Source organism: Bradyrhizobium sp. USDA 4473 (assembly GCF_054063335.1).
In genome coordinates this window covers 6,689,755-6,747,425 of the sequence record NZ_JBSSGE010000001.1, presented here as the reverse complement: position 1 = coordinate 6,747,425, position 57,671 = coordinate 6,689,755, and the positions used below count along the sequence as shown (strand labels likewise).

Annotated in this window: 49 protein-coding genes (2 of these 49 only partly in view); 32 read left to right on the top strand and 17 right to left on the bottom strand. The window is 64.0% G+C overall.

The genetic code is table 11. The features are described from left to right. The 7 genes from ACVW17_RS31940 to ACVW17_RS31910 form a co-directional block, all read left to right on the top strand. Positions 1-953: the 3' portion of an ABC transporter substrate-binding protein gene (locus ACVW17_RS31940; RefSeq protein WP_456798283.1), read on the top strand. The gene continues 361 nt to the left of window position 1, outside the view; only the last 953 of its 1,314 coding nucleotides appear in the window; its start codon lies beyond the left edge, outside the window; it ends in the stop codon at positions 951-953. Position 954: 1 nt separating this feature from the next. Continuing rightward, positions 955-1,686, top strand: a complete 732-nt coding sequence (locus ACVW17_RS31935; protein ID WP_456798282.1) for an ABC transporter ATP-binding protein — start codon at positions 955-957, stop codon at positions 1,684-1,686. Then, positions 1,673-2,371 carry an ABC transporter ATP-binding protein gene (locus ACVW17_RS31930; protein WP_456755575.1) on the top strand — a complete coding sequence of 233 codons (699 nt, stop codon included), beginning with the start codon at positions 1,673-1,675 and terminating at the stop codon, positions 2,369-2,371. Before ACVW17_RS31935 ends, ACVW17_RS31930 begins: the two co-directional genes overlap by 14 nt. Before the next feature lie 18 nt (positions 2,372-2,389). Then, entirely contained in the window at positions 2,390-3,256 is an 867-nt protein-coding gene (locus tag ACVW17_RS31925) for a branched-chain amino acid ABC transporter permease (RefSeq protein WP_229182581.1), read from the top strand. A 26-nt stretch (positions 3,257-3,282) separates the two neighbouring features. Further along, positions 3,283-4,281 (top strand): branched-chain amino acid ABC transporter permease, encoded by a 999-nt coding sequence (locus tag ACVW17_RS31920; protein WP_456755574.1) that lies wholly within the window; start codon positions 3,283-3,285, stop codon positions 4,279-4,281. 179 nt (positions 4,282-4,460) lie between these two features. Beyond that, entirely contained in the window at positions 4,461-6,359 is a 1,899-nt protein-coding gene (locus tag ACVW17_RS31915; RefSeq protein ID WP_456798281.1) for a copper amine oxidase, read from the top strand. Continuing rightward, entirely contained in the window at positions 6,356-6,661 is a 306-nt protein-coding gene (locus ACVW17_RS31910) for a hypothetical protein (RefSeq protein WP_456755572.1), read from the top strand. The genes ACVW17_RS31915 and ACVW17_RS31910 overlap by 4 nt, the downstream gene beginning before the upstream one ends. On the opposite strand, the gene ACVW17_RS31905 is transcribed toward ACVW17_RS31910, so the two are convergent. From ACVW17_RS31905 to ACVW17_RS31895, 3 genes are read right to left on the bottom strand one after another with little or no spacing between them, the layout of a single operon-like run. Next, the gene (locus ACVW17_RS31905; RefSeq protein WP_456755571.1) at positions 6,647-7,999 is read right to left on the bottom strand and encodes an aminotransferase class III-fold pyridoxal phosphate-dependent enzyme; all 1,353 of its coding nucleotides are present in this window, start codon (positions 7,997-7,999) and stop codon (positions 6,647-6,649) included. The two genes, ACVW17_RS31910 and ACVW17_RS31905, sit on opposite strands and share 15 nt — an antisense overlap. 11 nt (positions 8,000-8,010) lie before the next feature. Further along, positions 8,011-8,676, bottom strand: coding sequence for an HAD family hydrolase (locus ACVW17_RS31900; RefSeq protein ID WP_456755570.1), 666 nt, complete (start codon positions 8,674-8,676; stop codon positions 8,011-8,013). Then, positions 8,673-9,935 carry a Tm-1-like ATP-binding domain-containing protein gene (locus ACVW17_RS31895; RefSeq protein WP_456755569.1) on the bottom strand — a complete coding sequence of 421 codons (1,263 nt, stop codon included), beginning with the start codon at positions 9,933-9,935 and terminating at the stop codon, positions 8,673-8,675. Before ACVW17_RS31895 ends, ACVW17_RS31900 begins: the two co-directional genes overlap by 4 nt. A 218-nt stretch (positions 9,936-10,153) precedes the next feature. Here ACVW17_RS31895 and ACVW17_RS31890 point away from each other — a divergent pair, with 218 nt between their 5' ends. From ACVW17_RS31890 to ACVW17_RS31870, 5 genes are all read left to right on the top strand, one after another. Beyond that, positions 10,154-11,638, top strand: coding sequence for an aldehyde dehydrogenase (locus ACVW17_RS31890; RefSeq protein WP_456755568.1), 1,485 nt, complete (start codon positions 10,154-10,156; stop codon positions 11,636-11,638). Next, the gene (locus tag ACVW17_RS31885; RefSeq protein WP_456755567.1) at positions 11,635-13,023 is read left to right on the top strand and encodes a transaminase; all 1,389 of its coding nucleotides are present in this window, start codon (positions 11,635-11,637) and stop codon (positions 13,021-13,023) included. The genes ACVW17_RS31890 and ACVW17_RS31885 overlap by 4 nt, the downstream gene beginning before the upstream one ends. After that, positions 13,023-13,820: an SDR family oxidoreductase gene (locus tag ACVW17_RS31880; protein WP_456755566.1), complete on the top strand. Its 798-nt coding sequence runs from the start codon at positions 13,023-13,025 to the stop codon at positions 13,818-13,820. The genes ACVW17_RS31885 and ACVW17_RS31880 overlap by 1 nt, the downstream gene beginning before the upstream one ends. Next, entirely contained in the window at positions 13,820-14,590 is a 771-nt protein-coding gene (locus tag ACVW17_RS31875; RefSeq protein WP_456755565.1) for an SDR family NAD(P)-dependent oxidoreductase, read from the top strand. The genes ACVW17_RS31880 and ACVW17_RS31875 overlap by 1 nt, the downstream gene beginning before the upstream one ends. A gap of 98 nt (positions 14,591-14,688) precedes the next feature. Beyond that, positions 14,689-14,952 (top strand): hypothetical protein, encoded by a 264-nt coding sequence (locus ACVW17_RS31870; protein WP_456755564.1) that lies wholly within the window; start codon positions 14,689-14,691, stop codon positions 14,950-14,952. Positions 14,953-15,018: 66 nt separating this feature from the next. Here the strand turns inward: ACVW17_RS31870 and ACVW17_RS31865 are convergent, their stop codons facing one another. Next, positions 15,019-15,393: a hypothetical protein gene (locus tag ACVW17_RS31865; protein ID WP_456798280.1), complete on the bottom strand. Its 375-nt coding sequence runs from the start codon at positions 15,391-15,393 to the stop codon at positions 15,019-15,021. A gap of 305 nt (positions 15,394-15,698) precedes the next feature. On the opposite strand from ACVW17_RS31865, the gene ACVW17_RS31860 reads away from it, so the two are divergent. Together ACVW17_RS31860 and ACVW17_RS31855 are read left to right on the top strand one after the other, a co-directional pair. After that, positions 15,699-16,250 (top strand): hypothetical protein, encoded by a 552-nt coding sequence (locus ACVW17_RS31860; RefSeq protein WP_456755562.1) that lies wholly within the window; start codon positions 15,699-15,701, stop codon positions 16,248-16,250. Between the two features lie 211 nt (positions 16,251-16,461). Further along, complete coding sequence (locus tag ACVW17_RS31855; protein ID WP_456755561.1) at positions 16,462-17,022, top strand: DUF3617 domain-containing protein; 561 nt, start codon at positions 16,462-16,464, stop codon at positions 17,020-17,022. 10 nt (positions 17,023-17,032) lie between these two features. On the opposite strand, the gene ACVW17_RS31850 is transcribed toward ACVW17_RS31855, so the two are convergent. Continuing rightward, positions 17,033-17,476, bottom strand: coding sequence for a hypothetical protein (locus ACVW17_RS31850; protein ID WP_456755560.1), 444 nt, complete (start codon positions 17,474-17,476; stop codon positions 17,033-17,035). A gap of 238 nt (positions 17,477-17,714) precedes the next feature. Here ACVW17_RS31850 and ACVW17_RS31845 point away from each other — a divergent pair, with 238 nt between their 5' ends. After that, positions 17,715-28,832: a beta strand repeat-containing protein gene (locus ACVW17_RS31845; protein WP_456755559.1), complete on the top strand. Its 11,118-nt coding sequence runs from the start codon at positions 17,715-17,717 to the stop codon at positions 28,830-28,832. Between the two features lie 68 nt (positions 28,833-28,900). Here ACVW17_RS31845 and ACVW17_RS31840 read toward each other — a convergent pair whose 3' ends face one another. The 6 genes from ACVW17_RS31840 to ACVW17_RS31815 all read right to left on the bottom strand — a co-directional run bounded on the left by ACVW17_RS31840 (position 28,901) and on the right by ACVW17_RS31815 (position 36,941). After that, positions 28,901-29,914 carry a transglutaminase-like cysteine peptidase gene (locus tag ACVW17_RS31840; protein ID WP_456755558.1) on the bottom strand — a complete coding sequence of 338 codons (1,014 nt, stop codon included), beginning with the start codon at positions 29,912-29,914 and terminating at the stop codon, positions 28,901-28,903. A 216-nt stretch (positions 29,915-30,130) separates the two neighbouring features. Next, positions 30,131-31,381, bottom strand: a complete 1,251-nt coding sequence (locus tag ACVW17_RS31835; RefSeq protein WP_456755557.1) for an HlyD family type I secretion periplasmic adaptor subunit — start codon at positions 31,379-31,381, stop codon at positions 30,131-30,133. 12 nt (positions 31,382-31,393) lie between these two features. Then, entirely contained in the window at positions 31,394-33,487 is a 2,094-nt protein-coding gene (locus tag ACVW17_RS31830; protein WP_456756574.1) for a type I secretion system permease/ATPase, read from the bottom strand. A 345-nt stretch (positions 33,488-33,832) separates the two neighbouring features. Further along, a complete protein-coding gene (locus ACVW17_RS31825) occupies positions 33,833-35,446 on the bottom strand; it encodes a TolC family outer membrane protein (protein WP_456755556.1) in 1,614 nt (537 codons plus the stop codon). Positions 35,447-35,814: 368 nt separating this feature from the next. Next, positions 35,815-36,264, bottom strand: a complete 450-nt coding sequence (locus ACVW17_RS31820) for a hypothetical protein (RefSeq protein WP_456798279.1) — start codon at positions 36,262-36,264, stop codon at positions 35,815-35,817. A gap of 140 nt (positions 36,265-36,404) precedes the next feature. After that, the gene (locus ACVW17_RS31815; RefSeq protein WP_456755554.1) at positions 36,405-36,941 is read right to left on the bottom strand and encodes a LabA-like NYN domain-containing protein; all 537 of its coding nucleotides are present in this window, start codon (positions 36,939-36,941) and stop codon (positions 36,405-36,407) included. A 465-nt stretch (positions 36,942-37,406) separates the two neighbouring features. Here ACVW17_RS31815 and ACVW17_RS31810 point away from each other — a divergent pair, with 465 nt between their 5' ends. The 15 genes from ACVW17_RS31810 (at position 37,407) to ACVW17_RS31740 (ending at position 50,441) form a co-directional block, all read left to right on the top strand. Then, the gene (locus ACVW17_RS31810) at positions 37,407-37,994 is read left to right on the top strand and encodes a hypothetical protein (RefSeq protein ID WP_456798278.1); all 588 of its coding nucleotides are present in this window, start codon (positions 37,407-37,409) and stop codon (positions 37,992-37,994) included. Between the two features lie 370 nt (positions 37,995-38,364). After that, a complete protein-coding gene (locus ACVW17_RS31805; RefSeq protein ID WP_456798277.1) occupies positions 38,365-38,586 on the top strand; it encodes a hypothetical protein in 222 nt (73 codons plus the stop codon). Between the two features lie 91 nt (positions 38,587-38,677). Further along, positions 38,678-38,899, top strand: a complete 222-nt coding sequence (locus ACVW17_RS31800) for a hypothetical protein (protein ID WP_456798276.1) — start codon at positions 38,678-38,680, stop codon at positions 38,897-38,899. A 67-nt stretch (positions 38,900-38,966) separates the two neighbouring features. After that, entirely contained in the window at positions 38,967-39,473 is a 507-nt protein-coding gene (locus ACVW17_RS31795; protein ID WP_456798275.1) for an A24 family peptidase, read from the top strand. 1 nt (position 39,474) lies between these two features. Beyond that, positions 39,475-40,437: a Flp pilus assembly protein CpaB gene (gene cpaB, locus ACVW17_RS31790; protein ID WP_456798274.1), complete on the top strand. Its 963-nt coding sequence runs from the start codon at positions 39,475-39,477 to the stop codon at positions 40,435-40,437. Between the two features lie 11 nt (positions 40,438-40,448). Continuing rightward, positions 40,449-41,642: an AAA family ATPase gene (locus ACVW17_RS31785; RefSeq protein ID WP_456798273.1), complete on the top strand. Its 1,194-nt coding sequence runs from the start codon at positions 40,449-40,451 to the stop codon at positions 41,640-41,642. Next, positions 41,639-43,084 (top strand): CpaF family protein, encoded by a 1,446-nt coding sequence (locus ACVW17_RS31780; RefSeq protein WP_456798272.1) that lies wholly within the window; start codon positions 41,639-41,641, stop codon positions 43,082-43,084. The genes ACVW17_RS31785 and ACVW17_RS31780 overlap by 4 nt, the downstream gene beginning before the upstream one ends. Next, the gene (locus ACVW17_RS31775; RefSeq protein ID WP_456798271.1) at positions 43,084-44,010 is read left to right on the top strand and encodes a type II secretion system F family protein; all 927 of its coding nucleotides are present in this window, start codon (positions 43,084-43,086) and stop codon (positions 44,008-44,010) included. Before ACVW17_RS31780 ends, ACVW17_RS31775 begins: the two co-directional genes overlap by 1 nt. Next, the gene (locus ACVW17_RS31770; protein WP_456798270.1) at positions 44,007-44,918 is read left to right on the top strand and encodes a type II secretion system F family protein; all 912 of its coding nucleotides are present in this window, start codon (positions 44,007-44,009) and stop codon (positions 44,916-44,918) included. The genes ACVW17_RS31775 and ACVW17_RS31770 overlap by 4 nt, the downstream gene beginning before the upstream one ends. Positions 44,919-44,964: 46 nt before the next feature. Further along, the gene (locus ACVW17_RS31765) at positions 44,965-45,444 is read left to right on the top strand and encodes a hypothetical protein (protein ID WP_456798269.1); all 480 of its coding nucleotides are present in this window, start codon (positions 44,965-44,967) and stop codon (positions 45,442-45,444) included. Positions 45,445-45,452: 8 nt separating this feature from the next. Beyond that, positions 45,453-46,808 (top strand): pilus assembly protein TadG-related protein, encoded by a 1,356-nt coding sequence (locus ACVW17_RS31760; protein WP_456798268.1) that lies wholly within the window; start codon positions 45,453-45,455, stop codon positions 46,806-46,808. Next, positions 46,805-47,227, top strand: a complete 423-nt coding sequence (locus tag ACVW17_RS31755; protein ID WP_456798267.1) for a TadE/TadG family type IV pilus assembly protein — start codon at positions 46,805-46,807, stop codon at positions 47,225-47,227. The genes ACVW17_RS31760 and ACVW17_RS31755 overlap by 4 nt, the downstream gene beginning before the upstream one ends. A 406-nt stretch (positions 47,228-47,633) precedes the next feature. Next, entirely contained in the window at positions 47,634-49,265 is a 1,632-nt protein-coding gene (locus tag ACVW17_RS31750; protein ID WP_456798266.1) for a type II and III secretion system protein family protein, read from the top strand. A 12-nt stretch (positions 49,266-49,277) separates the two neighbouring features. Beyond that, complete coding sequence (locus ACVW17_RS31745) at positions 49,278-49,679, top strand: hypothetical protein (protein ID WP_456798265.1); 402 nt, start codon at positions 49,278-49,280, stop codon at positions 49,677-49,679. A 195-nt stretch (positions 49,680-49,874) separates the two neighbouring features. Further along, on the top strand, positions 49,875-50,441 hold the full coding sequence (locus ACVW17_RS31740) for a tetratricopeptide repeat protein (protein WP_456798264.1): 567 nt from the start codon (positions 49,875-49,877) through the stop codon (positions 50,439-50,441). A gap of 98 nt (positions 50,442-50,539) precedes the next feature. On the opposite strand, the gene ACVW17_RS31735 is transcribed toward ACVW17_RS31740, so the two are convergent. Both ACVW17_RS31735 and ACVW17_RS31730 read right to left on the bottom strand, forming a co-directional pair. After that, positions 50,540-51,682 carry a hypothetical protein gene (locus tag ACVW17_RS31735; RefSeq protein ID WP_456798263.1) on the bottom strand — a complete coding sequence of 381 codons (1,143 nt, stop codon included), beginning with the start codon at positions 51,680-51,682 and terminating at the stop codon, positions 50,540-50,542. Positions 51,683-51,871: 189 nt separating this feature from the next. After that, positions 51,872-52,138: a hypothetical protein gene (locus ACVW17_RS31730; RefSeq protein WP_456755536.1), complete on the bottom strand. Its 267-nt coding sequence runs from the start codon at positions 52,136-52,138 to the stop codon at positions 51,872-51,874. Positions 52,139-52,463: 325 nt separating this feature from the next. Here ACVW17_RS31730 and dinB point away from each other — a divergent pair, with 325 nt between their 5' ends. Both dinB and ACVW17_RS31720 read left to right on the top strand, forming a co-directional pair. Further along, positions 52,464-53,711 carry a DNA polymerase IV gene (gene dinB, locus ACVW17_RS31725; protein WP_456755535.1) on the top strand — a complete coding sequence of 416 codons (1,248 nt, stop codon included), beginning with the start codon at positions 52,464-52,466 and terminating at the stop codon, positions 53,709-53,711. Between the two features lie 114 nt (positions 53,712-53,825). After that, on the top strand, positions 53,826-54,035 hold the full coding sequence (locus ACVW17_RS31720; protein ID WP_456755534.1) for a hypothetical protein: 210 nt from the start codon (positions 53,826-53,828) through the stop codon (positions 54,033-54,035). 72 nt (positions 54,036-54,107) lie between these two features. Here the strand turns inward: ACVW17_RS31720 and ACVW17_RS31715 are convergent, their stop codons facing one another. The 4 genes from ACVW17_RS31715 to ACVW17_RS31700 all read right to left on the bottom strand — a co-directional run. Then, positions 54,108-55,433, bottom strand: a complete 1,326-nt coding sequence (locus tag ACVW17_RS31715) for an NAD(P)H-dependent oxidoreductase (protein ID WP_456755533.1) — start codon at positions 55,431-55,433, stop codon at positions 54,108-54,110. 5 nt (positions 55,434-55,438) lie between these two features. Then, the gene (gene rfbC, locus ACVW17_RS31710; protein ID WP_456755532.1) at positions 55,439-56,002 is read right to left on the bottom strand and encodes a dTDP-4-dehydrorhamnose 3,5-epimerase; all 564 of its coding nucleotides are present in this window, start codon (positions 56,000-56,002) and stop codon (positions 55,439-55,441) included. Between the two features lie 20 nt (positions 56,003-56,022). Then, positions 56,023-56,955, bottom strand: a complete 933-nt coding sequence (locus ACVW17_RS31705; protein WP_456798262.1) for a GHMP family kinase ATP-binding protein — start codon at positions 56,953-56,955, stop codon at positions 56,023-56,025. A gap of 178 nt (positions 56,956-57,133) precedes the next feature. Continuing rightward, positions 57,134-57,671 carry the 3' portion of an NAD-dependent epimerase/dehydratase family protein gene (locus ACVW17_RS31700; protein WP_456755530.1) on the bottom strand. 530 nt of this gene lie beyond the right edge of the window, so the window shows 538 of its 1,068 coding nt (coding positions 531-1,068); the start codon falls outside the window, past its right edge; the stop codon is at positions 57,134-57,136.

The window sequence follows — 57,671 nt, the reverse complement described above, 5'->3', positions numbered from 1 at the left end:
TCGAGGACGGCGACGCCCAGGCACCCGTGCAGGAGCTCGCCGACGCCCGGGGCATTCCCTCGATCTCGACCATGGTACCGTGGCAGGGCTGGATGTTTCCGCGCAAGTCGACGCCCGACAAGGGTTTTCCCTACAGCTATCATTTCTTCTGGGGCGCCGATGACGTCGTGAAGAATTTCCTCGGCATGTGGCAGTCGGTCGATACCAACAAGAAGGTCGGCACGCTCTACATCGACAATCCCGCCGGCCAGGCGTTCTCCGACCCGAAGGTCGGTCTGCCCGGCGGCATCACGGCGGCGGGCTATCAGGAATTCTCCGCCGGCAAATTCCAGATCGCGACCGACGATTTCACCAATCAGGTGTCGTCGTTCAAGAACAGCGGCGTCGACATCGTCTCCGGCTTCACGTACGGCAATCATTGGGTGACACTGTGGAATCAGGCGGCGCAGGCTGGCTTCAAGCCGCAGATCTGCACGGTGGCGGCAGCGTTCCTGTTTCCGAGTGCGGTGAACGCGCTCGGCGATCGCGGCGACGGCATGTCCACCGAAGTGTGGTGGACGCCGGCCTATCCGTTCAAATCCTCGCTGACCGGGCAGAGCGCGGCTGAACTAGCTGCCGAATGGGAGAAGACGACCGGCAAGCAATGGACCCAACCGATCGGTTACGCGCATGCGTTGTGGGAGGTTGCGCTCGCCGCATTGCAGAACAGCGACCCAAAGGACAAGAATTCGCTGCGCGATGCCATCGCGGGTCTCGATATGGAGACGGTGGTCGGGCCGGTGAAGTTCAAGGGAACGCCGATCAAGAACGTCGCGGTGACCTCGCTGTCGGGCGGGCAGTGGCGCAAGACCAAGGGCGGCAAGTCGAAATACGAACTGCTGATCGTGCACAACGGCACCGCGCCGTTCATCCCGAAGCAGGCCGATCTTCAGCTGCTCTCCAAGCTGGCCTGAGATGGCACCGCTTCTGCGCGTCAGCGGGCTTTGCAAGCGCTTCGGCGAGATCGTTGTCGCCGACAATGTTGGCTTCGCTCTGGCGCGCGGCGAATGCCTCGGCGTGATCGGTCCGAACGGCGCCGGCAAGAGCTCGCTGCTCAACCTGATCGTCGGCCTGCTCAAGACCGACGGCGGGTCGATCATGCTCGACGGCGCTGAGATATCAGAGCTGCCGCCGCATCGCCGAGCGCGGATGGGGCTCGGGCGCGCGTTCCAGATTCCGCAGCCGTTCCCGCATCTCTCGGTCTACGAGAACGCGCTGGTCGCGGCGTCCTACGGTGCCGGCCTGTATGGCGAGGCGGCATCGGACTGGACCATGGAGGTGTTGCAGCGGACCGGGCTTGACGCCAAGGCCGACAAGCTCGCCGGCGCCCTGCCGCTGATCGACCGCAAGCGGCTGGAATTCGCCAAGGCGCTGGCGTCGAAGCCGAAGTTGATCCTGCTCGACGAGATCGCCGCCGGGCTGACCGAGCCTGAGGTCGAGCGCCTCGTCGCGATCATCCAGTCGGTGAAGGCAGACCATACGATGATCTGGATCGAGCACATTCCCCACGCGCTGCGCGCGGTGTCGGACCGCATCCTGGTGCTCGATTTCGGCCGCAAGGTGCTGGAGGGGCCGCCCGCTGAGGTCATGGACAGCGCCGTGGTGCGCGAGATCTACATGGGATTGAAGGCCGATGGCGTTGCTTGATGTGAACGGCCTGCAGATCTTCTACGGCGATCTGCAAGCTGTGTTCGACATGAACTTTACCGTCGCCGACGGCGAGGCGGTGGCGCTGGTCGGCGCCAACGGCGCCGGCAAGTCGACGTTCCTGAAGGCGCTGGTCGGGCTCAACGAGGAGCGGCAGGGGGCGGTGCATTTCGATGGCATCGACATCTTGCAGATGCCGGCCGAGGACGTCTCGCGGCTCGGCCTCATCATGGTGCCCGAGGGCCGCCTGCTGTTTGATTCACTGACCATCGAGGAGAACCTGCTGATGGGCAGCGTCAATCGGCGCAAGGGAAGCTGGACCTTGCGGCGGGTGTTCGAGCTGTTTCCGATTCTCGAAGAGCGTCGCCGGATGTTTCCGGGCCAACTCTCGGGCGGTCAGCAGCAGATGGCGGCGATCGGCCGCGCGCTGATGTCGAACCCGCGGCTCTTGCTGTGCGACGAGATCTCGCTCGGGCTTGCGCCGGTCGTGGTCGAGCAGATCTATCGCTCCTTTGCCGATATCCGCCGCGAGGGCACTGCCGTCGTGCTGGTCGAGCAGGACGTCAAGCGCGCGCTCGCGACCTCTGAACGAATTTATTGCCTGTTGAAGGGGCGGGTGTCGCTGACCGGCTCGGCGCAAGGAATGCAGCCGGAGCAGCTGACCCACGCCTATTTCGGTAACTAGCCAGGATTGGCAACGAACATGATCTGGGTTGAGACATTGATCAACGGGGCTCTGCTAGGCGGGCTCTATGGCCTGCTCGGCATCGGGCTCGCGCTGGTGTTCGGCGTGATGCGCGTCGTCAACATCGCCCATGGCGAGTTCATGGTGCTGAGCGCATTCTGCGCCGTGCTGCTCTCCAACCTGTTTCCGCAGGTCTCGCCGCTGTTGATGCTGATCCCGGTGATCGCACTGTCCTTTGCGGTCGGCTGGCTGTACCAGGCGCTCATCGTCAACCGCGTCGTGACCTCACCCGATCCGCTGTCGCCGTTGCTTTTGACCTTCGGCGTCTCGGTGATCCTGCGCAACGTGATGGTCGAGATCTTCGGCGCCGACGTGCGCAGCCTCCAGGTCGGCGAGCTGTCGCGGGCCAGCCTCGAGGTTGCCGGCCTCAACATCGGCATCATGCCGCTGCTCACGCTGGTACTCGCTGCATTGCTGTTCATGGCGCTGCAGCTCGTGCTGCGCCATACCGAGTTCGGTCGGATCGTGCGCGCCACCGCCGACCGCCGCGACATCGTAAGGCTGTCCGGGGTCAAGCCTGACCGGGTCTACAACTATGTGATGGGCCTGTCGCTGGCGCTCGGCGCGATCGGCGGCGTGCTGCTTGCGGTGCGCTCGAGCTTCACGCCGTTCTCGGGTGCCGAGCGGCTCCTGATCGCCTTTGAGGTCGTCGTGCTCGGCGGGCTCGGCTCGTTCTGGGGCGCACTGCTCGGCGGCATCGCGCTCGGCATGGCGCAACTGATCGGGCTGAAGATCGATCCGAATGCCGGGCTGCTCTATGCGCACCTCCTGTTCTTCATCATGCTGCTGATCCGCCCGTCGGGTCTCGTGTCGAGCAGGGTGTGACGCCGATGCCGACACGGACAATTCTTTTGGCCTCTGCCATCGTGCTGGTTGCGATCATCGCCGGCGCGCCCTTCGTGCTCAACGAAGGCGTGCTGCGGCTCGCGACCGAATGCCTGCTGCTACTGACGATGGCGCAGATGTGGAACCTGCTGGCGGGCTATGCCGGGCTGGTCTCGCTCGGCCACCAAGTCTTCATCGCCTTCGGCGCCTATGCGCTGTTCCTGACCTCCGGCTGGCTCGAGGTCACCCCGATCTGGGTGCTGCCGGTGGCGCCGCTGGTGGCCGCAGCCGTCGCGGCCATCATCGCGTTTCCGCTGTTTCGGCTGCGCGACGCCTATTTCTCGATCGCGATGTGGGTGTTCGCCGAGATCATCGGCGCCTTCACGATGAAGTCGCAGGCGGTCGGCGGCACCTCCGGCGTGCCGCTCGCCACTAGCAAGCTGATCGATTTCGACTGGTTTGAGCCGACGATGTTCTGGCTCGCCGGCGGCCTGACTCTCGTCACCATCGCCGCGCTGTACAAGATGATGACCTCGAGTTTCGGGCTCGGCTTGATGAGCGTGCGCGACAATGATCTTGCGGCGATGAGCGTCGGCGTCGATGTCCGCCACAACCGCTTCATCGCCTTCGTGCTGTCGGCGGCGGGATGCGGGCTTGCCGGTGCGCTCAGCTTCATGGGCAATCTGTTCATCGCGCCGCTGGCGGCGTTCGACGTCAACTGGTCGGTCTACATGATGTTCATCGTGATCATCGGCGGCATCGGCACGCTCGAAGGCCCGATCCTCGGCGTCATCATCTTCTTCGGCCTGCGCGAGCTGATGACCGGGCCGCTCGGCCTGTCCGGCGGGTGGTATCTGGTCGGGCTCGGCGTCATCGCCGTCGTCGTGATGATCGTGGCGCCCCGCGGCCTCTGGCCGGCGTTGCGCGATCGCCTCGGCGTGCGGCTGCTCGATGTCCACCGTGCCGCGCCGCGGCCGGCCGCAGCCGCGATCCTGCCGGCCACGTCAGAACGGGTTACCGGATGAGGCAGGCCTTCACGCCGTCACCATTGCTTGTATTCTGACTGTTCTGGCTTTGAGTGGAGGGCGTGATGGCTCTGGTATTTCGGCATGGCGGATGGGCATTGGCGGGTCTGATCGTGGCGACATTGACGGTGCCGACGGCCGCGCAGGCCGAGCGCAGGATGTGGCCGTAGGCGGCCGCGATGCACCCGATGGATGGGCTCACCACCGACGAGATCCGCTCCGTCTCCGATATCCTCCGCGGCGCCGGCAAGCTCGACGATGCGACGCGGGTCGTGTCCATGACGGTCGAGGAGGATCCCAAGGACGAAGTGCGGGCGTGGAAGCCCGGACAACCGTTCACGCGGCGCGCCACTGCGACGCTGCTAAGCGGCGGGCATCTCTACGAGGCGCATATCGACCTCGCTGCGCGCAGTCTCATCGGCTGGGAGGAGATCAGGGATCATGAGGCGGCGCTGACCATCGACGAGCTGATGTCCGCCGGTGATCTGCCGAAGCAGGACCCGCGCTGGATCGCCGCGATGGCCAAGCGCGGCATCACCGATTTCAAGAACGTGCTGTGCCTTCCGCTGACGGTCGGGCCGATGACGGATCCGACGCTGAAAGGCCGCCGCCTGCTCAACGTGCCCTGCGTCGACACGTCAGGCGCCGCCAACAATCTGTGGGGCAAGCCGATCGAGAACCTGTTCGCCCAGGTCGATCTCAAGAGCAGGACGGTGCTGTCGGTGACCGATCTCGGCGTGGTGCCGCCACCGCCGCAGACGCCCTCGCACGCCTATGCCGACTCCGGCAAATACCGCAAGCCGCCGAAGCCGATCGAGATCATGGCGCCCGAGGGCAGCAATGTGAAGGTGGAGGGCGGCCAGGTCCGCTGGGACAATTGGTCGTTCCATGTCCGCCTCGAGCCGCGCGTCGGCGCGGTGCTGTCGCTGATCCGCTACGACGACCACGGCAGCTTCCGCGACATCGCCTATCAGATCTCGGCGAGCGAGATGTTCGTGCCCTATATGGATCCGACGCCGACCTGGTCGTTTCGCGCCTATATGGATATCGGCGAGTACGGCTTCGGCGTGCTGTCCAGCGAATTGCAGCGCGGCGTGGATTGCCCAGAAGGCGCACATTACCTCGATCTGACGATCTCGGACACCAAGGGCAATCCGGTCGTCTCGAAGGGCGCGGTCTGCATCTTCGAGCGCCCGACCGGCGATCCGATTTGGCGCCACAGCGAACTGCTCAACAACACCGCCGAGGTGCGGCCGAACAATGAGCTGGTGGTGCGGATGGCGCCGGTGGTCGGCAATTACGACTATCTGGTCGACTACGTGTTCGACCGCGCCGGCAACATCGACGTCAAGCTCGGCGCCTACGGCATCGACGCCACCAAGGGCGTGGCGAGCAAGACACTGAGCGACCCGACCGCCGCGCAGGATACTGCCTACGGCACACTGGTCGACGAAGGACTGCTGGCGGTCAACCACGATCACTACATGACGTTCCGGATCGACATGGACGTCGACGGCACCGCGAACCGCCTGGTCGAGGACCGCTTCAATGTCCGCCGGCTGGAGCAGGGCCAGCGCAAGAGCCTGTGGCAGGTCGACACCAGGCCGGTTCCGACCGAAGGGCCGATCACGACGCCGCTGAACGCGGCGCAGTTCAGGATCGAGAGCGCGGGCAGGACCAACAAACACGGCTACCGCACCAGCTACCAGATCATGCCCGGCCATTCCGACGTCTCGGTGCTCGCCAAGGACGATCCGATCCAGTTGCGTGCCGGCTTCAGCGCCTACACGCTATGGACCTCGGCCTATGCCCGTGACGAGCGCTATGCCGCGGGCATGTACCCGAATGGAAACCCTGAGGTCGACGGCCTGCCGAAATGGACCGCGGCGAAGCGGCCGATCGAGGATCGCGATCTCGTGCTGTGGTACACGGTCGGCTTCCGCCACGTGCCGCGCGCCGAGGATTGGCCTGTCATGCCCGGCCTGTGGCACGGCTTCCGGCTGCGGCCGTTCAATTTCTTCGATCGCAATCCCGCGCTCGACGTCCCGCCGATGGTGAACGCCCGGGATACGAAATGAAGGCCCGCATGTATCGCATCGGCGCCCTGCTGGCGTTGCTGGCGACAGCCCCAGCCGCGCTCGGCGCAGCGGCCGAAGCCGGCACCAACGATGCGTCCTTGCTCTATTTGAGCAGCGACGACTGGGACCGACAACCCGCGCCGCGCAAGGTCGCGCTCGCGGCCGACTTCATGCGGATCTTCTGCACGGTTCAGACGATGTCGGCCGCGTCGCTGGCCGACTGCCTCGATCGCGACAAGGCCGATGGCGCGGTGTTCGAGCGCGCCATAGCCTGCGTCAGCGCACTGTCAGCCGGCCGCTGAAAGGCCGGCGTCGATTCCTTCGGCGATCCGTTTCACGTCCGCCGTGGTGAGGATCAGCGGCGGGGACAGGATGAGGTTGTTGCCGGAGACCCGCAGCATCACGCCCGCCTCGTAGGCGGCGTCGGCGACCTTGGCCATCGTCTTCTTGTCGGCTGACTTCTTGCTGTCGCGATCGGCGACCAGCTCGAGCGCAGCCATCAGGCCCTTGCCCCTGACATCGCCGACCAGCGCATGCTTCGCCTTGAGCGCGGCCAGCGCCTGCGCAAGGTCCTTGCCGCGCGCAGCGGCGTTCTCGTCGAGCCTGAGGCGGCGGGTCTCGGCGAGCGCCGCCAGGCCGGCGGCGCAGCCGACCGGATGGCCCGAATAGGTGTAGCCATGGCCGATCGAGCCGAATGTCGTGGTGTCGGCCTCGAAGGCCTCGGCGACGGCTTCGCCGATCAGCATCGCGCCGAGCGGGAAGTAGCCCGAGGTGATCGCCTTGGCCATCGTCATCATGTCGGGCTTCACGCCCCACAGCCGCGAGCCCGACCATGCGCCGGTGCGTCCGAAGCCGGTGACCACCTCGTCGGCGATCATCAGGATGCCGTGACGGTCGCAGATCTCACGCGCCAGCTTCATGAAGTTGTCCGGCGGCACGATCACGCCGCCCGCACCTAACACCGGTTCCATGATGAAGGCCGCGATGGTGTCGGCGCCCTGAAACGCGATCTCCTCTTCCATCGCCGCCGCGCAGAGCTGCGCGAGCTTTGCGGGATCGGTCTCGTTGAAGGGATTGCGGTAGCTCGACGGCGCCGGGATATGGAACACGCCGGGCAGCATCGGCTCATAGTTGCGCCGGAAGTTGGCGTTGCCGTTGACGGAGGCGCCGCCGAAATGAGTACCGTGATAGCCCTTCTTCAGTGCCAGGAACTTGGTGCGATCGGCCTGGCCCTTGATCTTCCAGTATTGCCGCGCCAGCCGCAGCGCGGTCTCGACCGAGTCCGATCCGCCCGAGGTGAAGAAGGCGCGCACCATGCCTTCCGGCTTGAACCACTCGGTGAGCTCGTAGGCGAGCTCGATCGAGGGACCGCTGGAGGTGCCGCGGAAGCCTGAATAATACGGCAGCGCGCTGAGCTGGTCTGATATCGCCTGCTTGATCGGATCGCAGCTGTAGCCGAGATTGACGTTCCACAAGCCGCCGACCGCATCGATCACGGTCTTGCCGTCGATGTCGGTGACTTCGACGCCTTCGCCCTTCATCACGATCCGCGGCGGCTGCGCCCGCATCTCGGCAGGATGGGCCATCGGGTGCCAGATCGGCTTGGCGTTGTTCTCAACCAGAAAGTTTCTGTCGCGCATGATCGCCTCTGTTACTCGAACTGCAGCCCGAAATGCCGCAGCGCCTCGCCGTAGGACGCGGCCGGGTTGCGCACATCAAACAGCACCGTGCGCATGTTGCGCGCAACGGCGCCTGCGATGTTGCGGCGCTGGTCGTCGACGAAGACGCAATTGTCTGCCTCGAGCGCCAGTTCGTCCAGCACGCTTTGGTAGGCGCGGGGGTCTGGTTTCAGGATCCCGGTATGAGTCGCGTCGACGATGGTCTCGAAGCGCTCCAGGATGGACAGGCGGTTGCGGAAATCGGCGCCGTAGAACAGGTCGAGCTCGTTCGACAGGATGGCGAGCCGGAGCCCGGCATCGGCGGCGAGCTCGATCGCGCGCACCGCCTCGGGGCGGATCACGGTATCGGGATCGGCACCGCGCGCCCGTTTCACGAAAGTTTCCATGTCGCGCCAGTCTTCGCCGAGCATGCGGCCGACCTCGCGGCTGCGCGTCAGCCAGTAGTCGCGCTCCGAAATCTCGCCGCGCTGCATCGACGCCCATAGCGGGTCGCTGTCGGGCGCGAACGGTCCGAGCCATTTCAGCGTGCACGGGGCAAGCCCGAGCGTGCGCTCGGTCAGGTCATGGGTCTCGAACAGCGTCTTCGAGATCACGCCGCCGAAGTCGAGCACCAGCGCCTGGGCGTGCGGCCTTGTCATGCGGCAGCCGTCGCCCGGCCGGGGCGGACAACGCCGGCCGCGACCCAGCGGTCGAAGATGCCGAGCACTGTTTCGTTGAATGCGGCGCTGTTGATGTGATCCTTGATCTCGTGCAGCTCGACCGGGGGCTGAATCGCCGCGCGCATCGCATCCACAAAAGCGGCGAGGGCATCGGGATCGTGCAGCGCCTCGCCCTCGCGGTCCCATTGCTGGATGCCGCCGGCCGGCAGCACGAAGGCCACCGGTGCGGTGGCGCTGGATAACTTCTCGGCAATCGCGCGGGCGATGCGCTTCCGATCGGCGGCCCCAGAGGTCGCCGACGCGAGCAGCCGGTTATGCGCGTGGAACGGGCGATCCGACAGCTCCTTGGGAACGCCGAGCCAAGCCGGGAAGTCGACCATGTCGATCGCGCCGGGCGCGACGATCTGCGGAATGCCGGCACGGCCCGCATTCTTCAGCCTGTCGGCGCCGGAGTTGACCACCGAGCCGGTGAGCTGGTTGGCGACTTCCTGCAAGGAGAGATCCAGCACCGCCGCGAAGCCACCCTGAGCTGCGATCGATTCCATCGCGCGGCCGCCCATGCCTGTCGTGTGGAAGACGACGACCTCATAGCCGCGCCGTTCGAGCTGCGGCTTCAGCTCGACCATGTAGCGCAGGCAGCTCTTGCCGAGCGAGGTGATCGCGACCACCGGCCGGTCCAGGCTGGGCTTGATCGCGCTCTTCGCGGCGCCGACGATCGCGCCGCAGGCTTGCGACAGTACGGCCGTGCAGGTGCCGTTGAGGCCGTAGAGCCCGCCGGCCCACAGAATCATCATCAGGTCAGCGGCGACGCGCTCGGGCGGAATCAAATGCGAGAACGCGACGGTCGAGACGATCAGCTTGGGCAGGCCGAGCGGCAGCGCCTGCGCGACGTCGAGCGCAAGATCGGTTCCCATCGTGCCGCCGATCGCGATCATGCCGTCGATGGCATCACGCGCGGCGAGCTCGCGCGCTAGATTGGTGGCGCCGATCGCCATCAGCGACATCGCGGAATTCTCGTCGCCGCTGGATGCTATCGCCGCGATCGTGGTCTGCGCGGCGGCGGCCACCGCATGCTTGTCATGTGTGGGCTGATAGGGCGGATCACCGAGCACGCTGATGTCCATCATGATCGTGCGGCCGCCGGCGCGCGCGATGCACTCGCTCATGAACAGCAGTTCGTCGGCCTTGGTGTCTCCCGTTCCGATCAGGAGAATGCGGGGCTCTGTCATCTCAGGCATGACCTTCGGCTCGCCGGCGGCGTGAGGGATGTGGACGAGTTGGTTTGCACCCAGCGTGCGGGAGCGTTCGGCCATCGTGCGATCACGCTATGGGGACGCTCGCTGCGGTGACATCCACCTATCGGTTGATTGCTGCCAAAGCCTTGATTTGGCGAGGATTGCAACATGCCAGCGATCCCGGTCGGGAGTCGCGTTCGCCACCGTCACAATGATCCCGCATGCAGCAAGCCCAGATCGATCAACACCGCTCGGCTGCCATTCCGGCCCAGCAGCTCTTCATTGGCGGACGGCCTGCCCAGGCGGTCGGCGAGGCGCGGCTTGACGTCGTGTCGCCGATCGACGGCCAGCTGCTGACGAGCATCGCCGACGGCGATGCGGCCGATATCGGCGCCGCGGTGAGGCATGCGCGGCAGGCGTTCGAGCAGGGCAGCTGGTCGCGCGCGGTCCCGACGCAGCGCAAGAAGGTGCTGCTGCGGTTCGCCGAGTTGATCGAGCGGCACGCCCTCGAGATCGCGGTGCTCGGCGTGCGCGACAACGGCACCGAGATCGGCATGGCCTACAAGGCCGAACCGCTGTCGGCGGCCGGCACGATCCGCTACTACGCCGAGGCGATCGACAAGGTGTATGGCGAGATCGCACCAACCTCAGGCGACGTGCTCGGGCTGGTGCATCGCGAGCCGCTCGGTGTCGTCGGTGTGATCGTGCCGTGGAATTTTCCGCTGATGATCGGAGCGTGGAAGATCGGTCCGGCGCTCGCCGCCGGAAATTCGGTCGTGGTCAAGCCGCCGGAGCTTGCATCGCTCACGCTGCTGCGGCTTGCCGAGCTCGCGACCGAGGCGGGGTTGCCGGATGGCGTGCTCAACGTCGTCACCGGCCGCGGCGCATCGGCCGGCGAGGCGCTTGCGCTGCATATGGATGTCGACGCGCTCGCCTTCACCGGCTCGGGCGCGATCGGGCGGCGGCTGCTGGAATGTTCGGCGCGGTCGAACCTGAAACGCGTGCATCTCGAGCTTGGCGGCAAGTCGCCCAATATCGTGTTCGCCGATGTGCCCGACATCAAGCATGCGGCCAAGGTCTCCGCGAACGGCATCTTCCGGAATTCGGGCCAGGTCTGCGTCGCCGGCTCGCGGCTGCTCGTGCAGTCGCAGGTCTACGATCGCTTCATGGCTGAGCTGCTTGAGGCCACCGCCAGGCTTCGCGTCGGCGATCCCCTCGAATTGACGTCTGATATCGGTGCCGTCGCCAGCAAGGTGCAGTTGCGCAAGAATCTCGACGCTGTTGTCCGCGCGGAAGCGCAGGGCGCGAAGCGGCTGGTTGGCGGCGAGCAGATCCGCGCCGACAGCGGCGGCAACTTCATGGCGCCGGCGATCCTCACCGAGGTGACGCCGGCGATGGAGGTGTGGCGCGAGGAGGTGTTCGGCCCGGTGCTGTCGGTCACGCGGTTCGACAGCGAAGAGAATGCTGTCGCGCTTGCCAATGCGACGCCCTATGGACTTGCGTCCGCAGTGTGGACCGGAAACCTTTCGACGGCGCATCGCATGGTGCGCGCCATCAGGGCCGGCGTTGTGCACGTCAACGCCTATGGCGGCGCCGACATCACGGTGCCGCTCGGCGGCTTCAAGCAATCCGGCTTCGGACGCGACAAGTCGCTGCACGCGCTCGACGCCTATACCGACCTCAAGACCGCCTGGATCGCGCTATGACATCTGCAACTGCCGAACGCTCAGGCGTTCTGAACCGATTGCTCGATGCCGAGCAGGAGCGTTTTCGCGCGCTGCATCCGCGATCGGACGCGGCGTGGCAAGACGGCAGGCAGCACTATCTTTATGGCGGTCCGTCGCACTGGATGCGACGCTGGGCCGGCGGCTTCCCGGTCTATGTCGAGGAGGCGCAGGGCGCGCATATCAGGGACATCGACGGGCGCGACTACATCGATTTCTGTCTCGGCGACACCGGGGGCATGTGCGGGCACGCGCCCGAGGCGGTGACGGAGGCGGCACTCAATCAGCTCAAGCGCGGCGCGACCATGATGCTGCCGACGGAGGACAGCATCTGGGTCGGCGCCGAATTGTCGCGCCGCTTCGGTCCGAAATACTGGACACTGACGACGTCGGCGACCGACGCCAACCGCGCCGCGATCCGTATCTCGCGCATGATCACCGGCCGGCGCAAGGTGCTGGTGTTCTCCGGCTGCTATCATGGCGGTGTCGAGGAGGCGCATGTCGAGATCCGCGACGGCCGGGTCGGGCTGCGCAACATGATCCATCCCAACGGCATCGATCATGACGCGGTGAGCCGGGTGGTCGAGTTCAACGATGTCGCGGGCCTCGAGGCGGCGCTGGCGCATGGCGACGTCGCCTGCGTGCTGACCGAGCCGTTGATGACGAATTTTGGCATGATCCCGGTCGATCCCGGATTTCACGAAGCGTTGCGCGACCTGACCCGCCGGAGCGGCACCGTGCTGATCATCGACGAGACCCACACACTGTCCTGCGGGCCGGGCGGTTACAGCCAGGCGTATGGCCTCGAGTCCGACATTCTTGTCGCCGGCAAGGCGATCGCGGGCGGCATCCCCGCCGGCGTGTTCGGCCTCAGCCAGGAGATCGCCGAGCGGCTCTGGAAGCTCGTGCCTCACGTCAATCCGCGCGTGCGGCAGTCCGCACATCTCGGCTTCGGCGGTACGCTGGCCGGCAATGCGCTGACGCTCGCGACCATGCGCGCGGTGCTGGAGAAGGTGCTGACGTCTGCAAATTATGAGCGGATGATCGGGACCGCGACCTGGCTCGCACAGGACGCGCGCCGGTTGATCGAAGCGGCCGGTCTGCCCTGGCATGTCACGCAGATCGGCGCGCGCGCCGAGATCATGTTCATGCCGCATCCGCCGCGCAGCGGTGCCGATGTCATTGCCGGCCGGCAACCCGATCTCGAGACCTTGCTGCATGCGTTCTACATGAACGAGGGCATCCTGGTTACGCCATTTCACACCATGTTGCTGATGTGTCCGGCGACCTCGGCGCGCGACGTCGACAAGCATACGGCGGTGTTCGCGCAATTCATTGATTTGCTGCGCGACGCGGGAGCAATCTGATGCAACCGCCTCCGTTTAATCTTGATGGCCGGGTCGCCATCGTCACGGGTGGAGGCCGCGGGATCGGCGCCGCGATTGTCACGCGATTCGCGCAGGCGGGCGCGACCGTTGTGATCGCCAACCGGACGCTCGATGTGGCCGAAGCGCTGGCGCGCGAGCTGGCGGCCGATGGACGTGCGGCGCATTGCGCTCCGTTCGATCGACTCGATCGCAGCAGCTTGCGCGCCATGATTGATGGTGTCGCCGCCAAATTCGGTCGTCTCGACATCGTCGTGCACAATGCCGGCGGCTGTCCGTGGGCCTCGCTGGATGAACTCGACGAAGCAAAACTCGACGAGACGCTGGCGCTGAATCTCAACGCCAGCATCTGGCTCGCCCAGGCCGCCAGTCCGCATATGCGCGCCAACAAGTTCGGGCGGATCCTCGTGACGTCGTCGGTGTCGGCGCGCGTCGCGATGGGCGGCGGCGCGCATTACTCGGCGGCCAAGGCAGGCGTCAACGCGTTCATCCGCGGCGCCGCCTTCGAGCTGGCGCGCGACGGCATCACGGTCAATGGCGTCGAGGCCGGCTTCATCGAGAAACCCGGCCGCGGCAGCATGAGCGCGCCGGAGAACAAGGCCAAGCTCGAACGCTTCATTCCGATGGGACAGATGGGCCGGGCCGACGACATCGCCTGCGCGATGCTCTACCTCGCTTCCGTTGAAGCCAGATACGTCACCGGGCAGACCATCGTGGTCGACGGCGGTTCGACCTTGCCCGAAACCGGATTTGCCGTCGAACGGCAGTGGGGAGTCTGATGCCGCGGCTGGAAGGAAAGACGGCGCTGGTGACCGGCGCGGCCACCGGGATCGGCCGGGCCACGGCCGTGCTGCTGGCGTGGAGCGGCGCGCGCGTCGTGCTGTTCGGCCTCGGCGACGCCGAGCTTCAGGCCGCGGCGGCCGAGTGCGGCGGGCAGGCGATCCATGGCGACGTCACGCGTCCGGATGACGTTGCCAAGGCCGTCACTGCCTCCGGCGCGTGGCTCGACATTGTCGTCAACGCGGCGGGTTTGATCGTGCCGGATCAGCCCGCAAACGTCTCCGACGAGGTCTGGGCCAAAACGCTCGATGTCAACCTCACCGGGACGATGCGCGTCTGTCGCGCTGCGCTCCCGTTGCTCCGGCAGCGCGGCGGCGCGATCGTCAACATCGCGTCCGTTGCCGCGTTCAATGCCAGCCCGGATAGTGCAAGCTACGCCGCGAGCAAGGCGGCCGTCGTCGCCTATACGCGTTCGCTGGCCTACGCGCATGGCGCCGACGGCATCCGCGCCAACGCGGTCGCGCCCGGCTGGGTGCGGACGCCGATGAGCGCCCATGAGATGCGGTTGCTCGCGGAGCAGAACGGCACCACGGCCGAGACCGAGTTTCGCGCTGTCGAACGGCGGATCGCCTTGGGGCGGATGGCCGATCCCGCCGAGATCGCGGCATGCTGCCTGTTCCTGGCGTCCGACGAGGCGTCCTTTGTCACCGGAGCAGTGCTGGTCGCCGATGGCGGCGGCCGCTCGCCGACACAGAATCGCGCGGTCTAGAACAGTCGATTCGCGTCCAAGTGTTGCGGCCGGCACCTTGATCAGGGCCGGCGGATTTGGCACTCTCGCGCCATCACGTCATTCGATCGAGGGGCGTTATGAACAAGTCATTTTCCGTGATCATTGCCGCGGCCGCTTCAATCGTCGTGCTGTCGTCGACGGCGGCGAAATCTGGCGAGGTCTACCCGTTTGGCGATCCGCCGTACCGGCTGGACTTCGTGCAGGAGCCTCAGATCGAATCGGGCTGCTGGAAATGGAATTGGCAGCTGTACCAGTGGCAGGACTACTGCCCGGTTTACGTCTATCCGAAGGCTTATATGTTCTCGCGCTCGTCGCGCGTTGTGCTCCGCACCAGGGGGTGAGGAGCAACCTCGCGGCTTGAAGAGCTCTGCGTCACACCGATCGGAGCGACGCAGAAGCGCGCACTCTTATGAGTGCGCGATGGTGCAGGCGATCTGCTGGTGCTTGCCGAAGTTGAGCAGCGCGTTTTCCCGGAAGCCATCCAGCCAGACGCCACGGCCGGCATAACGATAGCCGACGCCCATCGGAACGTGCCGCACATGGATGCCGCCACGTCCGGTCAGCAGCGAGGCGGTGACCACTTCGCCCTCGACGGACACGGCGCGCGGGCACAGCGGATAGTGATGGCCGTTCTCGCAGGTGAAGACGATCTCGCTGCAGGTGCCGACCGGAGCCTTGGTGATCAGGCCGAGATCAGCGGCCGCCGCTGGCCGGGAATTGCCCGACAGTGCTGCGCCCAAAGCCAGAATTCCCGCGACCATGTAGCCAATTCGAATACGCATCAGTGCCCCCTCGTCCAGCGATAGGCTAAGTAATGAGAAAAAATATCTGGCGCTAAATGAGCAAAAAAAGCCTCCAAGGTCAAACCTGCGACAGCGGTCGGCACGGGGGTCGGGCGCTGAGTGTTGCAGGTTTGCTGCACTGGAACGGAATTGAGAGGAAGACTGTCAGGCTGCGACAACGTGCCTTTACTGGCCACAATTGGCCTGCAAGTGGTGGAAGGTATTTGAGTCGTTTCGCAGGAACTGCTTTCAGCGCCTGACCGGATCGCATCGCGAACGGGGCCGCGCGAACATCGGGGGTGGGAATGGACTTCCGTGGTGCAATCGCAGGTTCGCTCCTGACCGTGATGATGGTCTCGGCGTCTGCGCTGTCGGCTCAGGCGCAGACGCCATCTCCTCAAACCTCCAACGGCCGGTCCGCGGCAGCGCAGGGCGATCAATCGTTTTCCGGCCCGAGCTTCCGCAAGGGCTTGTGGCGCTTCATCCGCACGCTCGACGTGGTCAGGACCGCCAACAAGAATTTCAAGTATCGGGTGCTGAACGCGGAAACGACACGCTGCGTCGACCCGACCTTCGCGATGAAGGCGACCTTTTCGCCGGATCCGGTCGGAAGCTGCGTCTCCGACAAGCCTGAAAAGGTCGGCAATCAATACACCTTCGGGCACCGATGCGATTACATGGGCGCGGTCAGCACCGTCATTACGGTGCGCAGTGACGAGGCCTATACCGAGCTGAATGAGGTCAGCACCGGCGAGCATCCGAGGACCGATATGGTCGTCGCGACCAGGATCGGCGACTGCGACGACGGGACGGCCGCCAGTCCTGAAAAGTCGGCCGCCGGGCGCGTGCAGCATTAGCTGGAGATCAGGAACAGCCGGCCCGGCATCGGCGTGCCGAGGGATGGGCTTTGGCGGCCGGTGCCTCGCCCTTGACGGTGGAGAGTCGTAGCCAAAAGGGCGAGTGTTTACCTGACCTTAACGCGAAGTGTTCTGAAATGACGTCAGGCTGGGCGTGCTTCGAGCCGAAGTCACGCGAAGCGCATCGTGCGGCCGATTGAGGATTCAACACATGGTATCGCGTGAGGACTTCGGGCACTCGAAGGTCTGCGCATGCACGCTTGGCGCCGTGATCGCACTTGCCGTGTCCTTGCTTGCGTCGCACGGCACCGCGGCCGAGGAAAGCTTCAACGGGCCGACCTTCCGCAAAGGCATGTGGCGCTTCGTGCGGACGATGGAGCTGGTGTCGCCGTCGAACGGGCGGCAGAAGCTGCTCGAGCGCGAGATGACCCGCTGTGTCGACCCGACCCAGGCGATGAAGGCGACCTTTTCGTCACCGTCGATCGGAAACTGCCATTCATCGAGGCCAGAGAAGATCAGCAACAAGTACATCTTCTCCAACCGGTGCGACTACATGGGGCCGGTCTCCACCGTCATCACGGTGCTGAGCGATGAGGCCTACACCGAAGTCAACGAGGTCCACGGTCAGGCGCCGCGGATGGATCGGGTGGTCGCCCGCCGGATCAGCGATTGCCATGAGGAAAGGGCGCAGCTTGGCCAGCCGGCCGCTGCTGCACCGAGCGACGTCTCACGCGACGTGGAGCAGGAGACCGCTGAGGGCGATCCGCTCTAACGCCGCGCCGTCAGATCTTCTGCTGGTTGCCCGGCCCGCTGACCTTGACGGTGATCTTCTGAATTTCGGTGCGGCCGCCCTGGTACTTGACCTCGATCGTCAGGGCGTCGTCGCCAAGGAATTCCGGCGGCGCCTTGTAGAAGGCGACATAGGCCGGCACCTCGAGCGCCAGGCAGGCCTTGTAATTGGTGGCCTTGGCCTTCGCCGTCTTCATCACGACCTTTCCCGCAGTGGGCGGCGTGACCAACCTGATGGTTGGCAATGGCCCCGACGTGCAGTCAGGTAACACATTGAGGTAAATGCCGATTTGGGTGTCCCGGTTGGCCAGGGTGCGGACCTGGCGTTCGACCGTGGTCTGCTGTGGGACGGGCGTCGGTGTTGGCGCTTGCGCGGATGCCGCGCCGGCCATGCCGCCAAGCAAAATGGCGGCGCATCCCTGAAGAATCACCCGCATCGGCCACTCCAAAATCGTCGGCAACATGAAATTGGGCCGGGCGGCCAGACCGCCTTTGGGCCGAGCCAATTCGGCTAAGCCGTTGTTCTTGCAGCCTCGACCTGTTCGATCTTTACCACACTCGCAGGGAAAGCATTGATTAACCAAATACATTTCTTGACCGGGGGGAGGGTTAACAATAGCCTAAAACTAAATTTTTCTACAATTTTTCCTCTAAACGCATTTTGCGGAGTTGATAATGCAGGGTTCGTTTCAGGTCGCTCAGGCTACCGGCACCGGCAATTCCACCAATTCGGCTCCCGTTCGAATTTACAAGCTGACCAAGCCGCTGACCGATCAGGCAGTGGTCGTCAACCTTGGTTACGACCAGAAGGCGAAGGTCGACTTCTCGTCGATCGCCAACGAAAAGATCACGCTGGTTCATATCGGCGAAAAGCTGATCATCCTGTTCGACAACCAGTCGACCGTCACGGTTGAGCCGTTCTTCGACTCCCGCGCGGATCACCAGAGCAACATCACGATCGAGATGGCGCCCGGTCGCGACGTCTCGGTGCAAGACTTCGCAAGCCTGTTCCCGATCAGCACGGATGGCTCCGTCTTGCCTGCGGCCGACAATGGCGGCAACTCGAACGGCAATGCGCAGGCGAGCGGAGCGAATTTCAGTCCGTTTGCGGTGGATGATCTCGGTCCCGTCGGCACCAACGCGTTGGCTCCGCAGGAAGAGCTGCCGGGCTTCACCGACACGCCGCCGACCGGCTTCGTGCTCAACCAAGAAGTTCCGAAGCCCACCATTTCGCTGGGCACCGCGCCGGATCTTACGGTGGACGAGAGCTTCCTGACCGTTGCGACCAATGGCATCGCAGGTTCCGGACTGGGACCGGCAGGTTCGACCGTGGCGACGGGGCTGATCCCGTTCTCGATCACCGCGGCCGGCGGCGAGAAGTCGCTGACCTTTGCGCTGTCGATCAGCGCGCCAGGCGTCGATACCGGTCTGATCGATTCGCAGACCGGCAATCACGTGTTCCTGTTCGTGGAGAACGGGCAGGTTGTTGGCCGGGAAGGCGGCCAGAACGGCCTCGCTGACTTCACGATCTCCGTGGACGCGACCGGCCATATCACGCTCACCGATCTGCGCTCGATGCACGAGGGCAGCGGGGAAGTGGGCGGCGACATCAACGAAGGTGTGCATCTGCCCGCCGGAATGGTGACGCTAACGGCGACGGTGACGGATAACAGCAACCAGACCGCGACAGCGCAAGCCGATGTCGGGCCGCATCTGACGTTCCTCGACGACGGTCCGGCGATCTCGCTGAGCGGGACGACGAGCGCGCTGAGCACTTTCGAGGCGTACCTGTCGGCTTCGACCAATGCCGGCATCAACGGCTCGACGCCGGATGCGTCGCCGACCCAGGGCCATGCGCTGGACAAGGAGAACTTCGCTGGCGCGTTCACGGTGGTGGCCGGCGCCGATGGCGCAACCACAAGCTATGCGCTGAGCATCGCGGGCAACGGCACTGCGACCAACCTGATCGACAGCGCCTCCGGCCTCGGCGTCGTGCTCGATCAGACCGGCAACACGATCTCCGGCTATGTGACCGGCCATGAGGGCCAGGCGGCGTGGCTGGTATTCACGCTCACGGTCAACACCGTGACCGGCGACGTGACGCTGACGCAAGATCGTGCGGTGCACGAGAACACCGCGTCGAGCCCGGATACCCATGAAGGCATCAGCCTGACCGGCGGTCTGGTGACGCTGACGGCAACGGTCACCGACAATGACGGCGACAGCGCCAGCCAGAACCTCGATCTCGGCACGCATATCACGTTCCACGACGATGGCCCATCGATCTCACTGAATGAGACGGTCAGGTCGCTAAACACCTATGAGGCGTACCTCTCGGCAGCGACCAACGCCGGTATCAACGGCTCGACGCCGGACGCCGTGCCGACCCAGGGCCACACGCTCGACACCGAGAGCTTTGCTAGTTCGTTCACGGTCGTGACCGGCGCCGACGGCGCAACCACGGCCTATGCGCTGAGCATCGCGGGCAATGGCACCGCAACCAACCTGATCGACAGCGCCTCCGGCCTCGGCGTGGTGCTCGACCAGGCCGGCAACACGATCTCCGGCTATGTGGCCGGCCATGAGGGCCAGGCGGCGTGGCTGGTGTTCACGCTGACGGTCAATACCGCGACCGGCGACGTCACGCTGACGCAGGATCGTGCGGTGCACGAGAACACCGCGTCGAGCCCCGACACCGGTGAAGGCATCAGCCTGACCGGCGGCCTAGTGACCTTGACCGCGACCGTGACTGACAAGGACGGCGACAGCGCCAGCCAGCACATCGACCTCAGCAGCCACGTCACGTTCCACGATGACGGCCCGTCCGTCACGCTGAGCGGGACAGTCAATTCGCTGAACACCTATGAGGCATATCTGTCGGCTGCGACCAATGCCGGCGTCGACGGCTCGACGCCGGATGCAGTGCCGACGCAGGGCCATACGCTCGATACCGAGAGTTTTGCCAGCGCGTTCACCGTCGTGACCGGTGCCGACAATGCGACCACAGCCTATGCGCTGAGCATCGCCGGCAATGGCACCGCGACCAATCTGGTCGACAGCGCCTCCGGTCTCGGTGTCGTGCTCGACCAGGCCGGCAACACGATCTCCGGTTATGTGGCCGGCCATGAGGGCCAGGCCGCCTGGCTGGTGTTCACGCTCACGGTCAACACTGCTACCGGCGACGTCACGCTGACGCAGGACCGTGCGGTGCACGAGCTTACCGCGTCGAGCCCCGACACCGGTGAGGGCATCAGCCTGACCGGCGGCCTGGTGACGCTGACGGCAACGGTCACCGACAAGGACGGCGACAGCGCCAGCCAGAATCTCGATCTCAGCACGCATGTCACGTTCCATGATGATGGTCCGTCGATCGCGCTGACGGGCAAAGTCGGCTCGCTGAACACCTATGAGGCGTACCTGTCGGCCGCGACCAATGCGGGCGTCGACGGTTCGACGCCGGATGCCGCGCCGACCCAAGGTCATGCGCTCGACACCGAGAGCTTTGCCGGTGCATTCACCGTCGTGACCGGCGCCGACAATGCAACGACCGCCTATGCGCTGAGCATCGCAGCCAACGGCACCGCGACCAATTTGATCGACAGCGCCTCCGGTCTCGGCGTGGTGCTCGACCAGAGCGGCAACACGATCTCCGGCTATGTGACCGGCCATGAAAACCAGGCCGCCTGGCTGGTGTTCACGCTCACGGTCGACCCGGCGACGGGCAATGTGACGCTGACGCAGGATCGCGCGGTGCACGAGCTCACCGCCTCGAGCCCGGACACCGGCGAGGGCATCAGCCTGACCGGCGGTCTGGTGACGTTGACGGCGACGGTGACCGACAAGGACGGTGACAGCGCCAGCCAGAACCTCGATCTCAGCTCGCATGTCACGTTCCATGATGATGGTCCGTCGATTGTGCTCAGCGGGAACGTCAACTCGCTGAACACGTATGAAGCGTATCTGTCGGCTGCGACCAACGCGGGCATCGACGGCTCGACGCCGGATGTGGTGCCGACGCAAGGTCATGCGCTCGATACTGAGAGTTTCGCCGGCGCGTTCACCGTCGTAACTGGCGCCGACAATGCGACCACATCCTATGCGCTGAGCATTGCAGCCAATGGCACCGCGACCAATTTGATCGACAGCGCCTCCGGTCTTGGGGTCGTGCTGGACCAGACCGGCAACACGGTGTCCGGCTATGTGACCGGCCATGAGAACGACCCGGCCTGGCTGGTGTTCACGCTGACGGTCAACACCGCGACCGGCGACGTGACGCTGACGCAGGATCGTGCGGTGCACGAACTCACTGCCTCGAGCCCGGACACCGCCGAAGGCATCAGCCTGACCGGCGGCCTGGTGACCTTGACCGCAACCGTCACCGACAAGGACGGCGACAGCGCTAGCCAGAATCTCGATCTCAGCCCGCATGTCACCTTCCATGATGACGGCCCATCAATCTCGCTGAGCGGGAACGTCAACTCGCTGAACACGTATGAAGCGTATCTCTCGGCCGCGACCAATGCGGGCGTCGACGGTTCGACGCCGGATGCGGTGCCGACCCAGGGTCATACGCTCGATACCGAAAGCTTTGCAGGCGCGTTCACCGTCGTGACTGGCGCCGACAATGCGACGACAGCCTATGCGCTGAGTATCGCAGGCAACGGCACCGCAACCAACCTGATCGACAGCGCCTCCGGCCTCGGCGTGGTGCTCGACCAGGCCGGCAACACGATCTCCGGCTATGTGGCCGGCCATGAGGGCCAGGCGGCGTGGCTGGTGTTCACGCTGACGGTCAATACCGCGACCGGCGACGTCACGCTGACGCAGGATCGTGCGGTGCACGAGCTTACGGCCTCCAGCCCGGACACCGGCGAGGGTATCAGCCTGACCGGCGGCCTGGTGACGCTGACGGCAACCGTCACCGACAAGGATGGTGACAGCGCCGCCCAGAACCTCGACCTCAGCAGCCACATCGCGTTCCACGATGACGGCCCGTCGATCTCGCTGAGCGGGAACGTCAACTCGCTGAACACTTATGAGGCTTATCTCTCGGCTGCGACCAATGCCGGCATCAATGGTTCGACGCCGGATGCCGTGCCGACCCAGGGTCACACACTCGACACCGAGAGCTTTGCCGGCGCGTTTACCGTTGTGACCGGTGCCGACAATGCAACGACCGCCTATGCGCTAAGTATCGCTGGTAACGGCACCGCGACCAATTTGATCGACAGCGCCTCTGGCCTCGGCGTCGTGCTCGACCAGACCGGCAACACGGTGTTCGGCTATGTGACCGGTCATGAGAATCAGGCCGCTTGGCTGGTGTTCACGCTGACGGTCGACCCGGCTACGGGCAATGTGACGCTGACGCAGGACCGCGCGGTGCACGAACTCACTGTGTCGAGCCCCGACACTGGTGAGGGCATCAGCCTGACCGGCGGCCTGGTGACGCTGACGGCAACGGTCACCGACAAGGACGGCGACAGCGCCGCCCAGAATCTCGACCTCAGCAGCCACGTCACATTCCATGACGATGGTCCGTCGATTGGACTGAGCGGGCGAGTTGGTTCGTTGAACACCTTCGAGGCCTATCTGTCGGCCTCCACCAATGCCGGCATCGACGGCTCGACGCCGGATCTGGTTCCGACCCAGGGCCATACGCTGGATACCGAGAGCTTTGCCGGCGCGTTCACGGTGGTGACCGGTGCCGACAATGCAACGACCGCCTATGCGCTGAGCATCTCGGCCAACGGGGTCGCGACCAATTTGATCGACAGCGCCTCTGGTCTCGGCGTGGTGCTCGACCAGAGCGGCAACACGATCTCCGGCTATGTGACCGGCCATGAAAACCAGGCCGCATGGCTGGTGTTCACGCTCACGGTCGACCCGGCGACGGGCAATGTGACGCTGACGCAGGATCGTGCGGTGCACGAGCTCACCGCCTCGAGCCCCGACACGGGTGAGGGTATCAGCCTGACCGCCGGCCTGGTGACCTTGACCGCGACGGTGACCGACAAGGACGGCGACAGCGCCAGCCAGAATCTCGATCTCAGCTCGCATGTCACGTTCCATGATGATGGTCCGTCGATCTCGCTGAGCGGGAACGTCAACTCGCTGAACACCTATGAGGCCTATCTGTCGGCGGCGACAAACGCGGGTATCAACGGCTCGACGCCGGATGCGGTGCCGACGCAAGGTCATGCGTTGGACACCGAAAGCTTCGCTGGCGCGTTCACCATTGTGACCGGCGCCGACAATGCAACGACCGCCTATGCGCTGAGCATCGCAGCCAATGGCACCGCGACCAATCTGATCGACAGTGCCTCTGGTCTCGGCGTGGTGCTTGACGAGACCGGCAACACGATCTCCGGTTATGTGACCGGTCATGAGAACCAGGCCGCGTGGCTGGTCTTTACGCTCACGGTAGACCCAGCGACGGGCAATGTGACGCTGACGCAGGATCGTGCGGTGCACGAACTCACCGGCTCCAGCCCGGACACCGGCGAAGGCATCAGCCTGACCGGCGGCCTGGTGACCTTGACCGCGACCGTGACCGACAAGGACGGCGACAGCGCCGCCCAGAACCTCGACCTCAGCAGCCACATTACGTTCCACGATGACGGCCCGTCGATCTCGCTGAGCGGCAACGTCAACTCGCTGAACACCTACGAGGCGTACCTGTCGGCTTCGACCAATGCCGGCATCAACGGCTCGACGCCGGATGCTGCGCCGACCCAGGGTCACACGCTCGACACCGAAAGCTTTGCCGGGGCGTTCACCGTCGTGACTGGTGCTGACAATGCCACGACCGCTTACGCGCTGAGCATCGCGGGCAATGGCACCGCGACCAACCTGATCGACAGCGCCTCCGGTCTTGGCGTCGTGCTCGATCAGACCGGCAACACCATCTCGGGCTATGTGACGGGCCATGAGAACCAGGCGGCGTGGCTGGTCTTTACGCTCACGGTCGACCCGGCGACGGGCAATGTGACGTTGACGCAGGATCGTGCGGTGCACGAGCTTACGGCCTCCAGCCCGGACACCGGTGAGGGCATCAGCCTGACCGGCGGCCTGGTGACGCTGACGGCAACCGTCACCGACAAGGATGGTGACAGCGCCGCCCAGAACCTCGATCTCAGCACCCATGTCACGTTCCACGATGACGGCCCGTCAATCTCGCTGAGCGGACGGGTTGGTTCGCTGAACACCTACGAGGCTTATCTGTCGGCGGCGACAAACGCGGGTATCAACGGCTCGACGCCGGATGCGGTGCCGACGCAAGGCCACACGCTCGACACCGAGAGTTTTGCCGGCGCGTTCACCGTTGTGACCGGTGCGGACAATGCAACGACCGCCTATGCGCTAAGCATCGCAGCCAATGGCACCGCGACTAACCTGATCGACAGTGCGTCCGGCCTCGGCGTGGTGCTCGACCAGACCGGCAACACGATCTCCGGCTATGTGACCGGTCATGAAAATCAGGCCGCCTGGCTGGTGTTCACGCTGACCGTCGACCCGGCGACGGGCAATGTGACGCTGACGCAGGATCGTGCGGTGCACGAGCTCACTGCCTCCAGTCCGGATACCGGTGAAGGCATCAGCCTGACCGGCGGCCTGGTGACCTTGACCGCGACCGTGACCGACAAGGATGGCGACAGCGCCAGCCAGAACCTCGATCTCAGCACCCACGTCACCTTCCACGACGACGGCCCGTCGATTGCGTTGAGCGGACGGGTTGGCTCGCTGAACACCTATGAGGCGTATCTGTCGGCTTCGACCAATGCCGGCATCAATGGCTCGACGCCGGACGCAGTCCCGACCCAGGGGCATGCGCTGGACACCGAAAGCTTCGCCGGCGCGTTCACGGTCGTGACCGGTGCCGACAATGCGACCACCGCCTATGCGCTTAGCATTGCGAATAACGGCGTCGCAACCAACCTGATCGACAGCGCCTCCGGCCTCGGCGTGGTGCTGGACCAGACCGGCAACACGATCTCAGGCTATGTGACCGGGCATGAAAACCAGGCCGCCTGGCTCGTGTTCACGCTGACGGTCGACCCGGCAACCGGCAATGTGACGCTGACGCAGGATCGTGCGGTGCACGAGCTTACGGCCTCGAGCCCGGACACCGGCGAAGGCATCAGCCTGACCGGCGGCCTGGTGACGCTGACCGCGACGGTCACCGACAAGGACGGTGACAGCGCCAGCCAGAACCTCGATCTCAGCACGCATGTGACCTTCCATGACGACGGCCCGTCAATCTCGCTGAGCGGGAACGTCAACTCGCTGAACACCTATGAGGCCTATCTCTCGGCCGCGACCAACGCCGGCATCAACGGCTCCACGCCGGACGCGGTGCCGACCCAGGGTCATACGCTGGACACCGAAAGCTTTGCCGGCGCGTTCACCGTCGTGACCGGCGCCGACGGCGCGACCACGTCCTATGCGCTGAGCATCGCGAATAACGGGGTCGCAACCAACCTGATCGACAGCGCCTCCGGTCTTGGCGTCGTGCTCGACCAGACCGGCAACACGATCTCCGGCTATGTGATGGGCCATGAGAACCAAGCCGCCTGGCTGGTCTTTACGCTCACGGTCGACCCGGCAACAGGCAATGTGACGCTGACGCAGGACCGTGCGGTGCACGAGAACACCGCGTCGAGCCCCGACACCGGTGAGGGCATCAGCCTGACCGGCGGCCTGGTGACGCTGACCGCGACCGTCACCGACAAGGACGGCGACAGTGCCGTCCAGAACCTCGATCTCAGCACGCATGTGACCTTCCACGACGACGGTCCGTCGATCTCGCTGAGCGGCAACGTCAACTCGCTGAACACCTACGAGGCGTACCTCTCGGCTGCGACCAATGCCGGCATCAACGGCTCGACGCCGGATGCGGTGCCGACGCAGGGTCACACGCTGGACACCGAGAGCTTTGCCGGCGCGTTCACCGTCGTGACCGGTGCCGACAATGCAACCACGGCCTATGCGCTGAGCATCGCTGGCAACGGCACCGCGACGAACCTGATCGACAGCGCCTCCGGCCTCGGCGTCGTGCTGGACCAGACCGGCAACACCGTATCCGGCTATGTGACCGGCCATGAGGGCCAGGCCGCGTGGCTGGTGTTTACGCTGACCGTCAACACCGCGACCGGCAGCGTGACGCTGACGCAGGACCGCGCGGTGCACGAGCTCACCGCCTCGAGCCCGGACACCGGTGAGGGCATCAGCCTGACCGGCGGCCTGGTGACGTTGACCGCGACGGTGATCGACAAGGATGGCGACAGCGCCAGCCAGAACCTCGACCTCAGCAGCCACATCACGTTCCACGATGACGGCCCGTCGATCTCGCTGAGCGGCAACGTCAACTCCCTGAACACCTATGAAGCGTATCTGTCGGCGTCGACCAACGCCGGCATCAACGGCTCCACGCCGGATGCGGTGCCGACGCAAGGTCATGCGCTCGATACCGAGAGCTTTGCCGGCGCGTTCACGGTGAAGACCGGCGCAGACGGTCAGCAATCATTGACCTATGCGCTGAGCATTGCGAATAACGGGGTCGCGACTAATCTGATCGACAGCGCCTCCGGTCTCGGCGTCGTGCTCGACCAGAGCGGCAACACGATCTCCGGCTACGTGGCCGGCCATGAGAATCAGGCCGCCTGGCTGGTGTTCACGCTGACGGTCAACCCGGCGACCGGCAGTGTGACGCTCACGCAGGACCGTGCGGTGCACGAGAACACTGCCTCGAGCCCCGACACCGGCGAGGGCATCAGCCTGACCAACGGTCTGGTGACGCTGACCGCAACCGTGACTGACAAGGACGGCGACAGCGCCGCCCAGAACCTCGACCTCAGCAGCCACATTACGTTCCACGATGACGGCCCGTCGATCTCGCTGAGCGGCAACGTCAACTCGCTGAACACTTACGAGGCCTATCTGTCGAGTTCGACCAACGCCGGCGTCAATGGTACGACGCCGGATGCGGTCGCGACGCAGGGCCACACGCTGGACACCGAGAGCTTCGCCGGCGCGTTCACCGTGAAGACCGGCGCGGATGGTCAGCAGTCGCTGACCTATGCGCTGAACATCGCGGGCAACGGCACGGCGACCAACCTGATCGACAGCAACTCCGGTCTCGGCGTCGTGCTGGACAAGAGCGGCAACACGATCTCGGGCTATGTGGCCGGCCATGAGGGCCAGGCGGCGTGGCTGGTATTCACGCTGACGGTCGACCCGGTGACGGGCAATGTGGCACTGACGCAGGATCGTGCGGTGCACGAGAACACCGCCTCGAGCCCGGATACTGGCGAAGGCATCAGCTTGACCAGTGGCCTGGTGACGTTGACGGCGACGGTGACCGACAAGGACGGCGACAGCGCCAGCCAGAACCTCGATCTCAGCACCCACGTCACGTTCCACGATGACGGTCCGCATTTCGGCACGATCGACAACGGGATCATCGCGGATGTCGCGGGGCTGTCCGTCACGGGCAACCTGCCCGTGATCTCCGGTGCCGACGGTTTCGGTGCATATGCCTTGACCCTCGCCGGCGACACACCGCCGGCGGGCCTGACGTTCGACGGCCAGGCCGTGCATTACTCGATCGACGCATCGGGGCACACACTGACCGCCTATGTCGGCGCGGCTCCGTCGGCAGCCAACGACATCTTCACGCTGACCGTGGATCCGACGACCGATCACTACACGTTCACATTGCTCGAGCCCTTTACTGCGGTGACGACCGAGAATGTCGGCGGTTCGAGCGCCTTCGGCTCGGGTCCGTCTCAGGAGCAGGTTCTGACCTCGGGCGCCGACCAACTGGCGGTTATTTCGGGCACCGCCTCCGGCGGCGGCCAAGGCAGTGTGAACGGATCTACCGTTGGCTGGGGTGTCGGCAACAACAACTTCGATCAAAACGAGAAGATGCTGTTCGACTTCACGAGCGGTGCGAGCGCCAGTCCGGTTCACAACGCAGCGTTCGTTCCTCCGGGACCCGAATCTGTCGCCAACTACACCTTCTCCGGTTACAAGGCCGGGGACGACATCCACTACGTCGTGTCCTATTGGGACGGTGTACACACGGCGTCGATCACATCGGTGTCCGGTGATTTCGATCCGTCCGCGCACGCCTCGATTGCCAACGAATGGTCGACGCCGGCAGCGCCCGCCGGCATGCAGCTCTACACGGTCCAGTTCACGGACGTGACGGGCAGCGGCAAGGTCGACCTGGTCAGCGTCGGAGTTGAGTCGACGGTAAATCTCTCCGAGAATCTGAGCTTCAACGTGGCGACGATTGACGGTGACGGCGATACGGCCTCCAGCACCATCAATATCAACATCAATGGCAGCACGACCCTTCAGGGTACGGCGGGCAATGATGCGATCCAGGGCAGCTCCGCCAATGAGACCCTGATCGGCGGCGGCGGCAACGACAGCCTGACCGGTGGTGGCGGCAACGACATCTTCGTCCTGCCGGGTTCGGGAGGCGGACACGACACGATTACCGACTTCTCCGCCCTGGCCGACAAGATCTTTGTCGATGTCGCCAGTCAGAACCTCACGATCGGCACGTCGACCGCGATCACGGCGGGTCAGTTCACGTCGTCGGCGACGACCGGCGGAACAGAGAATGCGGCGACCGCCTGGAACGAAAGCGCCAGCACCAACAAGTTCTTCTTCAACAATACGACGGGAGAGCTCTGGTATTCGGCCAATGGCACCGGCAGCGACAAGGTGGACCTTGCCCATGTGAGCACCGGCGTGCCGGCGGCGGCGAGCATCCATACGTTCTAGGCCGCGCCAGCCCTAAAAAGAGAAGTCCGCGGAGGCCAACTCCGCGGATTTTTGTTGGATCGGGGCCGCTACATCAGTACGGGCAGAAAGCCCGGGAGCGGGTCCGCGGCCTCGAGCGGCTCCATGCCGGTCCATTCGGCCTCTGCCGCATTGGCGGCCGCCGGTGTGGCATCGAGCTCGTCGCCGAGCGGCAGTCGCTTGGCGTAGGGCGCTGCAAAGAGCTGGACGCCGTGCTCGTTGATCGCAAACATCGGCGTGAAGTTGCCGAGCTCGCCGTCGTCGATCAGCTCGGCGCGGCGGCTGTCGAGGATCAGCCAGCGGCCGTCGAGCCGCGCCGCCAGCACCGCATGATCCTGCCGGATGGCGCGATCGCGGCCGAGCACCAGGCGCAGCTCTTCACGCGGGAAGCCGGCTTCGCTGAGCGCGATGTATTTTGCGATCGCGTAGTCCTCGCAATCGCCCTTGCCGGTCGCGAAAGTGGCGAGCGGGGCGGTCCAGCGGTCGGCTTCGCCATGCTGTGCGAAGTCGCTGACATAGCGGATCGCCTGGTTGACGGCGCGGTTGGCCTCATCCAGCCGGTCGCGTCCGGACTTGGACTTGACCGCGTTGATCAGGCGGAGGAATTGCGCGGCATTGGGCGGGCAGGCGGCCGCGTTCTCGCGGCAATGCGCGAGCACGGTCTGCTCTTTGGCGAGATCGGATTCGAGGCCGCGCCATTTGCGCCACAGGCCGTTCTCCGGTGCGCGGAACGTGAACAGGCCGAACGGCTCGGCGCCGACAGGCGGCAGCGGTTTCGCCGCGGGCGAGGCGTCGGTCGCGGTGTTCGTCGGCGTCAGCGCGGCGGTGCGAAGCGCGTTCGGGCCGCGGCCACGCTGCCGGTCGAGCTTGGCCAGCACGTCGGTGATGGTGAAGAAGGTGGCCGGCGGGCGGTTCGATGCGGCGTCCGCCGTCGCCGTAAGCTCGCCGGCGGAGCTGCCGAGAGACAGTTCGTCCGCGGCAAATGCGGATGAGGCTGCGCAAAGACTTATTGAAAGTGCAGCCACGGCCATGACCGCCGACGAGGCAATCTTCAGCGACTTCATATGACGTCCCCAATACCGGGGACCGTCAACGTCTGTGCGCCGATCTGCGTCCCCGCTGTTATCGGGGCGCAGACTGACGCCTTGGCCGCTTAAGCGGAGTTAAGTGGAGGGGCTGCCGCCTGGCATTGTCGGAAAGGCGGTCAATCCAGGGTTTGCCGGTTCGTTCGAAATTGAACGACCGCAGGTCATAAACGGGTAACCATGCGCGGGCCGCGATCAGCGTTCGCGCAGGGCCTCGTCGCGCAGCAGGCGGGCCGGCTTCACGATGTAGTCCAGCACGGATTTTTCACCGGTCAGCACCTCGACCGTGGTCACCATGCCCGGAATGATCGGCAGCGGATGCTGCTCGGTGCCGAGATGGTTCTTATCGGTGCGCACCATGACCCGATAGAAGGTCTCCGGACGTTCGGTCTTCTCCGCCTTGTCGTCGACGATGGTGTCGGCGCTGATGCGTTCGACCTTGCCCTTGAGCGATCCGTAGACCGAGGAATCATAGGCGCTGATCTTCACCACCGCGTCCTGGTCCGGACGGATGAAGGCGATGTCCTGCGGACGGATCCGTCCCTCCACCAGCAGCGTGTCGTCCAGCGGAACGATGTCCATCAGATTGGCGCCGGGCTGCACGACGGCACCGATGGTGCTGATGTTCAACTTGTTGACGATGCCGTGGACCGGCGCCTTCAGGTCGGTGCGGCGCACCCGGTCCTGGGCGGATTTGATGTTTTCGTCGAGCACGGCGAGGTCGGCACGCGATTTGGCCAGATCCTCGTCGGCCTGCGAACGGAACGACGCGGTGATGTTGGCGATCTTCGATTGCGCCTCGGCCAGTTGCCCCTTCATCTCGGTGGCCTGCCGATCGAGCCGCAGCATCTCAATCTCGGGCACCACCTTCTGCTCATACAGCTTGCGGGTCAGGGTCTGCTCGCGTTCCAGAAGCTTCAGCGAGCCGGTGAGGCGGGTGACCTGCTGGTTGAGCACGTCGATGTCCTGCGCGACCTTCTGGCCCCGCATCTTGAACACGCTGGTCTCGGTCGCGACCGCGGCAGGAACCATCTTGTCGAGATCGTCCGGGAAGGTGAGCTCGCTACGTCCGCGCGCCTCGGCGTCGAGGCGGGCTACCCGCGCCGCCATCGCCGCGCGGCGCTCACGGATCTCACCGAACTCGGAAGCGAACTTGGTGTCGTCGATACGCATCAGGGACTGGCCCTGCTGAACGATGTCGCCTTCGCGCACCAGGATGTCGCCGACGATGCCGCCTTCGAGCGATTGCACCACCTGCATCTGCCGCGACGGCACGACGCGGCCGCTGCCGCGCTTGACCTCGTCGAGCACCGCGAAATGCGCCCAGACCACAAACGTCGCCAGCAGCGCGCAGGAGGTCCACAGCAGCATGCGTGAGGTGCGGGGCGTGCGCAGCAGCGCCGCGGACCGGATGTCGTTTGCGAAAGCAAAATCGGAAGACGCCATAATATTCGCTCGTTATGCAGATTTCGGCTGGATCGTATTCTCGGGCGACGGCGGCGTGGACGCGGGCTTGCCCTGGAGCAAGGCGAGCACCTTGTCGCGCGGGCCGTCGGCAACCAGACGGCCATTGTCGAACAGCAGCAGGCGATCGACCATGTTGAGCAATGACAGACGATGGGTCGAAATGATGATCGTCATGCGCTCGTCGCGGAGCCCCTTGAGGCGCTCGAGGAATTCCTGCTCGCTGCGAATATCGAAATGCGCCGTCGGCTCATCGAGGAACAGCACGCGGGGCTTGCGGATCAGGACACGCGCGAGCCCGATGGCCTGCTTCTGGCCGCCGGACAGGCTGCGGCCGCCTTCCGAGATCGGCATGTCATAGCCCATCGGATGGCCGGCGATGAAGCTCTCGACGCCGGAGAGCCGCGCGGCCAGCAGGATTTCCTCGTCGGTCGCCTCCGGCTTGCCGAGGGCGATGTTGTCGCGCAGCTTGCCGTAGAAGAGGTCGGTGTCCTGCATCGCAAAGCCGATGCCGGCGCGCAGGTCCGAAGGATCGTATTGGCGCGAGTCGACGCCGTCGACCATGATCCGGCCTTCCTTCGGCTCGTAGAATCCGAGCAGCAGCCTGCCGACCGTGGTCTTGCCGGATCCGACCCGGCCGATGATGCCGACCTTTTCTCCGCCCTCGATCTTGAAGCTGACTTTCTCGAGCGCGTTGCCCGGCGCGTTGGGATAGGCGAACGAGACGTTCTCGAAAGCGACCTTGCCGTCGTCGATCCGCCTAGCGACGTAGGATCGGGTCGGCGAGCGTTCGCGCTCGATCGACATGATGCGGTCGATCGCCTTGAGCGACGACAAGGTCTGCGTGCCCTTGGTGATGACCGAGGCGATGCCTGCGATCGGCGCCAGGATGCGGCCGGCGAGCATGTTGGCCGCGACCAGCGCGCCGACGCTCAGCTTGCCGTCGAGGATCAGGAAGATGCCGACGATCACCATCAGCAGGCTGGTGATCTGCTGCGCGGTGCTCGCGCTGGTCAGCGACATCGACGACCAGAAGTGGACGTCCTCGCCGGACCGGGCGGTCGCCGCGACCGAGCGCTCCCACAAGGTCTGCATGCGGGCCTCGGCGCCGGTCGCGCGGACGGTCTCCAGGCTCGACAGCGACTCGACCAGCACGCCGTGCCGGGCGGCGGATTCGGCTTGCAGGCGCTTCATCGCACGATCGAGCGGACGCTGCAGCAGAAAACCGATCAGCATGACGAGCGGGAGCATGATCAGCGGGATCCAGGCCAGCGGCCCGGCGATGATGAACAGCACCCCGACGAACAGGATGGCAAACAGCAGGTCGGTCGCCGAGACCACGCTGCCGGAGGTGAAGAATTCGCGCACCGAGTCGAAGTCGCGGAGCTGATTGGCGATGATGCCGACCGAGGTCGGCCGCTGCGCCATCTTCACGGCCATTACATGCTCGAAGATATTGGCGGCGAGCACGACGTCGATGGTCTTGCCCGTGACGTCGATCATGCGGCTGCGGACCATGCGGAAGATGAAATCGAAGACGATGCCGAGCCCCATGCCGATCGAGAGCGCGATCAGGGAGGGGATCGCACCGTTGGGGATGACGCGGTCATAGACGCTCATCGTGAAGAGCGGGGTCGCCAGCGCCAGGACGTTGGTCAGGAAGGCCGCGATCGCGATGTGCCCGTAGCTGCGCCAGTGCGCCTTCACGACCGACCAGAACCAGTGGTTCCTGGGGATGTCTCCTGCGGCGACGGTGCGCGCATCGGCCTGCGCTGCGCTTCGCACCAGAAATGCGTAGCCGGTATAGTCCGCAGCGAGCGAGGCGATGCCGGCGATGCGCGGGGTCTGCGGTGTCGCCGGCTCGACGATCTTGATCGACTTGTTCGCCGGGTCGACGCCGAGCAGGATGAGCGCGGAGCCGTCCTTCATGATGAGGACGGCCGGCAGCACCAGCGCGGGAATGTCCGCAATCGCGCGCTTGACGGCCTCGGTCTCAAGGCCCGCACGTCGCGCGGCGCGGTCGTAGAGCGAAACCGACAGGCGTCCATCCGTGATCGGAAGTCCGCCGAGCAGCGCTTCGCGGCTCACGGCGCGGCCGTGATGGGCGGCGAGATAGGTTAGCGATGCGGTGAGGGGATCGTCGCCGAGCGTGCGCGGCCGGCTCGTCGCGGCAGCCGTTGAAGTTGAATCATCTGACGGGGAGCGGCCGGCATCAGCCACCGCGCTGGGGGTTCGAAACAACAACTGAAACCTCGATAACCAAAATGGAAATGCAGAAATCGCATTCAACGATTGCTTGGAGACTACAACAAACAGCGAACAAAATCAGCGAAACTTGCTTTAAGTATTAATACGGGAATCGAAAGGGCCCCTTCTGGGGCCCTTTCGGAAGTCATGGTCCTGATCTTAGCCCTGGTTTTGGCCAAGTGGCGGCTATTGCGCGGAACTCGGGAAGGCCGACAGCAGCCAGTGCGGCCTGGTGGACGCATAGGAGCTGGCATTCGCCGTGACCGACGGGTCGGCGTAAATGACGTTCGGACCGTCAGCGGCATTCTTCTGCTGTTGCATCCATTCCGCGGATCCAGGCACCGAAGCCGTCGTCGTCGAACCGGTGAAGCGGTCCGCAAAGCCGTTATCCTTCGGCTGAACTGCGGCATAGCCCTTGTAGCCCTTGGCGGGGCGGGCAGCGGCAGTGGGGGCCGGAACGGCGACCTGCAGCGGCTCGGAGCCGGTCTGCGGCAGGTTCACGCGCAGGGTGGGGAACGAGTAGCGCGGCAGGCCAATCGACAGCATGTCGGTCGGCGCCGCATCGACCGGGGGCGGGGCCTTCAGATACTCGATCAAGGTGCCCATCGCGGCCAGCAACTGGTAGTCGGCGAAAACGACCACGCTGCGGGCCGAGGTGAGCGAGACCGACGCGTTGAAGAACTGGTTCTGTGCGTTGAGCAGATCGATCAGGGAGCGCTGGCCGAGCTCGTATTCCTTCTGGAATGCCGCGATGGTCTTGCGGTCCGCTTCCAGCTGACGGGTCAGAGCCGAAATGCGCGTGGCCGTAATCGTACGGGCATTCCACGCCTTGTCGATCGACTCATAGGCGTCGCGCTGCAAGCGCGCGTGGCGCATGGTGGCTTCGGTATAGCGCTCGGCTTTCTCCGACCTGTTCCAGGCATCCTGGCCGCCGCGGAAGATGTCCCACGACATCACCACCTTGCCGCTGTAATCCTCATGGGTCACGGCAGGGCTTCCCGGCGCCGTCACGTATGGGAATGAATTGTCGTAGTGGGTGGCGCGGCCCTCGAGGTAGAATTTCGGGCCGAACGTTCCGTCGGTCGCCTTGAACGCATGCTTGGCGGCGTCGGCGTCGGACTGGGCCGCGGCGATGGTCGAATTGAAGCGCAGCGTGGTCGCCAGCGCTTCGTCGCGGCTGCTCGGCAATCCACCGAGAGGGGCGGGGAAGCGGACGTTGATCGGCTCGAGCCCGACGACCTTGCGGTACTTCGCCCGCGCGTCATCGAGGCTGCGCTGGAATTCCGCGAGCGCCGCACGGGCGGCCTCGACGCGTTCCCGCGCCTGCTCGAGGTCGCCTTCGCCGGCCCGGCCGCCGGAGAAGCGGGAGTTCACGTTTGCAAAGATCTTCTCGTGATTGGCGACGTTCTGCTGGGCAAGGCTCACCAGGCGGATGTAGCGCACGACGTCCATGTAGCCTTCGGCGGCGTCGAGGGCGAGCAGCTCGGTTCGTTCCTTGACGCGCGAGGCCGCCGCATTGACGCGCGCGGTCTGGCGCCAGACGTCATAGATCGACGAAAAGCCGTCCCACAGCAGCTGGCGCACGACCACCGATTCCTGGCTGCCATTGCGCCACGGGCCTGAACCCACGGTCGGCGTCTGCACGGTGTTGATGACGCCGGGCGGCTGATCGAATTTCTCCGGACCGTAGCTGGCGTCGACGCGCACCTGCGGCAGCAGCGTGCTCTGGGTTTGTCTCAGCTCGCTTTCGGTCGCACGCCGGTTCGCGGAAGCCTCGCCCACGCCCGGGTTGGTCAACATGGCCTGGCGCAAGGCATCGTTAATGGAAAAGACCTCGGCACGCGCTGACGTTGCCGCCAGGCAGAGGCACGCAATTACCGTGTATGCCGATCTCATAACTTCCGCCCCTACTCACAAAAATATTACGTAAGAATCTGCGGAAGGCTAACAGCGGATGGTTCCGCAACCTATGACATTTCAGCCACACAATGGCTCTAAGTGGGATCGGCATCGCTGCGGATGGGCGCGCGCGAATCCAGATATCTTTATTAAAATCCAATGGTTTGGCGGCAATTTTGGCTGCAAGTCGGAGGCGTGCCGACGGGCAACACTGGCGACCAGAACAGGGAAGATCGGTTAAGTCCGCCTTAATAACGGCCGGTCATCGCCTACTGCTCCCGACAACTCGCAAGGTAGGCTGCAACGAAGGGCGTGGCCTTCGAGTCGGACGAGGGGGCCTCCAGGCGGCTGGTCAGCTTGTAGAGCGACTTGCTGCCAAAATAGAACCGGTAGATCTCGGCAGTGGACTCGTCGACGCGGGTTGCGAAGATCGATGACGCGGTCCGATGGGCGGCGGCGAAGACATAGGTCGTGAGCTTCGCTGGCTTGCCTTCCGCCGCGACCGACGTTCCCCAGGTGACCGTGAAAGTTTCGCCATCGATCACCACGGCAGGCCGGACCGTCTCCAGATCGTCCTCGATCCATTGAATGGTGTTGCCCGAGGCGCCGGGCTCGACCCGCTTGCCCCGCGGTGTGTCACAGGTGAACCTGGAAGAAGCTGCTGGCGCCGCGCTCGTCGTTGCCAGCAGCAACACCAGGCAGCCGACCGACCGCCACATTGGTTCTTCCCTCCGCAGTTGCGTTCGGATCATAGTGAAGTCTCGAACCGCGCTGCGCAACTCGGTGATGTACGGACAGCAGCACCGCGCTCCTGTTTGCAGGCGAGCCCGGCGGGTGAGGTCGGGAGGCGCTTACGTCGTCACTCCGGCGCAATCGGATGCGGCGGGCGCTCGATCGATTGCCTGAGGCTCTCGAGTTCGACGAAGGCGTCGGCGTGCCTGCGAAGCTCATCGGCGATCATCGGAGGCTTGGTTCGAATGCTGGAAATGACGGTGACGCGCACGCCCATCCGCCGGACAGCTTCGACTACGGCGCGCAAGTCGCCATCGCCGGAGAACAGGAATGCCTGGTCGATGCGCGGCGCGATTTCCAGTGCGTCGACCGCGAGCTCGATGCCGATGCTGCGCTTCATGCGCCGCCGTCCGTCGCCGTCGTCATGCTGCTTGGCCGACTTTCGTCGGACCGCATATCCATTGTAGTCGAGCCAATCCACCAGCGGCCGAAGGCTGCTGAACTCGTCATCGTCTCTCACGACCGTGTAGAAATAGGCGCGGACGATTTGCCCGTGCTTGCCGAACTCGGTGAGCAAGCGCCGGAAGTCGACTTCGAAGCCGAGGTTCTTGACCGTGGTGTGCAGGTTCGCACCATCGATGAAGAGTGCAATACGATCGGTCATCTCGAGCCCCATGACGCCGGATCAGTCGATGTACGCTTTGGTTCTTGAAATTCCTTGGGGCGCGCACGGCGGCGCCCCCTGTTGAAATGCCTGATCCTAAAGCAAGGACTCGGCGGTGATGAAGCGGAAAGTTCCGCCAGCGCGTTAGGAGTATCTCATCCAGCGCATGCTGATCCGGCCGCGCCGACGCCTGTCGCCAGGCAAGGTTGCTATTGCCTGCGCAGCCGGAATGCATTTACCATCAACGAGCTGACGTGCCGTTTGGCGCCGGGCGATATTTGAGACGATCACTTGATTTTGCGGATTTGGTTTTTCGAAGATTGGAATTTTTATCGCTAAAGGAGGGGACGGTTCTGCGCCCCTGATGCACAGACATCTTTATTCTTGCTTGCGGGCGTGACCGAAGGAGGTACGTCGATCGGGTTAGTTTGCCGTCAGATCAGCGATCAGGAGGGAGCGGCCTGGTTGAAGCGCGCGAGATGCGTGGTCGTCTTTTCGCTCTGCATCCTGCTGTCCTGTTGCGGCGCTGCGCGGCAGGCCAACGAAAAGGATGCGGGACCGGCAGCAGACCCGACAACGGAGACGGCAGCAGCGGCCACCGAGCCGACACCAGCGGCAACAACGACACCGGCGCCGCCCCCGGAAGTGACAAGCACACCGTCACCAGTGGCGGAAACGGTCAATCTGAGCGGCGCGCTCGTAGAATGTCGCAACAGCTTTCCGGATCAGATTGCGCAGGCGGTGGCGAGGGCGGCTTGCGTGATCAAGGCAACCGAACCGGTGCGGCCGCTGTTGCCGTTTCCCGACTTGCTCGATCGGGAGAACGCCCTGCGCAAGACGCTGGCGGAGCAGGTTCAGGCAAGAACAATCTCCCTGCTCGAGCGAAACATCCAGATCCAGAAGCTCCATTCGCAGCTGCTCGATGAAGAGCACAGCAGACTGCCGGCCGCACCGGCGGACGCGAACAAGGTGCCGCTGGCGGTCACGCAGTGGCGGCAGTCCAACGGGGAGGGTTGCGGGCGGCTCGGAGGGGATTCCGGGACGTGCTATTGAGAAGGTCGATCCCTGTGAAGGACAACCGGCGGGAACTTTGCGAAGCCGGATCGCGACGCTGCCACCGTCGGCCTCGTTCGCGCGACGGATTCGTCGGTATCGCGCTCTGGATGTGCGGTCACCGTATTCGCACGGAGCGGGCAGGCTGAAATGTCGCGAAATGTCGAAACGCCTATAATTTAAGGGATATCGTGCGAACGGTCGCGGATTGCCGCGGCCGAACACGGCGCCAGTCGCGCCGCAGGTAGGGTTAATAAACGATTACCAATCGACAGATTTCTCGCGACGCATTATAAGAAAATCCTAGTTGGCCTTGGATTTTGCCCTGCCAACATATTGCGTAAATTTCATGTAAAAGGGATATTTTCCTATGTTGAAGCTCTACATCCAGACCACCGAAGCCTTCAAGCGCCTCGCCTCGGACAAGGACGGCGTCGTATCGTTCGAGTACGTGATCGTTGCCGCTTGCGTCGTCGCCGCCGTGGCTGCAGCGTTCGGTACTGCTGGGGGGACGAGTCCTCTCACGACCGCGCTGAAGAATGCCATCACCTCGGTCAGCACCGCGGTCACTACGGCGGTTTCAAACCATTAAGGTCCAATGTTGAGCGCCGTTGGCTGGTTTTTCAGCTAACGGCTATCAACCGCATAACCATTTTGCGAATTTGAGAGGAGGGCTTTTGCCCATGTTACAGTCTTACATCATGATTCTGGAAGGTTTGAAGCGTTTGCGTGCGGACAAGGACGGCGTTGTGTCGTTCGAGTACGTGATCGTTGCCGCCTGTATCGTGGCCGCCGTGGCTGCAGCGTTCGGTACCGCTGGGGGGACGAGTCCTCTCACGACCGCGCTGACCGGTGCCATCACCGCGGTCAGCACCGCGGTCACTACGGCGGTTTCAAACCACTAAGTCCCGAGGGCGGCATTTATCGGGGGCATTATTTCATGCCCCCGCGTTCCCAGAGGCGTTTTATTTCATGAATTGGATTGCGTCCACGACCGCGTGTCTGGAAATCGCATTGTTGTTTTATGTCGCAACGATCGATATCGCGACACGGTTGATCCGAAACGAAATCTGTCTGGCGCTGGCGTTCCTCGGGATCGCCGGTCAATTGGCCAACCCGATCCAGATCGGCCAGTCGCTGATCGTCGCTGCGATTCTGTTTCTGCTGCTCTTCGTGATCTACCAGCGCGGGATGATCGGCGGCGGCGATGTCAAGTTGCTGGTTGCCCTGGCGATCGGTTTCCCACTGGCCAGCGTGATCGAGCTGTTGATGGTAACCGCAATGGCCGGCGGCGGTCTGGCCACGGTGCATCTGGCGATGCGACGCCTGCCGCAACCGAAGCTGGCGCCTGCCGGATCGTCGCTGCTGCGAAGGGTTTACGTGGTCGAGCGCTGGCGTCATTTGCGACATGCGCCGCTGCCTTACGGAGTCGCCATCGCGTGTGGTGGTATCTGGACCATTTTGAGCAAAGGATTTTGATATGTCGTCCGCATTGCGCTTCTCGATCATCATGGTGCTGTTGCTGGCGGCGACGGCGCTCGGGCTCATTGCCTACAACGTGAACCAACCGAAGCAACATACGGTCGTAGAAGCTATCGGCAAGCCGCCGGTCGCGGCTCCGACGGTCGGCTACTTCGTCGCGACACGTGTGCTCTCGAAGGGAACGTTGGCGCGGGACGAGGATTTCGCCGTGCGCCAGGCGGCGCCGGACCGTGTCCCCTCCGGGGCGATCCTCGAAAGCCCGGATACCAAGGCCGGACTTCCCGGTTCTCTGGTTCGCAGGTTCGTCGACGCCGGCAGTGCCATTACCCTAGACGACATCCTGCGTCCGAAGGATCGGGGCTTCCTTGCCAGCGTTCTGGCGCCGGATAGCCGCGCCATCAGCATCAAGGTCGACGAGGAGACCGGCGTCTCGGGCCTGATCCGGCCGGGCGACAATGTCGACGTGGTGCTGACCCAGGTGTTCGAGAAGGCGGCTCCGGTGAAGCGAGCTGTCAGTGAGACTGTTCTGTCTAACGTACGCGTCATTGCGATCGACCAGGAGATTGCGCAGGGGGGCCGTCCGGTCGTCAATGCCGTCGCAGGCAAGACGGCGCAGACCGTCTCGCTGGAGCTCAAGCCGAGCCAGGTCAAGAAGGTCGCCGTCGCCAAGCAGCTTGGAACGCTCTCGCTCGTGGTCCGGGCTGCGGCCGAGCAATGGGACAAGGCCGACACCGGTGCGACATCGAGCTGCGACGTGTCGCCCGAGCTGGCGCGCCAGAGTGCGGTTGCCGGCCAGAGCACGATGGTGGCGATTTATACCGGCAACGAGGTCAAGCAATACTCGGTCAGGAAGCAGGATTTGGACGACGACGCCAGCGTGGGCTGCGACGTGCAGGCGGGGCCCGAACCCCAGACCACGGCTGCGGCCGGAGACGTCGGCAGGAGCGCGGAGAAACGTTGATGAGTGTGAACATGGCAATCGTGGAATCACCGGCAGAGACAACGTCCGCACTCGCGCGTAACCGCATCGTCTGCTTCGTGAATGATGAGCTGAGCGCGGCGGCGCTTCGCAAGGGTCTCGACGGCAGCAACCTGGTGATCCGGCGCGGCACCATCCGTCATGCAACGCGCATGCTCGAGACCGATACCGATCTGACCGCGCTGGTGACCGACATCAGCGGGATCGATGATCCTTTCACTGAACTGGAGCGTTTGGCGAGCGTCTGTCCGCCCGATGTCAAGGTGTGCCTGATCGGCGAGAACAGGGAGATCACCTTCTATCGCGAACTGATGGAAATCGGCCTTACTGAGTACCTTCCGACGCCAATCACGCGGGACATGGTACTGGACCAGCTCCGCCCGAAGCTGCTGGGCGGCGACACTGCACCCGCCCAGAGCGACCGCGGCGGACATGTGGTCTCGATCTGCGGTGCGCAGGGCGGTGCCGGAGCGACCAGCGTCGCGATCAACCTCGCGCTGCAACTGGCCGAGACCACCAAGGCCAAGGTCGCGCTGCTCGACCTGCATTTGCAGGGCGGCGAGACCGCGGTGATGCTGGGCGTCCGCCCCGGTCCGGGCTTGCGCATTGCGCTGGAAAACCCGATGCGGGCCGACACGCTGTTCCTGGAGCGCGCGGCAATCGAGGTGAACGATCGGGTTTGCCTGATTTCCGGCGACGAAGACCTCGACGCCAAGCTCGACATCACCGAAGCCGGCGTCCGCCATGTGATCGGCCTGCTTCGGCAACGCTTCAACTACGTCGTCGTCGACGTGCCGGTGCCGTTCCCGGCATCGATCTATCCGGTCATCCAGATGTCGCGTCACGTGCTGGTTCTGCTGGAAGCCGAGGTGACCGGCCTGCGCAACGCCCATGCGCTGCGCAATGCCGTCACCAACATCGCCGGCAAGGATCGCGTCTTCACCTTGCTCAATCGCGCCGATCGCGCCGGCGGCCTGCCGCGGGCGACGATCGTCAAGGCGCTGGGCGCCGAACCCGACATGGTGATCCCGGATCTCGGCAAGGGCATGACTCAGGCCGTCAACCTCGGTGTTCCCGCGCTCAAGCATGTATCCAGGCTCCGGCGGCACCTTGCGCCGATCGTACGGGAGATCACCGGCGTCGGTTCAATGAAGAAGGCAGGCTGGAAGAGGTGGCTCGGGCTATGAAAAAGTTCGGCAGGCGTGCAGACGAAATGCCAGTGCGGATGCCCGGTGCGGTGCTCGTCGCGCCGCCAGCGGCACCAAGCGTGCATGCGGTCCCGCCGGCCTTGCCGCCGATGGAGTCGGCCGCGGCGGCGCCATCGGCGTCCAGCCTGTTTGCATCGACCCCGAAGCATGACGAGCCGTCGCACCACCCGGTGATGCCCGCGTCGCTGCGCGAGCGGGTCATCGAACAGATCGAGCCGTCGGTCGCCACGACCGTCCCCCGCGACGTGCTGCGGCGGCAGATCGAGGAGATCATCCACGGCATCGCTAATCAGGAGCGGCTGGAGCTATCGGGCCGCGAGCAGCTCTTCCTGGCAGAAGAGATCGCCGACGACATGACCGGCTACGGGCCGCTTCGCCCGCTGCTGCTCGACGAGACGATCAACGACATCATGATCAACGGGCCGAGCAACGTCTATGTCGAGCGGGCCGGCAGGCTCGAGCGCGTCGCGGTCCGCTTCCGCGACAACGACCATATCGCCTCGGTCGCCCAGAAAATTGCGTCGCAGGTCGGTCGGCGTGTCGACGAATCCAGCCCGATGGTGGACTGCCGCCTGCCTGACGGCAGCCGCGTCAACATCATCCTGCCGCCGCTGGCGATCCACAGTCCCTGCATCTCGATCCGAAAGTTTCCGAGCCGGCGCTACAACATCGCCGGGATGATCGAAAACGGAACGATGAACGCGGCCATCGGCCAATTGCTGGAGATCGCTTCCCGCTGCCGGCTCAACATTCTGGTCTCCGGTGGAACCGGTTCGGGCAAGACGACGCTGCTCAATGCCCTGAGCCAGTTCATCGACCACAGCGAGCGCATCGTCACGATCGAGGACGCTGCGGAATTGCAGCTCCAGCAGCCGCATGTGATCAGCCTCGAGACGCGGCCTCCGAGCCTCGAAGGCACCGGGCAGGTCACGCAGCGTGATCTCCTGTGGAACGCGCTTCGTATGCGTCCGGACCGCATCGTGGTGGGCGAGGTGCGCGGCGCCGAGGCATTCGACATGCTGCAGGCGATGAACACCGGCCATGACGGTTCGATCTCGACGGTGCACGCCAACAGCGCGCGCGATGCGCTGACGCGCGTGGAGAACATGGTGCAGATGGGGCAGGTCAATCTGCCGTCGCGCGCCATCCGCTCCCAGATCGTCGCGGCCCTCGATCTCATCGTGCAGGTCGAGCGCATGCGCGACGGCCAGCGCCGCATCGTGCAAGTCAGCGAGGTGATCGGGCTCGAGGGCGAAGTGATCACCACCAACGACATTGCGCTGTTCGAGTACAAGGACGAGGACATTCACGGGCGGATCTCGGGCACCTACAGGTCCACCAATGCGGTCCCGAAGTTCAAGAGCCGCTTGGTCTATTACGGGCTCGATCGAGCCTGGTCCGAGGCAATGAGGCATATCTGATGTCGACGCCCCTGATCATCGTCCTGGTGCTTCTTCTCTGTGCCGCGGCCAACACGCTGTGGCTCGATGCGCGACAGCGGCGGATGGAGCGGCGCCTAGAGGTCGTGCTGCCGATCGCTGAAGCGGAGGATCTGGTGTCGATCCGTCGCAGGGCGCAGACATCGCGGTGGTATCTGCTGCAACGCTTCGTCAATTACCGTCCGGATATCGTCTACCTGGTGCGCCCGGTCTATGTGCTGCTGGCAGCAGGCCTGGTGGCGGCGGCGATCATCTATGTGAACGGGATCCTGAAGTTTCCCGGCGAGTATGCCGCCATCGCAGCCGCGATCCTGGCCCTCCTGGTCGTGCGCGGCCTGTTTGGATGGCAGCAGCGCCGGTTCACCGATCTCCTGTTCCGTCAGCTTCCCGATGCCGTGCAGCTGGTGACGAGCACCGTTCGATCGGGGCTGCCTGTCCACGAGGCGTTTCGCACCATCGCCAAGGAGATGCCGCAACCCACGGCCGGGCAGTTCGCGATCGTCTGCAACGAACTGAATTTCGGCAGGTCGCCGGAGGAAGCCGTGGAAGCGGTCTATCGGCGAACGGGCTTGGCGGAATATGCGATGTTCGCTGTCACGCTTGCGGTGCAATTGAAGACTGGCGGCAGCCTGGCCGAGACCTTGGCGACGCTGGGCGAGACTGTGAGACAGCGGGTTGCACTGGCGCAGCGTGCCAAGGCGTTGGCGGGTGAGGTCATCTTTTCATCGCGCGCGCTGACGGCGGCGCCGCTGATCGTCGGTGGGCTGCTTTACATGATCAATCCGCCATCGGTTGATCTGCTGTTGTACGATCCGGTCGGACACATGCTGCTCGCCTTCGTGGTGTGCTCGGTCGTGTCGGGACACTTCGTGATCCGCTGGATGATCACAAGGGAGACGACGCTATGACGGCTGCTGTCAGTCTGGCCGCCCTGGCCGTCGTGGCCGCGGCCGCGACCTTCCTGTTGATCATCCGCGAAGTCCACATTCGCGCGCTGGATACGCGGGTGTCGAACGCGGTGCTGGGCATTCCCGACCGGGCGGCCGCATCGAAGGACCTGATCGGCTGGCTCTCATCGGTCGGCCAGCGCTACCGTCGCTTCTACGGCCAGGAGAATCTCGACGATTTGCGGATGATTCTGCAATCGGCGGGGTTCAATCACCACCGCACGCTGCCGATCTGGATCGGCTTCAAGACCGTCAGCACGTTTGCGTTTCCGGCCGCGGCTTTCTCGCTTTCGCAGATCGTCGGAGGTTCGTTCGGCGACGCGATCATCCTCACGTTGCTTGGCGTGGCGATCGGAATCATGTTGCCGCGTCTGATTCTGTTGGTTCTGAAGCGGCGCTTCGACAAGGCAATCCGGACCGGGACGCCCGACACCATCGATCTGCTCGTCGTGTGCAGCGAGGCGGGCATGGGTCTGGAGAGCGCGATCGAACGCGTGGCGGACGAGATGAGGGAGACCAATCCTGCGATCGCCCAGGTGTTGCACGATTTGCTCAACGATCTGCGGATCCTGCCGAACCGCGCCGACGCATTCGAGAAGTTGGCGATGACGTCGGAAGGGCTCCGCCGCTTCGGCACCATGGTCAGCCAGAGCCTGCAATACGGCACGCCGCTCAGCCAGGCGCTGCGCAGCATCGCCGTCGATTTGCGCCGGGAGCGCATCACCAAGCTGGAAGAGCGGGCGCACAAATTGGGCGCCAAGCTCACGGTCCCGATGGTGTTGTTCCTGCTCCCCGCGATGTTCGTCATCCTGGGTGCAAGCCCGTTCCTGCATCTCATCCGGACATTCGCCAATCTCGGTTTGAAATGAGCCATGAGAGTGAGCATTCGTCGAACCGTAGCGTGAAGGTGCCAACGTGCTGCATGCTTTGCCCTGCCGGAAGAGCCGTCGTTCCCTGATCGCCGATCAGTGCGGCGCGGTCGCGTTCGAGATGCCGATCATCTTTCTGTTCCTGATGACGGTAATCCTGCTGCCGCTTGCCGACCTTGCGTTGGCCGGCTTCCAGTACGTATCGGCGTTCGCGGCGCTGCGCGCGTTCGGGCAATCGATCCAGTATTCGACGCCACCTGACGTCACCAACGCGAACAGCACTTGGGTGACGACGGCGGTCGCCAAGGCCGATCCTCGTTTCCCGATCAACAGTCTCCAGTTCAGGTGCGGTGACACCTATGCCGTCTGCGATTCGACCAACTCGGCGCCTTCCAAGCCGAAATACTTTTACTACTCGACGACGATCACGTTGACGCCGATGGTGTTGAAGTCGGCGCTATGCAACAGCGGCAGCACCAGCAATTCCTGTGCGTACACGCTGTATTACTCGGAACGGTTTCAATAGGAGTGACCATGCGCAATATGCTCCGTTGCCGTCGAGGCTCAGCCGCTTTCGCAACCGTGGTTGCATTGGTGCCGTTGATCGGAATGATGGCGCTCGGTGGCGAGGCGGCGTCGTGGTACGCGGTCAAGCAGCGCGCCCAGGGGGCGGCAGATGCGGCCGCCTATGCCGGCGCCTTGCGGGTGGCGTGCGATAGCGCCCCGGCGGGACAGCCGGGCACAACCTGCGACAATGCACAGGCCTACGATTGGCGCGGCAAGGAGGCCGCCGCCCAGAACGCGTTCTGCAATTCGGGCGATTCGTCCTATCCCGGCACCAACTGTCCCGCGAGCCAGCCGAGCGGGATCACGCAAACCGTCACGGTCACGACGGTGGCTTCGTGGAACGGCGCCAGCGGAAACTTCGTCAAGGCCGTCGTCACCCAGCAGCAGCCGGCATATCTGGCCGCAATGCTTGGCCTCTCGACAGTTACGGTGAACGCGACCGGTGTCGCCCAGATCAGCCCCCTGTCGCAACCGCCGTGTGTGTTGGCGATATCAGGCACCATCACGTTCCAGGGCAGCCCGACCGTCAATTCGCCGAGCTGCGGCATTTCGTCGAACAGCTCGGCCGATAATGCAATCGGCTTCAAGGGCAATTCCGGCATCCAGGTGAATGCGCCGAGCTACACGGTCGGCGGCTGCTCACAGACGGGCGGAAGCCAGTGCACGGGTGTGCAAACCTATCAGCAACCGATCCCCGATCCATTGAGTGGATTGGCCACTGCTATTGGGGCGTTGAAGGTGCCGAATGATTTTCCGAACAAGTCGTGCGGCGGTTCGACAATCGTATCTTACGAAGCCGGCGCGTGCGTCAATACCAACGGCAGCCCGTCGCTGCCTGCGGCGGTGAACAATAAAATAACGCTTAGCGGCACGTACTACATTACGGGGAACCTCAGGATTAATGGCAGTGGCAGTCCACCCGTAACAGGAACTGCGACCCTGATATTTTTCGGCGGAGGAACGCTCACGATCAGCGGTAACCCGACGATCCAGCTAACGGCGATGAAGTCGCCTGCGGGGCCGTCCGTATTGTCTGCGTCGGCAAAGGCCCTGATGAAAGATCTCCTCATCTATGAGGATGTGAGCAACAACACCGTCAAGATCACCGGCAGCTCCACCAGCTATTTCAACGGCACGGTGTATGTTCCGAACAGCGCAGTCCAGTATGGCGGCAATGCCTCGGGCGCTCCTAGCACCGGCTGCTACCAGGTCATAGCCGCCTCCATATCATTCATCGGCAATACGAGGCTGGACAATTCCACCTGTACTAACGATGGGGCAGCAAAGCCGAACGTTCAAAACGTGTTCTTGGTGCCGTCATGAGAAGGCTCGACCAGCGTGGCGTGGCGGCCCTGGAGTTCTGCCTCGCCGCCGTGCCGCTGTTCACCATGATCTTCGCGATCTTCGATTTCGGGCGCTATACGATCACGGTGCAGTCGCTGCGCATGCTTGCTGATGCCAGCGCGCGCGCGAACATGATCAAGTGCTACACGCCGGCCGTCTTGAAATCCCAGTCACCATCCACCTGCACCGGTGACTATCTGGCAGATCCGGACAAGCAGACCATCGCCCCATTCCTGTATGGCGCCGGTCTCACGCCGACGGTGACCACGACGGTGACCACGAACGCGTCGGGATCTGCGATCGTCGTGAAAGCCCAGCAGTTAAACTTCACCATGCTAATGCCGATCTGGGGCACGGCGCTCAACGCGCCGAGCGCGACCACCAATATTCCATACTGAGGAGGGCCGATTCGCCTCACGATCGGGGGGCTGACGCGCCGCCGGATCGGCCGTGGCCTGCTGGACGGCTGGCAAATAGCCCAAGCGGGCTAGGGAAGTGGTGCGCGGTGGCAACATTGGGGAGTTTTCTCCGGGCTCGCCGCGGCGCCGAAGGGCTCTTGCCTTGCAATCGGGGCGCGTGACGGGAGATGATCTGAGGGCCGCCATTTGCGGCCTGGCGTGTGGGGATATCCGGAGCGAGCTCGTTTTGCTTTCGCTCGGCGCGCCGGGAAATGGGAATTCGTGAAGTAACTATTTGTAGTCGGACAAACTGTAAGCTCTACGGCGTGGTGCACGAACGGGAGTGATCGGGCCGGGGTCGTAGATTTACGGGGGTCGTCGCGGAAACGCGGCGAAGGGGATTGGCATGATGGGAAGTCGCGTTTCGGTTGATGCGGGACTTGGGCTGGTTGCCTTCAGCGCGATGGCGTTCGGCGCTGCGCTTGCCCTGTTTCATTGCATCGATCCGGCCGCCGCCGCGGATCGGCGTGCGCCGTCATCCTCATCCTCCTCCGGCGTCTTCGTCAGCGAGATGAGCGACGTCCAGCGCGTCAAGGTGATCGTCAACAAGTCGCGCACCTTCAGGGTCGACACCGCGTTTTCGTCGATCGTCGCGGGCTCGCCCGACATCGCCGACGTGAAGTCGCTGAGCGACCATCTGATCTACGTCCAGGGCAAGAAGACCGGCACTACCAACGTCATCCTGTTCGACAGCGCGATGAAGCAGATCGGCATCCTCGATGTCGAGGTGACGTTCGATATCGGCAATCTGCAACAAAACATCCAGAACGGCACCGGGACGCGCGGCATTCGCGTAACCGCCTCGGAAGGCCAGGTGGTGCTGAGCGGAATGGCCGCCGATGCGGTCGCCGCGGAGCGGGCCCTGGCGATTGCCAAGGGCAGCGTTCCCGAGGGCGGCATCGTCGTCAATGCGATGAACGTTGCTGCGCCGCAGCAAGTTATGCTCGAGGTGCGCTTCCTCGAGGTTAACCGGCAGGCGGGGCGCGACCTCGGCGTGAATCTCTACGCTGCGAACGCCAGTGGATCAAATATTGCCAATAGCGGAGCTGGCGGGCCAAATTCAATCAGCACGAACAGTGGCCGCGTTGGCATGCCGAATGTAGGCCCTCCGGCTGGGTCCATTCCGTTACTCGGTACGGCAGGAACCCTCGTCGGTGCTGCCGGCGGCGTATCTCCGACCCCGTTCGGAAGCCTGTTGACCAGCATCGTGAGGACTAGCAACGGCAGTTCGGTGGATATGCTGATCACGGCGCTGGAAACCAAAGGACTGGCGCGCCGACTGGCAGAACCTAATCTGACCACGCTCTCCGGTGATGCCGCGCGCTTTCTGGCCGGCGGCGAATTTCCTGTGCCGGTGCCAACCCAGTCGACATCCGGCTTTCCGACCGTCTCGATCGACTACAAGAAGTTCGGCGTCGAGTTGGCGTTCGTTCCAACCGTGCTCTCGCGCGGCTTGATCAATCTCCGCGTCGAGCCCTCGGTCAGCGAGCTCGACTTCACCAATACGGTCACGATCCAGGGTACCAGCGTTCCGTCACTGACCCGCCGCGACGCGCGCACCACGGTCGAGCTGCGCGACGGCCAGAGCTTTGCCATCGCCGGCCTGTTGCAGACAAAGAACCAGCAGGACGTTTCGCAACTGCCCTGGATCGGCTCGGTGCCGGTGCTCGGCACTCTGTTCAGCAGCAAGTCCTATCAGCAGCAGGAAACCGACCTGGTCATTATCGTCACGCCGCGCCTGGTCGCGCCGGCGGCGCCCGGCCAGCAGCTGGCATCGCCGCTCGATTCCCGCCTGCCGGCCAACGATGTCGATTTCTTCCTCAACGGCCAGATGGAAGTCCGCAAGCGCTACGACGACTACGTCAATTCCGGCGGCGACGTGAAGGGACCGTATGGCCATATCATCGCGCCCAACGCGGTCGTGAGTCCGCCACCGGCGGTGGTCGTCGACCAGCCGGTCGTGAAGACGCTGAACTAGGGGAGGCGGGAGATGACCATCCGATATCTGGCACTGCTCGCCCCGTTCCTGCTCGGCGGCTGCTACGGCGTGTACGGGCATGACGAGATGGACCGCTACATCCAGCGTTCCGACACCATCACGATGAGTGCCGGCAATGCCAAGGAGGTCAACGCGGTCACCCACACGATCCACCCGTGGCCGGCCTATGTCGGCGACCGCCGCATCGCCTACGACGCGCGACGGACGGGTACTGCGATCACCCGCTACGGCACTCAGCAGCGCCCGCTGGATCAGCTTCCCGACATGGGCGATCCGACCAGGGCGATGGGCCAGCCGCCGCCCGTCACGACGATTCAGAACGTCAACACGACCGGACTGGGAGCAGGGACCGGAGGATCGGTGGCTGTCGGGGTAGGCGGAGGAGGCAGGTAACCAGCTGAAGGCTCGCTGCACCCTGGGCATTGCCCGTTGGGATCTCGATTTTCCGATCCTGGCGGGGCGGGCGGATGCCGCGGCTGGAGCTTGAAGGGAAGTGGCGACGTGAGGTTCTGGTACTGACCCGGTGTTTCGGTCGTGCTGTCTGTTTTGTTAGGTAGTTTCGCGATGATGTTTCGAATGGGGCAAGAGATGCGCTGGACTTGGGGAACGGGACGAGGATTGCGTCGTCTCGCGCCGGCGTTGATCTGTTGCGGCCTGGCGACCGGCCTTGGTGCCTGTGACTACACGACCCGCGAGGCCGCGATCGTCGCTCCGGTGGATCCGCCCGGTGGGGACCCCGTGCAGGAGCCGACCGACGTCAAATATTATCCCTCCGACGAGCCGGTGCGGCTGGGGCTCGAGCACTACAACCGCGGCAATTACGGTATCGCCCAGCGCTATTTCAAGGATGCGGTCGAGAAGGCGCCGAAGGACGTCACGGCCTGGGTCGGGCTCGCCGCGAGCTACGACAAGATCCGCCGCTTCGATCTTGCCGATCAGGCCTATGCGCAGGCGATCCGGATCGGCGGCGAGACCGTCCAGATCCTCAACGACCAGGGCTATTCCCTCATGCTGCGCGGCAATCTCAGCGGCGCGCGGCGCAAGTTCGAGAAGGCGTATTCGCTCGATCCCGGCAACCCGGTTATCGCCAACAACCTCGAGCTGCTGAACGGCAGCCGCAAGTTCATCGAGCGGCCGCCGAACAATCAGCCGTAGCGGTGCAATATTACCTTTGATGGGGCCGCCGACTCCTTTGCATGGGGTTGTTTTCGCTATTTTGGTAGCTCGCCCCTGCGACCCGACCTCGCCGCGATCTAGTTCATCAGCACGGCATCGACGCGGCGGCTGTTTCTTGTGCTGATGATGATGGCGCCGTTGCGGATGGCAAATCGCGCACCGGCGAGTCTCGGAATCTTTTCGGTCAGCGGCGACGGCAGCGGAATCATTCCGCCGCTCGCGGGATCGCCGACGTTGATCGGCGGCCCGCCCGCGCCGGCCGAAGGCGCTGCCTTGATGTACTCCCTGATCAATTGAGTCTCTTCCCGCGAGAGACTGAGTGCGGTCTGCTCGCTGATCGCCGCTCGCTTTTCTGTCTCGGCTTTCTGCTGCGCTTCTTCCTGTTGCGCGGCTTCGCGCCTGGCTGCGTCCTGCTCGAGCTTGGCGACGCGCTCCCGCAGCGGCACGAGCTCCCGCCGCAGCATGACGATCTCGGATTTCAGCGAAGAGTTCTGGCCGAGCGCGATCGCTGCGGCAACGCAGGCAACGACCGAAATCAGACTGAGACATGCAACGGCAAGTCCCGTCACCCCGATGCGATTGGCCGTTGTCCGATCCTCTACGCCGCCCGCCGAACGCCGGCGCCGTGCCCGAGCAAATCGCGGTATACTGCTGCCGAGCAATGTCAGGAGTTGCGAGAGCCGGGAATCGTTCGGGCCCGCAGCGTGGATCGAGCCGAAGGCCGGTTCGAGCACGATCGGGCCTTGCGCGGAGAGATCGAGCGATGCGGCCGAGCCGCCGGCGTTCGAGGTCGTGCGCTCGGCCTGGCCGTCATCTCTGGCGTGCACGAGCCGGCGATCGATGTCGTCGGGCTGGTCGACACCAGCATCGCTGATCGCATCGGGCGTGTCGGCAGCAACGGCCTCAAGGCGCTCGCTCTGCCATTCGCCGAGCTCCTGTTTACCGAGTTCTTGCGCGTTAAGCTCCTGCTCGGCGCGGGACGCTGCAAGCGAGCTCCATAGCGCAAGCCCGGCCTCCGTGATCTGCAGCCCCGCCTCATTGATCGAAGCCCATCCGGACTGGAACACGTCGGCGTCGCCGAGCTCGGACGATCGCTTCAACTTCGTGGCCGCATCGCCCGCCGCGATCATGCGCTTGACCTCGCGACTGACCTCCTCGAGCGGAATCCGCTGTTCCGGTCTTGCAGCCAGCACACTCAAGATCGCCAGATTGAATCTCATGTGGCGCCTCTCGATGCCCCATCAGCCGATCGCGCAGCCGGCGGTCTCCCATGCCGGTGTCGGTCAGTCAGAGAGTCAAGCGAAGTGTAACGGCTCCCCGAGGGGCAAACAATCCGGTCCCAGGCGCACGACCGATGGATAAGTCTGCCCGCCAACGCGACGCGTCGCGATCGCCGTAGCGCAAGCTGTTCAGAGAAACTCGCGAAGCCTGGAGAGCTCGATCACGTGCTCGGGTGACAGCACATCGGGGACGAGCGGAGGTTGCGCCTTGGTCCGGATCTCGTAGAGATGCCGCGTCTTGTCGGGCTTGCTCATGAAATCGCGAATGCATTGGTCGAGCGTTGCGTTGGCGACCATATAGGGTGCGCGATCCTCTCGCCTGGCGTTGTTGAGAGAGGGCCATTTGTAAAGGGTGGCCGCAGCCTGGAAGTCCACCTGATGAGAGTGGTCGGTCATTCCAGGATATCTACCTGAAAAAGCCTGCCCGTCAACGCACGCCGGCAAGTGAGCGAATTGCTGCGGCAGTCGGCGCATTGTGTGTCGTCGCGATTGGTCGAACGACTGCCGCCGCGGCTCGCGTGATTCGCTTCGATTGCCGCGCAGCGGTCTCGATCTCCAGCGAGCCGAGATCGGCGTCGACGGAGGGAAGCCTGCCGAAGGACAGGCCGGCCGATTGCTTCGCGCGGCGAGCGCACGCGAAGGGAGGACAAATTCCACGTTGACTGGATTTCGATTTGTTCTTAGTTTGTTCTTTTGGTCGGGCGAGCACAAGCAGGTCGAGATGGCAGCGGCAGCCACCATTCTGCACGCGGACCTCGATGCATTTTACGCGTCGGTGGAGCAGCTGCTTGATCCGTCGCTGCGCGGCAAGCCGATCGCCGTCGGGGGCGGGGTGGTGCTTGCGGCCTCCTATGAGGCCAAGGCCTTCGGCGTCCGCGGCGGCATGTCGGGACGGGACGCGCGCGAGCTGTGCCCGCAGCTGATTTTTGTCGGCGGTCATTTCAGGGATTACCAGCGGCTGGGCGACGCGGCCATCGAGGTGCTCGGCGATTTCACGCCGCTGGTCGAGCGCATTTCGATCGACGAAGCGTTCGCCGACGTTGCCGGCTGCACGCATCTGTTCGGAGCGCCGGCGGACATCGCAGCGGCGATCCGGCGGCGGGTGCGCGCCGAACTCGGTCTTCCGATCTCGGTGGGCGTCGCGCGCACCAAACATCTGGCGAAGATCGCTTCCCAGGTCGCAAAGCCCGACGGCCTTGTCGTCGTCGATCCCGACGCGGAGCTCAGCTTCCTTCACGAATTGCCGGTCGAGTTGATGTGGGGCGTCGGGCCGGTGACCCGGGCACGGCTGGAGGCGATCGGCGTTGCGACGATCGGTCAACTCGCGACATTGTCGGAACGCTCGCTGACGCGGTTGCTCGGTCCGGCGGCAGGCGAGAAGCTCGCCGCGCTGGCCTGCAATCGCGATCCGCGACAACTCAAGCCGCATCGGCGCGCGCGATCGGCGGGAGCACAATCGGCGCTCGGCCGCAAGCCCGCGACCATGCAGGTCATCAGGCCGACGCTGATGCATCTCGCCGACCGCGTCGCCACACGGCTGCGGGCGAAATCGCGGCCCGGACGAACCGTGACGGTGCGGGTGCGCTTCGCAGACATGAAATCGGTGACCCGCGCGATCACGCTCGACGCGCCGGTGTGCACGACGGTGATCCTGGCGCGGCTCGCCGAGAACCTGGTGCGTGCAACGCTTGCCGATCATCCCCGTGAGGGGATCATTTCGCTGTTGGCGATCTCGGTCTCGCATCTCGAGGAGCATTGGGACCTTGCGCTGGAGCTTCCGCTCGGATTGGCCGATGACGCGCTCCGCCCCGGAAGTCCAGCAGGCATCGCGCGCTGGGCGGCGGACTGCGCGATCGACAAGATCCGCGACCGCTTCGGCTGGGAGGCAATCGGATACGGCTCAGTCGCTCTGGAGGCGGTTCGGTCGGTGCCTGATGCGTTTCGCGCACTTGCCGAGAAGGAGCTATAACCTGCTACCGATTCACGATCGGGTCATCGCATTAAGAAAAGGCAATCCGGAATCGCGCCGTTGTGAGTGGTGGCCTCGCGCATGCGGTCTATTCTGACGCTGCGGAGGATAGCCATGAAGTACAGCTCCGAACTGATCCAGACGATGCGGGATGCGTTGGATACGGTCATGGCAAGCGTGCCGGCCGATCAATCCGTGTTCGGTCTGAAGGCCCACGTTGCCGAATCCATCTTGCGAGCCGCGGCCCACGGTCAGACGTCGTTCGACGGGCTCGTGACGGCCGCATCCGATCAGCTTCAATCCATCATATCGATGTTGACCTAAGCGTGATCCAGAAAAGTGCGAAGCGGTTTTCCGAGGAGATTCGACAACAGGCTAACGCGCGATGACGCCGCCTTAGGCAGCCGCAGGGCGTATGAATGACGGCCTGCCGAAGAAGACGGTGTCTTGCTCCTGGCGCAGCGCGTCGCAGATTCGGCCTGCCGGAATCTCGACGTCGTCATACGCGAGCACGTGGTCTCGCGCAATGTTCCGCCGAAGACGGCAACCTTCGGCTAGGCCGATCGGAAGAAGGTGCTCGGCGTGAGCGACCTGCGCATTCTCGCACAAGCCGTAGGTCATGTAGTGGCCAAGCCCGTCGAGGACTTCGCCAGCCCTGAGATCCCTCTTTGCGGCTGCGACCACATCGACACACGGCGCGCCGAGCGGAGTGATGGCTGCATCCTTGAAGATCGCCGCGCGTGCAACCGTGAACGGGACCTCAAAGTGACAAAGATGATAGGGCCAGTAGAAGCAGTAGAGGGGGCCTGCTCCCATCTTGTAGAGCGACAAATAGTGCTTCTCGACCGCATCGTTCGTCGTCCCAAGCACGAATATGCCCGGGTTTGGCATCGCTCCCACGCAATAATCCACGATGCCGGGACCGTCGAGAAGCTCATCGACCGGGTACCAGTTGACCGCTTCCTGGATCGGGGTGCCGGCCTCGACGACCGGACCGTGCATTCCGCGCCGCGCGACCCGCATGCCCGTTGCATTGGCAACGATCGCGTTCTCGAAGGATATCTTGGTGCCGTCAGCGAAAGACGTAACCATCGGGGCCTTCATCCCCCATTTTCTGGCAAACCCTTCCTGGGTCGTGGGATTGCGGTAGGGATCGTGCAGACCCTTGATGTTCCCGCACAGCACAGGCCTGATACCCAGTCCCTTCACCCACCGGTACAGATTCATGATGACGCCTGGCTGGTCACCTTCCGTGTTGGTGATGACGACCCCGGCGCGGTCGGCATACGTCTTCAGGATCGGGCCGAGAGTGCCGTCCAGTTCGGCATTCATCATGACGACATGCTTGGTTCGGGCGATCGCCTGCATCACCACGCCGGCCGCGAATTCGATCGTGCCGGTGACCTCCAGAATCACATCGATCCCGTCAGCGTTGCAAAGAAGCATTGGGTCGTCGGTGATCGCGCGCCGGCTCCGGGTGATGCAGTCGTCGAGTTCATCCACGCGGCGCACTTGCGTGACGTTGCTCTCACCGGATTCCGCGTAGGCCTTGCGGGCCTCATCGAGGTGACGGTTACAGATCGCAGCGAGTTCGATGCCCTTGGTGTACTGCAGCATCTGACGCGCGATACCCTTGGCCATGAACCCGGCGCCCACCATTCCCACCCTGATCGGGGTGCCGGTGCGTTGCAGCCGCTCGAGCTCGCGGTCGACGATGAACATGCTATCTACCCCTCATCGGCAGTCGCGACGAGCCGGTGCTCGTCCACGAAATCAGGCCAGCTGCAGTCCTTTTCCGAGATGACGGCGGGCTCGGCGGGCCACTTGATGCGAAACGCTGGATCGTTCCAGCGCACGCCGCGCTCGGCGGTCGGCGTGTAGAATTCGGATACGAGATACGTGACCTCGGTCTCGTCCGCGAGCGTCAGAAAGGCGTTCGCGCATCCCTTCGGGACGAGGAGCATGCGGTAGTTTTCGGCACTGAGCTCAACCGTGATGTGATGCATGAACGTCGGCGAGTCAGGCCTCAGATCGATCAGCACGTCATGGACGGCGCCGCGCACGCAGCGCAGGAGCTTGTCCTCCTGATAGGGCGCGACCTGGTAATGGAAGCCGCGCAACGTATGCTTTTGGCGGTTGAAGGAGATGTTCATCTGGGCGATCCGGTTGGGCAGGCCGTGATCGTCGAACTCCTGGCTGCACCAGCCGCGGGCAAAAAACCCGCGGCTGTCGGCTCGCTTTTCCAGCTCTACCGTGCAAGCGCCCTTAATTTCGGTGGTCTTGAAAATCATCGAATTCTCCAAGGCCAGGGTCACCCGGCCGGGCAAAGCACGCGCGAGCCGTGTACCTCGTAGCCAAGCGACACCAAAGGGAGCTCCGAGAGCGCCTGACGCACCCGCTCGCGTTTCTCCGGCTTCACGATGAACATGAGGAAGCCGCCGCCGCCGGCACCGCACAGCTTGCCACCTTCGGCGCCCGCCTCGAGGGCCCGCGTATAATAGTCATCGATCTCCGAGGTGGTGATCTTGGAGGCGAGACCCCGCTTCAGCGTCCAGCCGCGGTGAAGAGCTTCGCCCACCTGCTCGAGCGCGATCTGTTGACCGGAGCAGATGGAACGAAACTCGAAGGCGTCGTTGCGCATGCGCCGCAGAACGTCCAGGTTTCGTGACGTGTTGCTTCGCTGCTCGGTGAGTACCGAGGCGGCAGGGCGCTGATGGCCGGTCCAGAACATCATGATGTTGCTGAACAGGTAGGCGACAGAACCGCTTCGGGCCGGCTGCGGCTCGACCGTGACGCGGCCGCCGCGTCCGAACCGGAGCAGATTGAGGCCCCCGAACGCGGCGGCGTATTGGTCCTGCTTGCCGATCGGCTCCTTGAGCACTTCCATCTCGATGTGGCAGGCCTCCTCGGCCAGTTGGCCGGCGGTGACGCGCTCGCCGCGGAAGGCATGGAGCGCGTGGAGCAATCCAACTGCGAAGGCGCTCGATCCGCCCATGCCGGTGGACGCCGGCATGTCGGCGACGGTGCTGATGAAGATCGGAGGCTCGATGTTGAGAAACTTGAGGCACTCACGCGCAATGTTGTTGTCGATCTCCTCGATCGTATTGACCTGCTCGGTGCGTGAGTAGTTGAGCCGGATCGGCTCGTTGAAGAGGTCGCTGTGGCGCTTCACGGTCACGTAGACGTATTTGTCGACGGCCGCGCTCAGGACGGCGCCTTCCTCAACCTCGTAGAATTCCGGCAAATCTGTGCCGCCGCCTGCGAAGCTGATGCGCAGCGGGGTCCGTGTCATGACGATATCGGTCGGACGCCAGCTGGCGTAAGCCGGTCTGAGCCACTCCGTGTTCGGGACAACGGATGCACGCTCGAGTTCCCGCGTCGATAGAGTTTCCACTGCGCTCGGCCTCCTGACCTGTCGACACTTAGGCTCGAATTCGGCTCACATTGGCACGGATCTCCGTCCACCTGAGCGACTCGTCGATCGTTCCGCTGTCGAGCAGATGCCGCAACCAGCTCAGACGCGTAAAACGCTTGTCCTTGAATGCACCATGCTTCAGGCCGATGCTCTGGAATGCGGTATAGAGCTCCCTCGCTCCGTCCGTCGCCGTCCATCGGAAGCTGAATTCCGGAAAGGTTCGCTTGAACTTGGCAAAATCCGCCTTGTAGGTGCGTTGATCAGCTCCGGGCTGCGGCACGCTCGCGAGTTCGCAACCGGGAACGCTTTGTGCCGCAATCTGCCCGAGATCGCGGATCTGGTGGTTGAGTTGGTCAGCACCGACGTTGAAGGCCTGGTTATGCACGCTCTCCAACGGTGCCTCGAGCACCGCCTGAAACGCACGCGCAACGTCCTGGACATGGACGACCGGCCGCCAGGGCGTACCGTCGCTCTGGATCACAATGCGGCCTGTCGTGAAGGCATTGCCCATGAAATCGTTGAGGACGGTGTCGAACCGCATCCGC

What these genes read in the sequence shown, in the direction of transcription:
- ACVW17_RS31935 (WP_456798282.1), top strand. Translation starts at nt 955, where the DNA reads ATGGCACCGCTTCTGCGCGTCAGCGGGCTTTGCAAGCGCTTCGGCGAG.
- ACVW17_RS31930 (WP_456755575.1), top strand. Translation starts at nt 1,673, where the DNA reads ATGGCGTTGCTTGATGTGAACGGCCTGCAGATCTTCTACGGCGATCTG.
- ACVW17_RS31925 (WP_229182581.1), top strand. Translation starts at nt 2,390, where the DNA reads ATGATCTGGGTTGAGACATTGATCAACGGGGCTCTGCTAGGCGGGCTC.
- ACVW17_RS31915 (WP_456798281.1), top strand. Translation starts at nt 4,461, where the DNA reads ATGCACCCGATGGATGGGCTCACCACCGACGAGATCCGCTCCGTCTCC.
- ACVW17_RS31910 (WP_456755572.1), top strand. Translation starts at nt 6,356, where the DNA reads ATGAAGGCCCGCATGTATCGCATCGGCGCCCTGCTGGCGTTGCTGGCG.
- ACVW17_RS31905 (WP_456755571.1), bottom strand. Translation starts at nt 7,999, where the DNA reads ATGCGCGACAGAAACTTTCTGGTTGAGAACAACGCCAAGCCGATCTGG.
- ACVW17_RS31900 (WP_456755570.1), bottom strand. Translation starts at nt 8,676, where the DNA reads ATGACAAGGCCGCACGCCCAGGCGCTGGTGCTCGACTTCGGCGGCGTG.
- ACVW17_RS31895 (WP_456755569.1), bottom strand. Translation starts at nt 9,935, where the DNA reads ATGCCTGAGATGACAGAGCCCCGCATTCTCCTGATCGGAACGGGAGAC.
- ACVW17_RS31890 (WP_456755568.1), top strand. Translation starts at nt 10,154, where the DNA reads ATGCAGCAAGCCCAGATCGATCAACACCGCTCGGCTGCCATTCCGGCC.
- ACVW17_RS31885 (WP_456755567.1), top strand. Translation starts at nt 11,635, where the DNA reads ATGACATCTGCAACTGCCGAACGCTCAGGCGTTCTGAACCGATTGCTC.
- ACVW17_RS31880 (WP_456755566.1), top strand. Translation starts at nt 13,023, where the DNA reads ATGCAACCGCCTCCGTTTAATCTTGATGGCCGGGTCGCCATCGTCACG.
- ACVW17_RS31875 (WP_456755565.1), top strand. Translation starts at nt 13,820, where the DNA reads ATGCCGCGGCTGGAAGGAAAGACGGCGCTGGTGACCGGCGCGGCCACC.
- ACVW17_RS31870 (WP_456755564.1), top strand. Translation starts at nt 14,689, where the DNA reads ATGAACAAGTCATTTTCCGTGATCATTGCCGCGGCCGCTTCAATCGTC.
- ACVW17_RS31865 (WP_456798280.1), bottom strand. Translation starts at nt 15,393, where the DNA reads ATGCGTATTCGAATTGGCTACATGGTCGCGGGAATTCTGGCTTTGGGC.
- ACVW17_RS31860 (WP_456755562.1), top strand. Translation starts at nt 15,699, where the DNA reads ATGGACTTCCGTGGTGCAATCGCAGGTTCGCTCCTGACCGTGATGATG.
- ACVW17_RS31855 (WP_456755561.1), top strand. Translation starts at nt 16,462, where the DNA reads ATGGTATCGCGTGAGGACTTCGGGCACTCGAAGGTCTGCGCATGCACG.
- ACVW17_RS31850 (WP_456755560.1), bottom strand. Translation starts at nt 17,476, where the DNA reads ATGCGGGTGATTCTTCAGGGATGCGCCGCCATTTTGCTTGGCGGCATG.
- ACVW17_RS31845 (WP_456755559.1), top strand. Translation starts at nt 17,715, where the DNA reads ATGCAGGGTTCGTTTCAGGTCGCTCAGGCTACCGGCACCGGCAATTCC.
- ACVW17_RS31840 (WP_456755558.1), bottom strand. Translation starts at nt 29,914, where the DNA reads ATGAAGTCGCTGAAGATTGCCTCGTCGGCGGTCATGGCCGTGGCTGCA.
- ACVW17_RS31835 (WP_456755557.1), bottom strand. Translation starts at nt 31,381, where the DNA reads ATGGCGTCTTCCGATTTTGCTTTCGCAAACGACATCCGGTCCGCGGCG.
- ACVW17_RS31825 (WP_456755556.1), bottom strand. Translation starts at nt 35,446, where the DNA reads ATGTTGACCAACCCGGGCGTGGGCGAGGCTTCCGCGAACCGGCGTGCG.
- ACVW17_RS31820 (WP_456798279.1), bottom strand. Translation starts at nt 36,264, where the DNA reads ATGTGGCGGTCGGTCGGCTGCCTGGTGTTGCTGCTGGCAACGACGAGC.
- ACVW17_RS31815 (WP_456755554.1), bottom strand. Translation starts at nt 36,941, where the DNA reads ATGACCGATCGTATTGCACTCTTCATCGATGGTGCGAACCTGCACACC.
- ACVW17_RS31805 (WP_456798277.1), top strand. Translation starts at nt 38,365, where the DNA reads ATGTTGAAGCTCTACATCCAGACCACCGAAGCCTTCAAGCGCCTCGCC.
- ACVW17_RS31800 (WP_456798276.1), top strand. Translation starts at nt 38,678, where the DNA reads ATGTTACAGTCTTACATCATGATTCTGGAAGGTTTGAAGCGTTTGCGT.
- ACVW17_RS31795 (WP_456798275.1), top strand. Translation starts at nt 38,967, where the DNA reads ATGAATTGGATTGCGTCCACGACCGCGTGTCTGGAAATCGCATTGTTG.
- cpaB (WP_456798274.1), top strand. Translation starts at nt 39,475, where the DNA reads ATGTCGTCCGCATTGCGCTTCTCGATCATCATGGTGCTGTTGCTGGCG.
- ACVW17_RS31785 (WP_456798273.1), top strand. Translation starts at nt 40,449, where the DNA reads ATGGCAATCGTGGAATCACCGGCAGAGACAACGTCCGCACTCGCGCGT.
- ACVW17_RS31780 (WP_456798272.1), top strand. Translation starts at nt 41,639, where the DNA reads ATGAAAAAGTTCGGCAGGCGTGCAGACGAAATGCCAGTGCGGATGCCC.
- ACVW17_RS31775 (WP_456798271.1), top strand. Translation starts at nt 43,084, where the DNA reads ATGTCGACGCCCCTGATCATCGTCCTGGTGCTTCTTCTCTGTGCCGCG.
- ACVW17_RS31770 (WP_456798270.1), top strand. Translation starts at nt 44,007, where the DNA reads ATGACGGCTGCTGTCAGTCTGGCCGCCCTGGCCGTCGTGGCCGCGGCC.
- ACVW17_RS31760 (WP_456798268.1), top strand. Translation starts at nt 45,453, where the DNA reads ATGCGCAATATGCTCCGTTGCCGTCGAGGCTCAGCCGCTTTCGCAACC.
- ACVW17_RS31755 (WP_456798267.1), top strand. Translation starts at nt 46,805, where the DNA reads ATGAGAAGGCTCGACCAGCGTGGCGTGGCGGCCCTGGAGTTCTGCCTC.
- ACVW17_RS31750 (WP_456798266.1), top strand. Translation starts at nt 47,634, where the DNA reads ATGATGGGAAGTCGCGTTTCGGTTGATGCGGGACTTGGGCTGGTTGCC.
- ACVW17_RS31745 (WP_456798265.1), top strand. Translation starts at nt 49,278, where the DNA reads ATGACCATCCGATATCTGGCACTGCTCGCCCCGTTCCTGCTCGGCGGC.
- ACVW17_RS31740 (WP_456798264.1), top strand. Translation starts at nt 49,875, where the DNA reads ATGCGCTGGACTTGGGGAACGGGACGAGGATTGCGTCGTCTCGCGCCG.
- ACVW17_RS31735 (WP_456798263.1), bottom strand. Translation starts at nt 51,682, where the DNA reads ATGAGATTCAATCTGGCGATCTTGAGTGTGCTGGCTGCAAGACCGGAA.
- ACVW17_RS31730 (WP_456755536.1), bottom strand. Translation starts at nt 52,138, where the DNA reads ATGACCGACCACTCTCATCAGGTGGACTTCCAGGCTGCGGCCACCCTT.
- dinB (WP_456755535.1), top strand. Translation starts at nt 52,464, where the DNA reads ATGGCAGCGGCAGCCACCATTCTGCACGCGGACCTCGATGCATTTTAC.
- ACVW17_RS31720 (WP_456755534.1), top strand. Translation starts at nt 53,826, where the DNA reads ATGAAGTACAGCTCCGAACTGATCCAGACGATGCGGGATGCGTTGGAT.
- ACVW17_RS31715 (WP_456755533.1), bottom strand. Translation starts at nt 55,433, where the DNA reads ATGTTCATCGTCGACCGCGAGCTCGAGCGGCTGCAACGCACCGGCACC.
- rfbC (WP_456755532.1), bottom strand. Translation starts at nt 56,002, where the DNA reads ATGATTTTCAAGACCACCGAAATTAAGGGCGCTTGCACGGTAGAGCTG.